The 42,335-nt window shown below is 61.0% G+C and carries 45 protein-coding genes; 30 read left to right on the top strand and 15 right to left on the bottom strand.

Features of this window, described 5'->3' with window-relative positions:
• The first annotated feature begins 577 nt into the window (after positions 1-577).
• The 4 genes from JQ629_RS32750 to JQ629_RS32735 all read left to right on the top strand — a co-directional run bounded on the left by JQ629_RS32750 (position 578) and on the right by JQ629_RS32735 (position 4,195).
• Entirely contained in the window at positions 578-1,996 is a 1,419-nt protein-coding gene (locus JQ629_RS32750) for an APC family permease (RefSeq protein WP_249135428.1), read from the top strand.
• A gap of 128 nt (positions 1,997-2,124) precedes the next feature.
• On the top strand, positions 2,125-2,712 hold the full coding sequence (locus JQ629_RS32745) for a GNAT family N-acetyltransferase (RefSeq protein WP_212416119.1): 588 nt from the start codon (positions 2,125-2,127) through the stop codon (positions 2,710-2,712).
• Positions 2,713-2,853: 141 nt separating this feature from the next.
• A complete protein-coding gene (locus JQ629_RS32740; protein ID WP_212416118.1) occupies positions 2,854-2,997 on the top strand; it encodes a bacteriocin in 144 nt (47 codons plus the stop codon).
• A gap of 235 nt (positions 2,998-3,232) precedes the next feature.
• Positions 3,233-4,195 (top strand): aldolase/citrate lyase family protein, encoded by a 963-nt coding sequence (locus tag JQ629_RS32735; protein ID WP_212416117.1) that lies wholly within the window; start codon positions 3,233-3,235, stop codon positions 4,193-4,195.
• A 27-nt stretch (positions 4,196-4,222) separates the two neighbouring features.
• On the opposite strand, the gene JQ629_RS32730 is transcribed toward JQ629_RS32735, so the two are convergent.
• From JQ629_RS32730 to JQ629_RS32705, 6 genes are all read right to left on the bottom strand, one after another.
• Positions 4,223-4,543, bottom strand: a complete 321-nt coding sequence (locus tag JQ629_RS32730) for a DUF6665 family protein (RefSeq protein ID WP_212416116.1) — start codon at positions 4,541-4,543, stop codon at positions 4,223-4,225.
• An 81-nt stretch (positions 4,544-4,624) separates the two neighbouring features.
• Positions 4,625-6,124: a tripartite tricarboxylate transporter permease gene (locus JQ629_RS32725; protein ID WP_212035298.1), complete on the bottom strand. Its 1,500-nt coding sequence runs from the start codon at positions 6,122-6,124 to the stop codon at positions 4,625-4,627.
• Positions 6,124-6,615 (bottom strand): tripartite tricarboxylate transporter TctB family protein, encoded by a 492-nt coding sequence (locus tag JQ629_RS32720; RefSeq protein ID WP_212416115.1) that lies wholly within the window; start codon positions 6,613-6,615, stop codon positions 6,124-6,126. The genes JQ629_RS32725 and JQ629_RS32720 overlap by 1 nt, the downstream gene beginning before the upstream one ends.
• Entirely contained in the window at positions 6,612-7,580 is a 969-nt protein-coding gene (locus JQ629_RS32715; protein WP_212416114.1) for a Bug family tripartite tricarboxylate transporter substrate binding protein, read from the bottom strand. The genes JQ629_RS32720 and JQ629_RS32715 overlap by 4 nt, the downstream gene beginning before the upstream one ends.
• 197 nt (positions 7,581-7,777) lie before the next feature.
• Positions 7,778-8,626, bottom strand: a complete 849-nt coding sequence (locus JQ629_RS32710) for an IclR family transcriptional regulator (protein WP_212416113.1) — start codon at positions 8,624-8,626, stop codon at positions 7,778-7,780.
• Positions 8,627-8,801: 175 nt separating this feature from the next.
• Complete coding sequence (locus JQ629_RS32705; RefSeq protein ID WP_212416112.1) at positions 8,802-10,931, bottom strand: acetate--CoA ligase family protein; 2,130 nt, start codon at positions 10,929-10,931, stop codon at positions 8,802-8,804.
• Positions 10,932-11,145: 214 nt separating this feature from the next.
• On the opposite strand from JQ629_RS32705, the gene JQ629_RS32700 reads away from it, so the two are divergent.
• The 8 genes from JQ629_RS32700 to oxlT all read left to right on the top strand — a co-directional run bounded on the left by JQ629_RS32700 (position 11,146) and on the right by oxlT (position 20,627).
• Complete coding sequence (locus JQ629_RS32700) at positions 11,146-11,841, top strand: GntR family transcriptional regulator (RefSeq protein ID WP_212263995.1); 696 nt, start codon at positions 11,146-11,148, stop codon at positions 11,839-11,841.
• 94 nt (positions 11,842-11,935) lie between these two features.
• The gene (oxc, locus tag JQ629_RS32695) at positions 11,936-13,669 is read left to right on the top strand and encodes an oxalyl-CoA decarboxylase (RefSeq protein ID WP_212416111.1); all 1,734 of its coding nucleotides are present in this window, start codon (positions 11,936-11,938) and stop codon (positions 13,667-13,669) included.
• Positions 13,670-13,730: 61 nt separating this feature from the next.
• Complete coding sequence (gene frc, locus JQ629_RS32690) at positions 13,731-15,008, top strand: formyl-CoA transferase (RefSeq protein WP_212416110.1); 1,278 nt, start codon at positions 13,731-13,733, stop codon at positions 15,006-15,008.
• 204 nt (positions 15,009-15,212) lie between these two features.
• Positions 15,213-15,350: a hypothetical protein gene (locus JQ629_RS32685; RefSeq protein WP_212416109.1), complete on the top strand. Its 138-nt coding sequence runs from the start codon at positions 15,213-15,215 to the stop codon at positions 15,348-15,350.
• Positions 15,351-15,882: 532 nt separating this feature from the next.
• A complete protein-coding gene (locus JQ629_RS32680) occupies positions 15,883-16,893 on the top strand; it encodes a Bug family tripartite tricarboxylate transporter substrate binding protein (RefSeq protein ID WP_212416108.1) in 1,011 nt (336 codons plus the stop codon).
• Positions 16,894-16,977: 84 nt separating this feature from the next.
• On the top strand, positions 16,978-17,472 hold the full coding sequence (locus JQ629_RS32675) for a tripartite tricarboxylate transporter TctB family protein (RefSeq protein ID WP_192734345.1): 495 nt from the start codon (positions 16,978-16,980) through the stop codon (positions 17,470-17,472).
• A 116-nt stretch (positions 17,473-17,588) separates the two neighbouring features.
• Entirely contained in the window at positions 17,589-19,091 is a 1,503-nt protein-coding gene (locus tag JQ629_RS32670; protein WP_212035307.1) for a tripartite tricarboxylate transporter permease, read from the top strand.
• Positions 19,092-19,334: 243 nt separating this feature from the next.
• Positions 19,335-20,627 (top strand): oxalate/formate MFS antiporter, encoded by a 1,293-nt coding sequence (oxlT, locus tag JQ629_RS32665; protein ID WP_212416107.1) that lies wholly within the window; start codon positions 19,335-19,337, stop codon positions 20,625-20,627.
• A gap of 108 nt (positions 20,628-20,735) precedes the next feature.
• Here oxlT and JQ629_RS32660 read toward each other — a convergent pair whose 3' ends face one another.
• On the bottom strand, positions 20,736-21,173 hold the full coding sequence (locus tag JQ629_RS32660; RefSeq protein ID WP_212416106.1) for an Lrp/AsnC family transcriptional regulator: 438 nt from the start codon (positions 21,171-21,173) through the stop codon (positions 20,736-20,738).
• A 141-nt stretch (positions 21,174-21,314) separates the two neighbouring features.
• Here JQ629_RS32660 and ocd point away from each other — a divergent pair, with 141 nt between their 5' ends.
• The 5 genes from ocd (at position 21,315) to JQ629_RS32635 (ending at position 26,632) form a co-directional block, all read left to right on the top strand.
• On the top strand, positions 21,315-22,370 hold the full coding sequence (ocd, locus tag JQ629_RS32655) for an ornithine cyclodeaminase (protein WP_212416105.1): 1,056 nt from the start codon (positions 21,315-21,317) through the stop codon (positions 22,368-22,370).
• Between the two features lie 103 nt (positions 22,371-22,473).
• Positions 22,474-23,403, top strand: coding sequence for a citrulline utilization hydrolase CtlX (gene ctlX / locus JQ629_RS32650; protein WP_212416104.1), 930 nt, complete (start codon positions 22,474-22,476; stop codon positions 23,401-23,403).
• A gap of 205 nt (positions 23,404-23,608) precedes the next feature.
• Positions 23,609-24,037 carry a CBS domain-containing protein gene (locus JQ629_RS32645; protein ID WP_192734339.1) on the top strand — a complete coding sequence of 143 codons (429 nt, stop codon included), beginning with the start codon at positions 23,609-23,611 and terminating at the stop codon, positions 24,035-24,037.
• Positions 24,038-24,251: 214 nt separating this feature from the next.
• Positions 24,252-25,331, top strand: a complete 1,080-nt coding sequence (locus JQ629_RS32640; protein WP_212035311.1) for a hypothetical protein — start codon at positions 24,252-24,254, stop codon at positions 25,329-25,331.
• Positions 25,332-25,567: 236 nt separating this feature from the next.
• Positions 25,568-26,632, top strand: a complete 1,065-nt coding sequence (locus JQ629_RS32635; RefSeq protein ID WP_212416120.1) for a ketopantoate reductase family protein — start codon at positions 25,568-25,570, stop codon at positions 26,630-26,632.
• 164 nt (positions 26,633-26,796) lie between these two features.
• On the opposite strand, the gene JQ629_RS32630 is transcribed toward JQ629_RS32635, so the two are convergent.
• Both JQ629_RS32630 and JQ629_RS32625 read right to left on the bottom strand, forming a co-directional pair.
• On the bottom strand, positions 26,797-27,015 hold the full coding sequence (locus JQ629_RS32630) for a hypothetical protein (RefSeq protein WP_212035313.1): 219 nt from the start codon (positions 27,013-27,015) through the stop codon (positions 26,797-26,799).
• A 329-nt stretch (positions 27,016-27,344) separates the two neighbouring features.
• Complete coding sequence (locus JQ629_RS32625) at positions 27,345-27,929, bottom strand: DUF6647 family protein (protein WP_212416103.1); 585 nt, start codon at positions 27,927-27,929, stop codon at positions 27,345-27,347.
• A 323-nt stretch (positions 27,930-28,252) separates the two neighbouring features.
• Here JQ629_RS32625 and JQ629_RS32620 point away from each other — a divergent pair, with 323 nt between their 5' ends.
• The 4 genes from JQ629_RS32620 (at position 28,253) to JQ629_RS32605 (ending at position 31,850) form a co-directional block, all read left to right on the top strand.
• A complete protein-coding gene (locus JQ629_RS32620) occupies positions 28,253-28,546 on the top strand; it encodes a hypothetical protein (protein WP_212416102.1) in 294 nt (97 codons plus the stop codon).
• Between the two features lie 203 nt (positions 28,547-28,749).
• Positions 28,750-29,745, top strand: coding sequence for an NAD(P)H-dependent flavin oxidoreductase (locus tag JQ629_RS32615; protein WP_212416101.1), 996 nt, complete (start codon positions 28,750-28,752; stop codon positions 29,743-29,745).
• A 158-nt stretch (positions 29,746-29,903) separates the two neighbouring features.
• Positions 29,904-30,872, top strand: coding sequence for a zinc-binding dehydrogenase (locus tag JQ629_RS32610; RefSeq protein WP_212416100.1), 969 nt, complete (start codon positions 29,904-29,906; stop codon positions 30,870-30,872).
• Positions 30,873-31,001: 129 nt separating this feature from the next.
• Positions 31,002-31,850, top strand: a complete 849-nt coding sequence (locus tag JQ629_RS32605) for an SMP-30/gluconolactonase/LRE family protein (RefSeq protein ID WP_212416099.1) — start codon at positions 31,002-31,004, stop codon at positions 31,848-31,850.
• A gap of 57 nt (positions 31,851-31,907) precedes the next feature.
• Here JQ629_RS32605 and JQ629_RS32600 read toward each other — a convergent pair whose 3' ends face one another.
• Positions 31,908-32,387, bottom strand: coding sequence for a hypothetical protein (locus JQ629_RS32600; RefSeq protein WP_212416098.1), 480 nt, complete (start codon positions 32,385-32,387; stop codon positions 31,908-31,910).
• A gap of 373 nt (positions 32,388-32,760) precedes the next feature.
• Here JQ629_RS32600 and JQ629_RS32595 point away from each other — a divergent pair, with 373 nt between their 5' ends.
• The 3 genes from JQ629_RS32595 to JQ629_RS32585 all read left to right on the top strand — a co-directional run bounded on the left by JQ629_RS32595 (position 32,761) and on the right by JQ629_RS32585 (position 33,508).
• Positions 32,761-32,925, top strand: coding sequence for a hypothetical protein (locus tag JQ629_RS32595; RefSeq protein WP_212416122.1), 165 nt, complete (start codon positions 32,761-32,763; stop codon positions 32,923-32,925).
• Complete coding sequence (locus JQ629_RS32590) at positions 32,922-33,158, top strand: hypothetical protein (protein WP_212416097.1); 237 nt, start codon at positions 32,922-32,924, stop codon at positions 33,156-33,158. Before JQ629_RS32595 ends, JQ629_RS32590 begins: the two co-directional genes overlap by 4 nt.
• Before the next feature lie 101 nt (positions 33,159-33,259).
• Positions 33,260-33,508 carry a hypothetical protein gene (locus JQ629_RS32585; RefSeq protein WP_212416096.1) on the top strand — a complete coding sequence of 83 codons (249 nt, stop codon included), beginning with the start codon at positions 33,260-33,262 and terminating at the stop codon, positions 33,506-33,508.
• Between the two features lie 46 nt (positions 33,509-33,554).
• Here the strand turns inward: JQ629_RS32585 and JQ629_RS32580 are convergent, their stop codons facing one another.
• Both JQ629_RS32580 and JQ629_RS32575 read right to left on the bottom strand, forming a co-directional pair.
• Positions 33,555-33,737 carry a hypothetical protein gene (locus JQ629_RS32580; RefSeq protein WP_212416095.1) on the bottom strand — a complete coding sequence of 61 codons (183 nt, stop codon included), beginning with the start codon at positions 33,735-33,737 and terminating at the stop codon, positions 33,555-33,557.
• Positions 33,738-33,765: 28 nt separating this feature from the next.
• Positions 33,766-33,924: a hypothetical protein gene (locus JQ629_RS32575; protein ID WP_212416094.1), complete on the bottom strand. Its 159-nt coding sequence runs from the start codon at positions 33,922-33,924 to the stop codon at positions 33,766-33,768.
• 142 nt (positions 33,925-34,066) lie between these two features.
• Here JQ629_RS32575 and JQ629_RS32570 point away from each other — a divergent pair, with 142 nt between their 5' ends.
• Entirely contained in the window at positions 34,067-34,846 is a 780-nt protein-coding gene (locus tag JQ629_RS32570) for a transglutaminase-like domain-containing protein (protein WP_212416093.1), read from the top strand.
• An 83-nt stretch (positions 34,847-34,929) separates the two neighbouring features.
• On the top strand, positions 34,930-35,430 hold the full coding sequence (locus JQ629_RS32565; protein WP_212416092.1) for a hypothetical protein: 501 nt from the start codon (positions 34,930-34,932) through the stop codon (positions 35,428-35,430).
• An 89-nt stretch (positions 35,431-35,519) separates the two neighbouring features.
• Here JQ629_RS32565 and JQ629_RS32560 read toward each other — a convergent pair whose 3' ends face one another.
• Together JQ629_RS32560 and JQ629_RS32555 are read right to left on the bottom strand one after the other, a co-directional pair.
• Positions 35,520-36,653 (bottom strand): ABC transporter substrate-binding protein, encoded by a 1,134-nt coding sequence (locus JQ629_RS32560; RefSeq protein WP_249135426.1) that lies wholly within the window; start codon positions 36,651-36,653, stop codon positions 35,520-35,522.
• Positions 36,654-36,742: 89 nt separating this feature from the next.
• Complete coding sequence (locus tag JQ629_RS32555; protein ID WP_212416091.1) at positions 36,743-37,450, bottom strand: DJ-1/PfpI family protein; 708 nt, start codon at positions 37,448-37,450, stop codon at positions 36,743-36,745.
• A gap of 117 nt (positions 37,451-37,567) precedes the next feature.
• Between JQ629_RS32555 and JQ629_RS32550 the strand changes: the two genes are divergently transcribed.
• Positions 37,568-38,551, top strand: a complete 984-nt coding sequence (locus tag JQ629_RS32550; RefSeq protein ID WP_212416090.1) for a GlxA family transcriptional regulator — start codon at positions 37,568-37,570, stop codon at positions 38,549-38,551.
• A 96-nt stretch (positions 38,552-38,647) separates the two neighbouring features.
• Complete coding sequence (locus JQ629_RS32545; protein WP_212416089.1) at positions 38,648-39,298, top strand: histidine phosphatase family protein; 651 nt, start codon at positions 38,648-38,650, stop codon at positions 39,296-39,298.
• 38 nt (positions 39,299-39,336) lie between these two features.
• Here JQ629_RS32545 and JQ629_RS32540 read toward each other — a convergent pair whose 3' ends face one another.
• The gene (locus JQ629_RS32540; RefSeq protein WP_212416088.1) at positions 39,337-40,077 is read right to left on the bottom strand and encodes a DUF4145 domain-containing protein; all 741 of its coding nucleotides are present in this window, start codon (positions 40,075-40,077) and stop codon (positions 39,337-39,339) included.
• 222 nt (positions 40,078-40,299) lie between these two features.
• On the opposite strand from JQ629_RS32540, the gene JQ629_RS32535 reads away from it, so the two are divergent.
• Both JQ629_RS32535 and JQ629_RS32530 read left to right on the top strand, forming a co-directional pair.
• Positions 40,300-41,100 (top strand): hypothetical protein, encoded by an 801-nt coding sequence (locus tag JQ629_RS32535; RefSeq protein ID WP_212416087.1) that lies wholly within the window; start codon positions 40,300-40,302, stop codon positions 41,098-41,100.
• A 364-nt stretch (positions 41,101-41,464) separates the two neighbouring features.
• Positions 41,465-41,989 carry a hypothetical protein gene (locus JQ629_RS32530; protein WP_212416086.1) on the top strand — a complete coding sequence of 175 codons (525 nt, stop codon included), beginning with the start codon at positions 41,465-41,467 and terminating at the stop codon, positions 41,987-41,989.
• The last annotated feature ends 346 nt before the right edge of the window (positions 41,990-42,335 follow it).

The raw sequence follows: 42,335 nt of genomic DNA, 5'->3' as shown, positions 1-42,335 counted from the left end.
TCTCCCCGGAGACGAGTTCTTGGTTGACTCCGTCACCGCCGGTTCAGCTCACGCTTAGCCGACGGCTTGACGCCAGCAACGGGCGCCAGGACCACACGGTTTTGCCGTACGCTCGATCCACGCCATCGTCAGACGTAGACCAGCGTCCACCGCAACCCGCCCAACGTCCGTGACGACGGCCGACGCCCTTCTGACCAGGACGGGATGACGATAGATGCGCACTGATTTGGGTCGACCGACAACAAGAATATTTTTGATTTACAGAAATTTTCCACTTGACACGATTTCTGAAACTCAGCACTGATTTGCCCGTCGGGTTGTTTTGTCGCAATCAACCGTCATTGCGAGCCAACGGGTCGCGCGAATGCGCGCCCGATGACAGGCTCCGCGAAGCAATCCATGGCACGGCTTGGCGTAATATGGATTGCTTCGCTACGCTCGCAATGACGAGAGAACCGACCAAGCAACGTCCCGCGGTGCGGTGCACCGAGCTGTGAATGGTTTAACCCGCACCTTCCACAAATCTCGAACTGCCGATACACTGCACCGGCGCTACCGAGAGTGGAAAGGACGTACGATGGCCGATGTCACCGTCAACGCCGGTACCCCGTCAAGCAGCGTCGAACCGAGCCTTCACAGGGTCATGGGCCCCTGGCTGCTCCTCCTGTTTATCGTCGGCGACATTCTCGGCACCGGGATCTATGCGCTGACGGGCCAGGTCGCCAAGCAGGTAGGCGGGGTGGTGTGGCTGCCCTTCGTGGTCGCATTCGTGGTCGCGCTGGTGACGGCGTTCAGCTATCTCGAACTGGTCACGAAATATCCGAAAGCGGCGGGCGCGGCCCTCTATACCCACAAGGCTTTCGGCATCCATTTCATCACGTTCATCGTCGCCTTTGCGGTGATGTGCTCGGGGATCACCTCGGCATCGACGGCCTCCCGGGCGTTCGCGGCGAACATGTCGCACGCGATGGGGCTCGGCCTGACCGGTTTTGGCATCACCGTCACGGGTCTTGCTTTCATGGCGGTCGTTGCAGCGGTCAACTTCCGCGGCGTCGGCGAAAGCGTGAAAGCCAATGTGGTGCTCACCTGCGTCGAGCTGACCGGTCTGCTGATCATTATCGTCATCGGCCTTTGGGCCATCGGCCTCGGCCAGGGCGACGTGTCGCGCGTGATGCAGTTTCGCTCGACCCCGGACGGCGGCATGTTCTGGCCGGTGGTCGCAGCGACCACGCTCGCGTTCTTTGCCATGGTGGGCTTTGAGGATTCGGTCAACATGGCCGAGGAATGCAAGGATCCAACCCGCCACTTCCCAAAAGTGCTGCTTGCGGGCCTTGCGATTACCGGTGTCATCTATGTTCTGGTCTCGATTTCCGCGATCACGCTGGTGGCTCCGGAGCAATTGGGCGAAGGCGAGACCCCTCTTCTGCAAGTGGTTCAAAAAGGCGCGCCCGGTTTCCCGCTCTGGATCTTCGGCTTCATCACCATGTTCGCGGTCGCGAACAGCGCGCTCATCAACATGCTGATGGCCAGCCGCCTTGTGTATGGCATGAGCCGCGAGCATGTGCTTCCGCCCACCCTCGGCAAGGTGCACGCGACGCGGCGCACGCCCTATGTCGCGATTGGCTTCACGACGCTGCTGGCCTTCGGACTGATCACCTTTGTCGGCGAGGTGCCGGCGCTCGGAGGCACCACGGCGCTGCTTTTGTTGTGCGTGTTCACGGTGGTCAATGTTGCGGTGCTGGTGCTTCGGCGCGACCCTGTCGATCATCAGCATTTCCGCACGCCGACTATTCTGCCGATCCTGGGGGCGGTGTTCTGCGCCTTCCTGACCGGTCCCTGGACCGGCCGTGACCCTGTGCAGTACCGCATCGCCGGCGTTCTGCTCGCGGTCGGCGTCGTTCTCTGGTTCGTCACGGTCATGGTCAACCGCGCGACCGGGGTGAAGCGCGCGGACCCGGATGCGGAAAATCTCGGTCGCGGCGGGCCTGTCAACTAGGCGGCGATCGGCGTCGACAGGCTTGGAATCCGGTCTCGCCGACCACGCCGAGCGGGTTCCGACGCCTGGAAAGAACGCATTCGTGCACCTACATCGGTGGTGACCCAATCGAAATGAGGGATGACCCGATGTCGGCGATGCCGGAAGTGAAATCAGCGGACGCAAGCATCGAGAAAACGGTCATCAGCACCATCGTGCTCGGGTTCGCGGCCGACCCGATGACGCGCTGGGTTTGGCCCGACGCGTCCGAATATCTCAGGGTGATGCCGCGATTCGTCAAAGCCTTTGGCGGCCGGGCATTCGAACATGGCACAGCCGACATCACGGACCACGCTCGCGCCGCCGCCCTGTGGCTGCCGCCAGGCATCGAGCCCGACGACACGGCGATGGGCGCAGTCATGGAGGGCTCGCTGCGCCCGGAGATCGCCGACGATGTTGGCGTGCTGATGAAGGGCATGGCCGAACATCATCCGCATGAGCCGCATTGGTACCTGCCGCTTTTTGCCGCCGATCCGAAATGGATCGGGCAAGGGCTCGGCGCGCTGTTGATGAAACACGCGCTTCGACGCTGCGACGAGCAGGGCACCGCCGCCTACCTCGAAAGCTCGAATCCGCGCAACATTTCCCTCTACGAACGCCACGGCTTCAAGATCATCGGCAGGATACAAAGCGGCTCTTCTCCCGCAATGACGCCAATGCTGCGGGCGCGACCCTGAGCCCACAGGCCTGATTGGTTCAACGGATCCGCGCACACCCTGCAGAGTTCGTGACGTGGATCACGCTCCCGGCTGAGCGCCCGTTCTACCCTCCCCGGCACGGTGGATGAGGCGTCCATCGGTCTAAAAGGGAGATCACGGATGCAAAACGATCACGAGTTGAACATCGACGAGCTGTCCGCGGTGTACGGAGGCATGGCTACGTCCAGGGACGGCACGATGCCCCATCCAAAGCCTTCGCCGATGGATCAGCTCATCAAGTGGATTCTCGGCATGTTCAAGTGACAACGGTCCGCGGAGCGGACTGACGCAACAGTCCGCCCTGCGGCCCTCGGCCGACTTCAAGGCGCCATTCCGTCGATCGCTGGTTCGGCTGCCGGTTGCGGCGGCCGATTTCCTGTTTCCCCAACAACGCTTTTGCACAATCAGCGCGATAGTGATCACCGCCCCTGTCCACGGTGGCGCGGCAGCGTGCTAGCCTTGCGCCGGCACCTGCGGAAACTGTCGGAGGAAACCCTGCATGGGCAAGCGGATCAGTCGCTGCGTTGAACTGCTGGAGCAGGATCAGGCGATCTATTATGACGGAGCGCACAGCGGCCATGTGCTGACCCATGCGCAAGGCCGCATCGATGCCGGGACCTGGGCCGACTACATGAATGTCGGCATGGAGCACGGCGCTTTCGATATGGCCGGCCTTGCCGAGTACATGCGCGGCATGGTCGATGCCGGGCCGACGCGTTCCGGGCACCGCACGCCGACGGTCATCGTCGAGGCGCCGGTCAATGGCATCGACGCCGCGCATGTACGTTACAACGCCTGGCAGTTCCGCCAGATCCTCGGCCGCGGCGTGCATGGCATCCTGCTGTGCCAGGCGGAAACCGCCGACGCGGTGCGGGCCTTCGTGGAATCCTGCCGCTATCCACACAACACTGATGGCGTCGATCCCGAAATCCCCTCGCCGCTGGCACGGATGGCGGGAGCGATACGCGCAAAAGACGGCGGCATCGACGCCGCCGGCCGCAAGCTGCTCGGCATCGGCACGCGGGGGCGCGGATCGGAAACCACGGCGGCACCTGTGTGGGGCCTGACCACCGAAGAATATATGGCGCGCTGCGATCCCTGGCCGCTCAATCCGAAAGGTGAACTGCTGCTGGGCGTGAAGCTGGAAAGCCCCGAGGGCGTCGCCAATTGCGAGGAGATCCTTGGCGTGCCCGGACTGGGATTTGCCGAGATCGGCCCGGGCGACCTCAGTCTTTCGCTCGGCTATCGCGAAATTCCCCGCGAACCCTTTCCGCGGGAAATGCAGGCGGCGCGGAATCGCATTCTGGCGGCCTGCCGCAACAACGGCGTCGCATTCCTGCAAGGCTGCACGGCGGACAACATCACGACACGAATTGACGAAGGCGTGCGCGTAATCGCGGGGCATAGCGAGGCCGCCGCCATCAAGGGCCGGGCACACCAGAAGCGGAAACTGCCGGTGTAGCCGAAGCGGATTGGGGCGGCCCCTGGATCACGCCGGAGGGCGGGCTTTCGGCAATGGCCCCATGCGGGCAAGCACCTCGTTCGGCACCCCGTAGAGCTTGATCACGTGGTCGATCTTGTTGAGACCGCAGGCCTCGCGCTGCACGACGAAGAGCCAGAGCGCATACCCCGCCTGTTCGACGAGACGATCGCGGATTTTTCGATCGGAGTTCGCCGTCCGCGGACATGCGGCAAGTGCCGTCAGCGCGGCCTCGAGCCGCCGTCCAAGCCGTCCGAGCGCTGACGCCCTCTCCTCGGCGATCTCGTATTGGAGAGTTGCGTATCCGGATTGAAGTAAATTGAACGCCATAGCGGCGCGCTCCGAAACATGGCCTGCCAACTAGCACTTATAATATTGGCCGGTACGGGGTGGTTCAAGACAGGCGCGCCCCTAGTCCTCGTTCGCCTTGAACCGCCCCAGCCCCTGCATCACGAACGGCGCTACCAGCGCGATCAGCGCGATGCCGAGCAGCGTCGCCGACATCGGGCTTTGCAGCAGCGCCATGGGATCGCCGAGGCTGATCGACATCGCGCGGCGCAACTGGCTTTCGGCGATCGGCCCCAGGATCAGACCGACCACGACAGGCGCGATCGGAAAATCGAACCGACGCATCAGGAAGCCCATCACGCCGAAACCCGCCAGCATCGACAGTTCGACCACCGACGGTTTTGCCGCGATGGTGCCGGTGGTCGCAAAGACCAGAATGCCGGCGTACAGCCACGGCTGCGGGATCGCGAGCAGTTTCACCCACAGGCCGACCAGCGGCAGGTTGAGCACCAGCAGCATGACGTTGGCGATGAACAGGCTGGCGATCAGGCCCCACACCAGATCGGGCCGCTCGGCAAACAGCAGCGGCCCCGGGTTCAGGCCGTATTGCTGAAAGCCCGCCAGCATCATCGCGGCGGTCGCCGAGGTCGGAAGCCCCAGCGTCAAGAGCGGCACGAGGGTGCCGGCGGCGGATGCGTTGTTGGCGGCTTCCGGCCCCGCGACGCCTTCGATCGCGCCCTTGCCGAATTCCTCGGGATGTTTCGACAGCCTCTTTTCAGTTGAATAAGACAGAAAGGTTGGAATCTCCGCGCCGCCGGCAGGCAGCGCGCCGATCGGAAAACCGAACATGGTGCCGCGCAGCCACGGTTTCCACGACCGTTGCCAGTCCTCTTTGGTCATCCATAGCGAGCCGCGCACCGGCTCGAGCTTTTCTTCGGAGTGATGACGGCGCGAGACGACGTAGAGCGCCTCCCCCACCGCGAACAGGCCGACCGCCAGCGTCGTCACTTCGACGCCGTCGAGCAGTTCGGGGATGCCGAAGGCGAGCCGGGGCTGGCCGGTGAGCTTGTCGATGCCGACGAGCCCGAGCGTCAGCCCGATGAACAGGCTGGTCAGTCCGCGGATCGGCGAACTTCCGAAGGTTGCCGACACTGTGACGAAAGCCACGCACATCAACGCAAAATAATCTTCCGGCCCGAAGTGCACCGCAAAGTCGACCAGCCAGGGCGCCAGAAAGGCGAGACCAATGGTGGCGATGGTGCCGGCGACAAACGAGCCGATTGCGGCGGTCGCCAGTGCAGGCCCGCCGCGGCCGGCCTTGGCCATCTTGTTGCCCTCCAGCGCGGTCGCCATCGATGCGCTCTCGCCGGGCGTGTTGATGAGGATGGCGGTGGTGGATCCGCCATACATGCCGCCATAATAGATGCCGGCGAACATGATCAGCGAACCGCCGGGATCGAGCTTGTAGGTCACCGGCAGCAGCAGGGCGACGGTGAGCGCAGGCCCTATGCCGGGCAACACGCCAACCGCGGTGCCGAGCAGCACGCCGATCAACGCATAGAGCATGTTCATGGGTTGGATAGCGACAGCCATGCCGTTGGCGAGCGCGACGAAGGCGTCCATCAAAACAGCCTTTCCAGTGGGCCGGCGGGAAGGCTCAACGTCAGCAGCCGACTGAAGGCGACATAGATCAAGGTGGTCATGACGAAGCCGATGGCGAGATCGGCGAGAATGGCGCGCCGCCCGAAGGCCGTCGCCGTGGCGACGAACAATGCCGTGGTCGCCGGGATAAAGCCGCCGCCAAGACCGATGATGGCGATCAGCAGCGCCAACCCGCCAAGAATCAGCCACACCGCTTTGGCATCGGCACTCTCGCGTGCCGGCAGATTGCCGCGCAACGCCTCGACCAGATTGCCGATCGCGAGAATGCCGAGCCCCACGGCGATGACGACAGGCATCACGTGGGGTCCCATGCCGTAGGGATTGTTGGATTGCAGCTGGCTCGCGTCCCACACCAGCACCGCAGCCAACGCCGCGAGCGCGAGCGCAATGACCACGCCCGCGGCATCGATGCGCCGCGGCGCCGAACTCTGCGAACCGCTATCCGACGTCATGATTTGACGAGGCCGACCGACTTCAGCACGTCGGTGACGCGCACCGTTTCCTTCTTCAGGAAATCCGCGAACGCGTCGCCGGAAAGATAGGCGTCATCCCAGCCCTTCTGCTTGAGAACATCTTTCCAGGCGCCGGACTTGACCATCTTCTCCACCGCATCGCTCAGCGTCTTCTTCTGTTCCGCCGTGATGCCGGGGGGCGCCATCACCGCGCGCCAGTTGGCCAGCACGAGGTCGATGCCCTGCTCCTTGAAGGTCGGAATATCGCTGCCGGGGATCCGCTTTTCCGACGTCATGCCGATCGCGCGCAGTTTGCCGGACTTGATCTGACCGTCGTATTCGCTCATTCCCGAAATGCCCGCGGTGACCTTCCCGCCAAGGATGGCCGCCAGCGACTCGCCGCCTCCGGAAAACGGGATGTAGTTGACCTTCTTGGCGTCGGCGCCCACGGCGCCCGCGAACAATGCCGCCATCACATGGTCGACGCCGCCGGCCGAGCCGCCGGCAAAGGTGACCTTGGCGATATCGGCCTTGAGCGCGGCGGCCAGATCCTGCGCCGTCTTGATCGGCGAATTCGCCGGCACGACGATGACCTGGATTTCCTCGGTGAGCCGCGCAATCGGCGTCACCTGTTCGAGCGTGACCGGCGATTTGTTCATGGCGAGCGCGCCGACCATGACGAAGCCGTTCACCATCATCTGGTTACCGTCGCCCTTGGCGCCGTTGACGAACTGCGCGATGCCGACGCTGCCGCCCGCGCCGGCAACGTTGGTGACCTGGACGCTGCGCGCGATACCGGCGGCGACAAATGCCTGCTGCATCGCACGCGCGGTCTGATCCCATCCGCCGCCGGGCGCCGCGGGTGCCATCAGCTTGAGTTCGAGCTGCTGCGACAGCGCCGGGCTGCCTGCCGCGAGCGTCAGCGCGACCGCCGCGCCGATGAGGCGCGTATAAAACGGGATCATGGGAGTTCCTCCAGGCTGATGCAGATGGCTACGCATTTGCCGCATCGTGTCATTTCGTCGCATATCAGCCGGAAAAGCCGCCGCTGTCCAGACGGACCGTTCGCCGTCGTGATGTTCCGCTGCAAAAACGTGGGGGCGGTATTGCCCGCCGACCCGCCCTGGACGTCCGTCCGCGTTTTCGCCGAAACTTCCGCCGCTCAGTCCGATTTCCCAGCCGGCATCACGCCGCCGAGCGCCACCGTGAGTTCAGCCGCCACCTCGCGGACGGTCTGGCCCAGCGATGGCAGGCGATCGTCGGTCAGACGGCTGGCCATGCCGGACACCGAGATCGCGGCCAGCGGCTCGCTGCAGTCGTTGTAGACCACGGCGGCGATGCAGCGCAGGCCCATGCAGGCTTCCTCGTCGTCGATGGCAAAACCCCGGCGGCGGACTTTTTCGAGCTCCTTGAACAGATCGCTCGGCCGCACGATCGACTTTTCGGTCAGGCGCGGCATGCCGTGATGGCGGATGATCGCGTTGACGTCCTCGTCGGACCAGGTCGCGAGCACGGCCTTGCCGACGCCGGAAGCCACCATCGCGACGCGCCCCCCGACCTTGGTCAGCGAGCGCATGATCTCGCGGCTTTCCATCCGCGTCAGCACGACGATGAATTCATCGTCGACGACGGCCAGGTTGGCGGTCTCGCGCGTCAGGTCGCGCAATTTGCGCAAATACGGCACGGCCTGCGCGGAGAAATTTCGGCGGCGGGCAAAGGTCGCGCCGACCGTAAAGGCGCGCGCGCCGACATGCCATTTCGATTCGGTGCGGTCGAACTGCACGAAGCGCCGGCTTTCCAGCGTCGACAGCAGCCGGTGCACGGTCGAGGTCGACAGCCCCGTGCGGATCGCAAGATCGCTCAGGCGATAGCCCTCGTCGTCTTCGGCGAGCGTTTCGATGATCGAGAGCGCGCGATCGACGGACTGCACGCCGCCGTCCCTCGACTCGGCCTCACTGTCCAAGCCCGATTTCGGCTCGAGTGGTTTGCGCCGGATCACGTTTCGCTTCATCGCGACCTGCCCGTTCTCCCTCGCCCCGCTTGCGGGGAGAGGGTCGGGGTGAGGGGGAGCTTCCACAAGGACGGTGAGAATTGGACTCGCGGAGAATCCCCCTCACCCGAATTCGAGCTCCGCTCGAATTCGACCTCTCCCCGCAAGCGGGGAGAGGTTAACAGTCGTCGCCAGCTCAGAGCAGGCCCGCGCCGCGCGCCCATTTGTACTTGGCGCCCAGCACTTCGACCGGCAGTTCGGTCGAGTAGGCATAGGCCGGGATGCCGTTCTGGTAGAGATATTCGGCGGCCTCCTCGACCTCGACGTCGCCGGCGAGCGAGGCGACGATCGGCTTCACAAAACCCTTGGCCTCCATCTCCTTCTTCACCTCGACCATGTTGCGGGCGAACACCATCGGCGGCGTGACGATGGTGTGCCAGTAGCCGAGGATCAGCGAGTGGATGCGATCGTCCGACAGGCCGAGCTTGACGGTGTTGACGTAGGTGATCGGTGGCTCGCCACCGGTGATATCCACAGGATTTCCGGCCGCGCCAAACGGCGGAATGAATTTCCGGAACGCCGTATCGAGATCCGGCGGCATCGCCATCAGCGACAGGCCATTATCGACACAGGAGTCCGACAGCAGCACACCGGAGCCACCGGCGCCGGTGATGATCAGGATGTTTTCGCCCTTCGGCGTCGGCAGGACCGGCACGCCGCGTGCGAATTCGAGCAACTGGCGCAGCGAGCGGGCACGGATCACGCCTGATTGCGCGAACACGTCCTCGTAGATCTTGTCGTTGCCGGCGAGCGCGCCGGTGTGCGACGAGGCCGCCTTGGCGCCGGCCGAGGTACGGCCCGCCTTGAGCACCACCACCGGCTTCTTCTTGGAGACGCGCTTGGCGGCTTCGGCGAAGGCGCGGCCGTCTTTCAGGTCCTCGCAATGCTGGGCGATGATCGCCGTGTTCGGATCCTGCTCGAAGAAAGCCAGGAGGTCATCCTCGTCGATGTCGGATTTGTTGCCGAGGCCGACGATCGCGGAGACGCCCATCTTGGCCGAGCGCGAGAAACCGATGATCGCCATGCCGATGCCGCCGGATTGCGACGACAGCGCCGCCGAACCCTTGACGTCGTAAGCCGTGCAGAACGTGGCGCAGAGATTGGCGGGCGTATAATAGAAGCCGTAGATGTTCGGCCCCATCAGGCGGACATTATACTTCTTGCCGATCTCGACGATTTCTTCCTGGAGCTCGGGCGCGCCGGCTTCGGCAAAGCCCGACGGAATCAGGACCGCGCCGGGAATTTTCTTCTCGCCGCATTCGACCAATGCACCGGCGACGAATTTTGCCGGGATCGCGAAGACAGCGGTGTCGATCACGCCGGGAACGTCCTTGACGCTCTTATAGGCCTTGTAACCCAGGATCTCCGCGGCCTTGGGATGGATCGGATAGATATCGCCTTTATAGCCGCCGTTGATCAGGTTCTTCATCACGGAGTTGCCGATCTTGCCGTCCTCGGCGGAGGCGCCGATCACGGCGACCGCCTTTGGCTGCATGATGCGGTTCATCGCGGCGACGATTTCTTCGGTCGGGCGCGGCGCCGGACGCGGCTTGTAGTCGAAGTCGACGACGATACGCACGTCGGCGGCGATCGCGTCGTTCTTGGTGGCGAATACCGGGTTGAGATCGAGTTCGACGATTTCGGGGAAGTCGCTGACGAGCTGCGACACTTTGACGATGACTGCGGCCAGCGCCTCGCGGTTGACGGGGTCACCGCCGCGCACGCCCTTCAGCATCTCATTGGCCTGGATGCCGTCGAGCATCGAGAGCGCGTCGTCCTTGGTGGCGGGCGCCAAGCGGAAGGTGATGTCTTTCAAAACTTCGACCAGCACGCCGCCGAGGCCGAAGGCCACCAGCTTGCCGAACGAGCCGTCGGTGATGGAGCCGACGATGACCTCGGTGCCGCCGGCCAGCATCTGCTGGACCTGGATGCCCTCGATCTTGGCGTCCGCCTTGTACTTCTTTGCGTTGGCGAGGATGGTCTCGTAATTCTTTTCCGCATCCGCCGCGGTCTTGACGCCGACCATGACGCCGCCGGCCTCGGTCTTGTGGAGAATGTCCGGCGAGACGATCTTCATCACGACCGGGAAGCCCATGTCGGCCGCGAGCTTGGCGGCCTCGGCCGCGGACTTGGCCACGCCCTCCTTCGGAACCGGAATTCCGTAGGCATCGCAGACCAGTTTGCCCTCTGGGGCCGTCAGGCTGGTGCGCTTATCGGCCTTCACCGCATCGAGAACTTTGCGGACTGCATCTTTGGGATTCGACATGGACTTCCTCCTGGGGCATATTTTATGGCATTTGGTATGCCAGCGCGGAGAAAGTCAAGTCACCTGATACCCCGGAAACGCTGAAAATACTGTCAACTTGACATGGTGGTATTTGGTATGCCAAAAATATTAGACGTTATTCCTGTTACAACTGGTCTCCCACCGGAGGAGACGAATCGTGCCCGCACGCAAACAACCCAAGGCCACGCCTGCCATGGCTGATGCAGATATCGCAATCGTTCGGATTGCACCTGAGACGAGCTTCAAGAACAAGGCCTATGAAGCCTTGAAGGAAGCTATTCTCAAGATGGATATCTATGCGACGCCCGAGCAGGTGATGCTCGACGAACGCGCGTTGTCCGAACGCCTCGGCGTCAGCCGCACCCCTATTCGCGAAGCCATCGCGATGCTGGAGCAGGACGGTTTCGTCAAAACCGTGCCACGCCGCGGCATCGTCGTGGTCCGCCGCACCAAGACCGAGATCGTCGACATGATCCGCGCCTGGGCCGCGCTGGAAAGCATGGCCGCGCGCCTGATCACCACCACCGCGCGCAAGAAGGACATCACGGCGCTGCGCGATTTCTTCAAGGATTTCGGCAAGGACCGCCTGCCGCAGGACCACGTCGAGGAATATTCCAAGGCCAATATCGCCTTCCACCAGGCGCTGATCTCGCTCTCGGAGTCGCCGGTGCTGGTCGATATGACCAACGACATCCTGCTGCATGTGCGCGGCTACCGGCAATTGACGATCGGCCGTACCGATCGCACCGCGACCTCGCTGCCCGAACATCTGGGCATGATCGAAGCGCTCGAAGCGCGCGATACCGAACTCGCCGAAAAGCGCGCACGCGATCACACGCTGGGCCTCGCCGCTTATGTCGAAGCGCATGGCCAAGAACTCTTTAGCTAGAGGACTGTTTAGTTAGCGAATTACCTAGTTAGAACGACTTCACAGCAGAAGACGATCAACTCGTCCGAACCAACACGATCAGGGAGAAAGTGGAATGTCCGTAACAGCAGCCAAGAGCATCGATACCAATCAAGCCGAGCGCGAGCTCACCGACGGCTTTAATCTCATGATCGATGCGCTGAAGCTCAACGGCCTTACCACGATCTACGGCGTGCCCGGCATTCCGATCACGGATTTCGGCCGCATGGCGCAGGCCGCGGGCATTCGCGTGATCTCGTTCCGCCACGAACAGAATGCCGGCAACGCGGCCTCGATCGCCGGCTACCTGACCAAGAAGCCCGGCGTCTGCCTCACGGTTTCGGCGCCCGGCTTTCTCAACGGCCTCACCGCCCTCGCCCACGCCACCACCAATTGCTTCCCGATGATCCTGATCTCCGGTTCGTCCGAGCGCGAGATTGTCGACCTGCAGCAGGGCGACTATGAAGAAATGGATCAGCTCGCGATCGCAAAGCCGCTGTGCAAGGCCGCCTTCCGCGTGTTGCATGCGCAGGACATCGGCATTGGCCTGGCACGTGCGATCCGCGCCGCGGTCTCGGGCCGTCCGGGCGGTGTCTATCTCGATCTGCCCGCGAAACTGTTCGGTCAGGTGATGGATGCCGAGGCCGGACAGAAGTCTCTGGTGAAGGTGATCGACGCCGCTCCGGCACAGATCCCCGCCCCGTCAGCGGTGAAACGCGCGCTCGACGTGCTCAAGGGCGCAAAGCGTCCGCTGATCATCCTCGGCAAGGGTGCGGCCTACGCGCAAGCCGATGATGAGATCAAGAGCTTCGTCGAGAAGAGCGGCATTCCGTTCCTGCCCATGAGCATGGCCAAGGGACTGTTGCCCGACACCCATCCGCAGTGCGCGGGCGCTGCGCGCTCGACCGTTCTGAAAGACGCCGACGTCGTGATGCTGGTCGGTGCGCGCCTCAACTGGCTGTTGTCGCACGGCAAGGGCAAGTCCTGGGGCGAAGCGCCGAAGAAATTCATCCAGATCGACATCGAGCCCAAGGAAATGGATTCCAACGTCGAGATCGTCGCTCCCGTGGTCGGCGACATCGGCTCCTGCGTCTCGGCGCTGCTCGAAGGCATGGGCGCGAACTGGGCGGCGGCGCCTTCCGACTGGACCGGCGCGGTGACCAAGAAGCGCGAAGAGAACGTCGCCAAGATGGCGCCGCGGCTGATGAACAACAATTCGCCGATGGATTATCACGGCGCGCTCGGCGTGCTCAGAACCATCATCAAGGAACGGCCCGACGCCATCCTCGTCAACGAAGGCGCCAACACGCTCGATCTCGCCCGCGGCGTCATCGACATGTACCAGCCGCGCAAGCGGATCGACGTCGGCACCTGGGGCGTGATGGGCATCGGCATGGGCTATTGCATCGCCGCCGCGATCGAAACCGGCAAGCCGGTGCTCGCGGTCGAGGGCGACTCGGCGTTCGGTTTCTCCGGCATGGAGGTCGAGACCATCTGCCGCTACAATTTGCCGGTCTGCATCGTGATCTTCAACAATGACGGCATCTATCGCGGCACCGACGTGAACTCGGTCGGTTCGGATCCGGCGCCCACCGTGTTCGTCAAGGGCTCGCGGTACGACAAGATGATGGAAGCGTTCGGCGGCGTCGGCGTCCACGCCACCTCGCCGGATGAACTGAAACGCGCGGTCAACGCCGCGATGGATTCCGGCAAGCCGACGCTGATCAACGCGGTGATCGATCCCGCGGCCGGCTCCGAAAGCGGCCGCATCGGCAACCTCAATCCGCAAAGCGTGCTGAAGAAGAAATAATCCGATTTCCACCCAATCCATCCTGCGCGTTGCAGGGCATACAGAGTACGGAGCAAAGCATATGACAAAGGCGCTCGAGGGCGTTCGCATTCTCGATTTCACCCACGTTCAGTCGGGACCGACCTGCACGCAGCTGCTGGCCTGGTTCGGCGCCGACGTGATCAAGGTCGAGCGTCCCGGCGTCGGCGACATCACGCGCGGCCAGCTGCAGGACATTCCCAACGTGGATAGCCTGTATTTCACCATGCTGAACCACAACAAGCGTTCGATCACGCTCGACACCAAGAACCCGAAGGGCAAGGAAGTCCTCACGGCGTTGATCAAGAGCTGCGACGTGCTGGTGGAGAATTTCGGCCCCGGCGTGCTCGATCGCATGGGCTTTCCCTGGGAGAAGATCCACGCCATCAACCCGAAGATGATCGTGGCCTCGATCAAGGGCTTTGGCCCCGGACCTTACGAAGATTGCAAGGTGTATGAGAACGTAGCCCAGTGCACCGGCGGTGCGGCGTCGACCACCGGCTTCCGCGACGGCTTGCCGCTGGTCACCGGCGCGCAGATCGGCGACAGCGGAACCGGCCTGCATCTCGCACTCGGCATCGTCACCGCGCTCTATCAGCGCACCGTCACCGGCCAGGGCCAGAAGGTCACCGCCGCGATGCAGGACGGCGTGCTCAACCTCGCGCGCGTCAAACTGCGCGATCAGCAGCGCCTCGCCCATGGCCCGCTGAAGGAATACAGCCAGTTCGGCGAAGGCATTCCGTTCGGCGACGCGGTGCCGCGCGCCGGCAATGATTCCGGCGGCGGCCAGCCCGGCCGCATCCTCAAGTGCAAGGGCTGGGAGACCGATCCCAACGCCTACATCTATTTCATCACCCAGGCGCCGGTGTGGGAGAAGATCTGCGACGTGATCGGCGAGCCGACCTGGAAGACCCACGCCGATTACGCCAAGCCGCCTGCCCGGCTGTCGCGGTTGAATGAGATCTTCGCGCGCATCGAACAGTGGACGATGACGAAGACAAAATTCGAGGCGATGGAGATCCTGAACAAGGACGACATCCCCTGCGGCCCGATCCTGTCGATGAAGGAGATCATCGAGGACCAGTCACTGCGCGCAACCGGCACCGTGGTCGAGGTCGATCACCCGACCCGCGGCAAGTATTTTTCGGTCGGCAATCCGATCAAGATGTCGGACTCACCTTCCGAGGTGACGCGCTCGCCGCTGCTCGGCGAGCACACCGACGAAATCCTGCGCCAGGTGCTCGGCTTCAGCGATCACCAGGTGGCCGAGATCCACGACTCCGGCGCGCTCGATCCGCCGCGCAAGCAGGCGGCCGAATAAACCGCTTCATCTGCCGAATTCTGCCAAAGGCCGCCGGTTTCCGGCGGCCTTTTCGTTTGAGAACCCGAATACCGTCGATTATGCTGCGATGCAAAAGACTAATTGCTGCCATGCAAACAAATGCGTTGTTTCTGGCATCTGGTATACATAAATTTAGAGGAGATCACGAAGCGGAGCCACTCCGCGACTCAGAAAAGGGGACCAATGTCCAAAACCGCCTCCCTCGGCCTCGTACCCTCCAGCACGTTCTTCGGCCGCCTGATGGCCTCCATCGACCGCCTGCTGACCGCGAGTTCCCGCATCGCCATTCGTAATGGCGACCTCCCCCGTTTCGGTCTCTGAGCACGCTAAGTCATAGTGTAAACTGCGTTTTCAGGCTCGACCACTTCAGGTTTCCTCCCAGACTTAAGGGCCCCGGTTTTCCGGGGCCTCTTTTTTTGGCGCCGCCTTAAGCACTCCGGACCAGGCGCCAACTGCGACAAATTAGCCTGAGCTATGCTCTGGCATCATTATTCGTTTGCAGTATTGGCATATCGCATACCAATATGTCTTCCAAGCGTTCCGGCCCAACAACGAACGGAGGCGATCAGGAGGATGGCGGCAGGCTCTTCGGCGCCTAGGCGGCGATATCAGCAGGCGGTGCCGCGGTTCGCAGCTCAGACTTATCCGAAAGACGCGGATGCTGCGCCGAGCAGTCAGGCTTACAGTTCACAAAGGTCTGCAACCCTGACCTGCAATGCCATCTGACCAAACCTCATGAGATAATTGGACAAGTGGGGAAATCCGGCTGGATCAGAAGTGTTCAGTTAAGAGTTGAGTTAAAGACAAAGCCGGCAAAGAACGGCGCATTTAAATTTTACGGGGAGTACGTCAAATGAAGCATTCTGTCTTGCAGACCGCGTTAGCCGCGATTGCCATCTTCGGCGCAGGCAATATGACCGCCTCCGCCGCATGGGAGCCGGTTCGCCCGGTCGAATTCATCGTACCCGCCGGCACCGGCGGCGGCGCCGACCAGATGGCCCGCACCATCCAGGGCATCGTGACAAAACACAGCCTGATGAAGCAGCCGATGGTCGTCATCAACAAGTCAGGCGGCGCCGGCGGCGAAGGCTTTCTCGACGTCAAGGGTTCGGGAAACAATCCCCACAAGATCATCATCACCCTGTCCAACCTGTTCACGACACCGCTTGCGACAGGCATCCCCTTCAGCTGGAAGGACATGACGCCGGTCGCGATGCTGGCGCTCGACGAGTTCGTGCTCTGGGTCAATGCCGAGAAGCCCTACGCCACCGTCAAGGACTACGTCGATGCCGTGAAGCAGGCGCCCGCCGGCGGCATGAAGATGGGCGGCACCGGATCGAAGCAGGAAGACCAGATCATCACGGTCGCGCTCGAGAAGGCGACCGGCACCAAATTCACCTACATTCCCTACAAGGGCGGCGGAGAGGTCGCGGTCCAGCTCGTCGGCAACCACGTCGATTCAACGGTCAACAATCCGATCGAGGCAGTCGCGCAATGGCGCGGCGGCAAACTTCGTCCGCTCTGCGTGTTCGACGGCAAGCAGATGGCCTATGACGAAGTCGTCGCGGACGGCAAAGGCTGGAAGGATATTCCGACCTGCAAGTCGCAGGGCCTCGACATCGAATATCTGATGCTGCGCGGCATCTTCATGTCGCCCAAAGCCACCAAGGATCAGGTCGAATATTACGTCGAGCTGTTCAAGAAGGTGCGGGCCACGCCGGAGTGGCAGGACTTCATGAAGAGCGGCGCCTTCAACACCACCTTCCTGACCGGGGCTGAATACGCCAAATGGGTCGAGACGGAAGAGAAGCGCCACGAAACCCTGATGAAAGAGGCCGGTTTCCTCGCTACCCCCGGAAACTGACCTAAGTCCCGTCGCGTACACCGGCGAATGCGCAGCGCTAGGGAGCGCTGCGAACCTAGAACCGTGATTCCGGATGGAGTTTGAATGACTACGAATAGCCCGCACGCCGGCCCGACCCACAAGGCCGTGGAAGCCGGCGTCACGCTGCTGATCGCGTTGTTCGGCGCGATCGTCGTCTACGGCAGCATCAAGGCCGGAATCAATTGGGGCGCGGAGGGACCGCGTGCCGGTTTCTTCCCGTTCTACATCGGGATCTTCATTATCGCCTCCAGCGCGATCAATCTGTGGAACGGGCTGCGTGACGGGGACGACGGGCTGTTCGCGGAATGGGGACAGCTGCGCCAGGTCCTGAGCGTCGTCATACCGACTGCGATCTATGTCGGCGTGATGCCGTTCACCGGCCTCTATCTCGCTTCCATCATCTTCATCGGCTGGTTCATGCGATGGCTCGGCAAATACAGCTGGCTCGTGGTCACCGCCGTGGCGCTCGGCATGCCTGTTGTCACCTACCTGATTTTCGAGCGCTGGTTTCTGGTCCCGCTGCCCAAGGGACCGATCGAGGAATGGCTCGGTCTCTAGAGCATGATCCGGAAAAGTGGATACCGGTTTTCCGAAAAGATCATGCTCAAAAAAATAGAACTCTCGTGTCGTTAGAATTGTCACGTCGTTAGCTCAACGCTTGCAGGACTTGAAGCATGGAAGAACTCGTCAATCTTTTTCACGGCTTTGCGGTCGCCCTGCAGCCATTCAACATCATGGTGATGGTCCTGGGCATCGTGCTCGGCGTCATCATCGGCGTGCTTCCGGGATTGGGCGGCGCCAACGGCGTCGCGATCCTGTTGCCGCTGACCTTCAGCATGCCGCCGACATCGGCGATCATCATGCTGTCCTGCATCTACTGGGGCGCGTTATTCGGCGGCGCCATCACATCCATCCTGTTCAACATACCCGGTGAACCCTGGTCGGTGGCGACCACGTTCGACGGCTATCCGATGGCGCAGAAGGGCAAGGCCGGCGAAGCGCTGACCGCCGCCTTCACCTCCTCGTTCGTCGGCGCGCTGTTCGCCGTCATCATGATCACGCTGGTCGCGCCGCTGGTCGCAAGTTTTGCGTTACGCTTCGGGCCCGCGGAAAAATTCGCGGTGTACTTCCTGGCGTTCTGCAGTTTCGTCGGCTTGAGCAAGGAGCCGCCGTTCAAGACCATCGCCGCGATGATGATCGGCTTTGCGCTGGCGGCCGTCGGCCTCGATTCCATCACCGGACAATTGCGGCTGACATTTGGGTCGACTGAACTGCTCAACGGCTTCGACTTCCTGATCGCCGTCATCGGCCTGTTCGGCATCGGCGAGATCCTGCTGACCATGGAAGAGGGTTTGGCCTTCCGTGGCGGCAAGGCGAAGATCGACCTGCGCGTCGTCCTGCAGACCTGGAAGGAGATGCCGCAGTACTGGGTGACCTCGCTGCGCTCCTGCCTGATCGGCTGCTGGATGGGCATCACGCCCGCGGGCGCCACGCCGGCGTCGTTCATGAGTTACGGCATCGCCAAGCGGGTCTCCAAGAACGGCCATAATTTCGGCAAGGGCGAGGTCGAGGGCGTGGTCGCGCCGGAGACCGCGGCGCATGCCGCCGGTACCGCGGCATTGCTGCCGATGTTGTCGCTCGGCGTGCCGGGATCACCGACCGCCGCCGTGCTGCTCGGCGGCCTGCTGATCTGGGGCCTGCAGCCTGGCCCGATGCTGTTCGTCGAGCAGAAGGAATTCGTCTGGGGACTGATCGCCTCGATGTATCTCGGCAATCTCGTCGGCCTGATCGTCGTGCTGACCTGCGTGCCGATCTTCGCGGCCATCCTGCGCGTGCCGTTCAGCATCATTGCGCCGCTCATTCTGGTGCTGTGCGCGATCGGCGCCTATTCGGTCCACAGCTCAACCTTCGACGTCGTGCTGATGCTGGTGTTCGGCGTGGTCGGCTATCTCCTGAAGAAGTGCAACTATCCCCTCGCCCCTCTCGTGCTTGCCATCGTGCTCGGCGACAAGGCGGAGGAAGCCTTCCGGCAATCGCTGCTGGGATCGCAAGGTTCGCTCGGCGTGTTCTTCTCGAACTCGCTGGTCGGCACGATCATGGTGCTTGGACTGATCGCCCTGTTCTGGTCGGCCATCCAGGAAGGCTATAGCCGCTTGCGTCCCCACTCGGTCGCCTGACGCCTAAAAATACCAGACAAAAATATTTTTCGACCTTGTAAAGCCGCCGGATCGTAAAGCGATCCGGCGGCTAAGTCTTTTTATCTGCAGCATTTTCTAAAAAGACCGAGAAAGAGACAATCCACGAAAAAATCGACTAGCCTGCGACATCTAGTCAAGATTTCTCTTGTCTACTGGCATATCATATACCAAACTCCTTCCTCAGAGCTGTCGGGCGATAGAACAGCGCACATAGGAGGGAAGATGACGGACACAGTTCAAGGAGCGGCCCCTGCAGTAGCCCGCGTCAGCGATACCTACCGCTGGACGCAATTGGCGATCGGCGTCGCCGCCATGGTGATGATCGCGAACTACCAATACGGCTGGACGTTCTTCGTCCCCGACATCCAGAAAAAATTCGGTTGGGATCGTGCGTCGATCCAGTGGGCGTTCACCCTCTTCGTCTTGTTCGAAACCTGGCTGGTGCCGGTCGAAGGCTGGTTCGTCGATAAATACGGCCCGCGCATCGTGGTTCTCGTCGGCGGCGTCCTTTGCGCCGTCGGTTGGGCGATCAACGCGCAGGCAGAAACACTCAACGGTTTTTATCTCGGCATGATCATCGCGGGCATCGGTGCCGGTGGCGTCTACGGCACCTGCGTCGGCAACGCGCTGAAATGGTTTCCCGACAAGCGCGGCCTCGCCGCCGGCATCACCGCGGCCGGCTTCGGTGCGGGCTCCGCGCTGACGGTCGCCCCGATCCAGGCGATGATCAAGGATTCCGGCTTCCAGACCACCTTCCTGTATTTCGGTCTCGGACAAGGCATCATCATCGTGCTGCTTGCCTTCCTGATGTTCTCGCCAAAGGCTGGACAGGTCCCCGCCGTGATCCAGAACGCCAACGTGATCCAGAGCCGGCGCAATTATTCGCCGACCGAGGTGATCCGCCAGCCGATCTTCTGGCTGATGTACTTCATGTTCGTGATCGTGGGCGCCGGCGGATTGATGGTCACCGCCAACCTCAAGCCGATCGCCGTTGACTGGAAGGTCGACAGCGTACCGGTGACGCTGATGGCGGTAACGATGACCGCGGTGACGTTTGCCGCGACCATCGACCGTGTCCTCAACGGTCTGACCCGGCCGTTCTTCGGCTGGATCTCCGACATGATCGGCCGCGAGAACACCATGTTCATCGCCTTCGGCATGGAAGGCGTCGGCATCTGGGCGCTGTACATGTGGGGCCACGATCCGATCTGGTTCGTGCTGCTGTCGGGCTTCGTGTTCTTTGCCTGGGGCGAGATCTACTCCCTGTTCCCCTCGACCTGCACGGACACGTTCGGCGCCAAATTCGCAACCACCAATGCCGGCCTGCTCTATACGGCAAAGGGCACGGCAGCCTTGCTGGTGCCGATCGCGAACTACATGCAGCAATCGTCCGGCACCTGGGACAGCGTGTTCATCATCGCGGCGGGCGCCAACATCCTCGCCTCGCTGCTGGCGATCTTCGTGCTCAAGCCATGGCGCAAGGTGGTGGTCGCGAACGCGAAGGCGTCCACCTAACCTGCCCTACCTGATCCGACGACAAGCGCGCTCATCCCTGCGGGATGGGCGCGTTTTCGCTTTGTGGGACCTCCTGAACTTGCATGCGCTAACAAGTCCACATCCCGGTCAAACCGTGCTCAGCAAAAGACTGGTCTCGCTGTTGGCGATGCCATCGATCATCCGCACCTCGCGAAGAAGCCTGTCAAAATCTGCGAGGCTCGCCGCCCGGATATCGGCGACAAGGTCCCAGTTGCCGTTGGTCGTGTGCAGCGCTGAAATTTCCGTCAGGCCGCGTAGCTTTCGAACGACCTGGGTGGTCGATTTGCCGACGACCTCGACCATCATCACGGCACGGATGGTATTGACGTCGTAATCCTCGCGTACGCGAACGGTGAAGCCGAGCAGCGTACCGGTGTCGATCAAGCGATCCAGCCGGTTTTGCACCGTGCCGCGCGCGACCCCGAGGGCGTCGGAAAGCTTGGTCAGTGAAGCGCGTCCATCGGTCCGAAGGTGGGCGATGATCCGGCGATCCAGATCATCCGGTACATACTTTGCTGCGGCCATCGCTGCTCCAGTGTACAATTCGCGCAAAAGAGCTGTACAAATTGCTCAACTATATGACCGAAATAGCACAAAACTGATATTTCGGCCAGCAAGTACGGTCGCTATCCTTCGCCATCAAACATGTGCGATCGGAACCCGACAATGTCTTCGCTCCTTCCATCGGAAAAAGCGTTTGTGCCGTTCGTCAGTGTCGCGAACATGATGCGCCTCGTGCATCACATCGGCATCGAGACCGTGCTCAGCGAACTCACCGACGTCATCGAGGCAGATTTCCGTCGCTGGGAGTTGTTCGACAAGACGCCGCGCGTTGCATCTCATTCCGGCGAAGGCGTGATCGAGTTGATGCCGACCTCCGATGGCGAAATCTACAGCTTCAAATATGTGAACGGCCACCCGAAGAACATGGCGCACGGCCTGCAAACCGTGACGGCCTTTGGCCTGCTGGCGGAAGTCTCGACCGGCTATCCTGTGCTGCTCACGGAAATGACGCTGCTGACGGCGCTGCGGACCGCAGCCACTTCGGCCATGGCGGCGCGGCACCTCGCGCCCAGAGGTAGCCGCACGATGGCAATGATAGGGAATGGCGCGCAAGCCGAGTTTCAGGCGCTCGCCATGAAAGCCGCGGTCGGCATCGATCATATCCGGCTCTACGACATCGATCCGCAGGCGACGGCAAAGACGGTTCGCAACCTTTCCGGCATGGGTCTGACTGTCACCGCCTGCACATCATCGCAATCCGCGATCGAAGGTGCAGGGATCATCACCACCTGCACCGCCGACAAGTCGTATGCGACGATCCTGACGGACAACATGGTTGCGGCCGGGGTTCACATCAATGCCATCGGCGGCGACTGTCCGGGCAAGACCGAACTGCATCGCGATATCTTGCTGCGCGCCGATACCTTCGTGGAATATCCGCCGCAGACCCGCATCGAGGGCGAAATCCAGCAGATGGATGCAAATTATCCCGTCACTGAGTTGTGGCAGGTTATCACGGGACACGCGACCGGCCGCCGCGATGCAAACCAGATCACCCTGTTCGACAGCGTCGGCTTCGCGGTCGAGGATTTCTCCGCCCTTCGCTATGTCCGGCGCAAGCTCGGGGGCACGGGGTTTTACCAGGACCTCGACATCATCGCCGATCCCGATGAGCCCCGCGACCTGTTTGGCATGTTGCTGCGCGCAGAGCAGGCCTAGAGCCTTTTCCGTTTCGATTGAATCGAAACGGGGCTCTAGATTCCTTGTTTTGACGCGTTTTCTTAGCGCGAACCGGGTCCACTTCGCTGGAAAACGCTATCGCATGGCAAGATACATTCCATACTCCGTCCAGGCGCCTTCTGCGGTGATCATGGTTCGGCCGCACCACTTCACGGTGAATACCGAGACCGCCACCGACAATTTCTTCCAGGCCTGCCCCGACCCGCAGGATGACCTCTCGTTGACGGCCTACGCCGAGATCACGCAAGCGGCCGATACGCTCCGCAGCCATGGTGTGAACGTGCATCTGTTCGACAGCACCGGCACCGACACACCGGATGCGGTCTTTCCAAACAACTGGTTCTCCACCCACGCCGGCGGTCATGTGGCGATCTATCCGATGAAGGCTGTCAGCCGCAGGCGCGAGCGTCGCATCGACGTCATCGAAATGCTGAAGAGCCATTATCGGGTGCAGCAGGTTATCGACTATTCGGGTCTCGAGGCCGACGGGCTGTTTCTCGAGGGGACCGGCGCCATGGTTCTCGATCATATCGACCGTGTGGCCTATGCGGTCCGCTCCGATCGGACCAATCCGATTGCGCTTGAGCGCTTTTCGACCCAATTCAATTTCGAGCCGATGGTCTTCGATGCGCGGGACGATAATGGAGTCGCGATCTATCACACCAACGTCCTGATGTGCATTGCGACCGACTTCGCCCTGATGGGACTGGACATGATGACGGACCTCACAAGACGGCGGGAGGTCGTTACGAGGCTGGAGCGTTCCGGCCGCCGTGTTATCGCGCTCGCGAACGAACAGATTGCAAAATTCGCCGGCAACGCCCTGGAACTTCAGGGAAACGATGGTCGAATCCTGGCCCTCTCGACGACGGCGCTTGCCTCGCTTAACCAGGATCAACTGGGCATGATCTCGGAAAGCGCCAAACCCGTCGCACTCGATATCCCCACGATCGAAAGAGCCGGTGGTTCGGTCCGCTGCACGCTTGCGGGAATTCATCTGGCGCCGAGATAGACTGGCCTCTGGTATACCTGATCGCCTCAGACCAGCTCTTCGTCGCTGCCGGATCGTCTCGCCCTCCCTCGCTAAATCTCCGATAATGTCAGTAATACTGCCTATTTCTGTGCACGAAGCGTGCGCGGATGCCTGTCCTTTTCGGTGTTGACTTATGGTATTATGTATACCAGAATTGCGCATAATCCACCCCAAGGAGGTTGCCATGCAAGTCGGAGATATCCTGCGCAAGAAAGCCGCCCGTGTCGCAACGGTTCGCATGAACGAGACGGTTGCCATCGCCGCGCAACTGATGCGCTCCAGCAATATCAGCGCGCTGGTGGTCAAGGATGTCGTTCGCACCGAGGGCAATACGGCCGTCGGCATGTTCACCGAGCGCGACGTGGTTCGCGCAATCGCCGAGTATGGCGCAGCCGGCGCCAATCTCAAGGTTTCGCAATTCATCTCGGTGCAGCAGCTGGTGTCGTGCAGTTCGCAGGATTCGCTCGAGCACGTTCGCCATCTCATGAACAGGCACCACATCCGCCATGTGCCGGTGCTCGAGAATTACAGCCTGATCGGCGTCGTCAGCATCCGTGACATCTCGACCGCGTTTGACGAGGAAGCCAACGCACAGCTGGCCATTTCGGCCTGACATCGACTTCGAGCGTCGTACCGCACCACAAGTTTTAGCTCTGTCGCAAACGGCGTTTGTACACCTGCGCCGCAGGAGCGGTGCGCCGACAAAAAGGACCGATGAAGGGGCTTGGGTCTGCGCCGTTCCTTCGCCCACGAAGACCTAAAAGCCTCATACGGGAATTTCGAGTGTGGCTTCGATTGAAAATTCTAGCATCGGTGGAAGAGAGAGTATGGCGCGCAACATTCTGATACTTGGAGCCTCTTATGGCTCATTGCTGGCGACAAAGTTCTTGATGGCGGGTCACAACGTGACCCTGGTTTGCCGGAACAATACCGCCGAACTCATCAATCGCGACGGCACCGAAGTTCGTATCAAGCTGCGTGAGGAGGCGACGCACCGGGCGATCTTTTCGCGCGATCTGCCGGGAAAGCTGGACGCGGCCACGCCCGCCGACGTCGACCTGTCGCGTTATGATCTGGTCGGCCTTGCGATGCAGGAACCGCAATACTCCGACCATGCGATCGAGGTCCTGATGATCGAGATCGCCGAGGCGAAGCTGCCCTGTCTGTCGATCATGAACATGCCGCCGCTGCCGTACCTCAAGCGGATCCCGGCACTGGCGGAAACGAATCTGGAAGCGGCCTATACCAATGCGGTTGTATGGGAGCGGTTCGAGCCGGGACTGGTATCGCTCTGCTCGCCCGATCCGCAGGCGTTCCGGCCGCCGGAAGAGCCGGCGAATGTCCTTCATGTCGGCCTGCCGACGAACTTCAAGGCCACAACCTTCGAGGACGAGAAGCACAACGCCATGCTGCGCGAGCTGGAAGCCGACATCGACGCGGTGAAGCTCGATGGGTTGGACGTTCCGGTGAAGCTCAGGGTGTTCGATTCACTGTTCGTCCCGCTGGCAAAGTGGTCGATGCTGCTAACCGGGAATTACCGCTGCGTCACGCTGAACGGACCGAGGTCGATCCGCGACGCGGTATACGATGATCTGTCGCTCTCGCAGTCGATCTATGACCACGTCGATGCCATTGCTCAACGTTTGGGGGCGGACCCAAAGGATCAGGTGCCCTTCGCAAAATATGCCAAGGCGGCTGAAAGCCTTCTAAAACCATCGTCGGCAGCGCGTGCGGTGTCCAGCGGCGCGCCGTTCATCGAGCGGGTCGACCTCCTGGTGAAGTTGATTTCGCATCAGCTCGGCATACCCAATGCCGAGATCGACCGCACGGTTCAGACCGTAGATCAAAAACTGAACGAGAGGATCAAGCTGCCGGAACCGGCTCGCAGTGACGCGCTCCAAACCTAGTTCGAGAAAGCCCTCAGCCAAGCGCAGAATTCCGGCCGGCAGTAGGCAGCGAACTCAGGTCCAATTGGCATTTGTAATGCCAGCCGACTTGCGATAAGCACGGCCGCTCCTCGCCCGAAGGAGCTGCCCCAAGGCCTCCTACATTTCCCCGCCGCCAGGCGTGACGGAAATTCTTGAGGCCAGGCGTGGGGCGAAACGTCAAAGAAAAACCCAGCACAAGTAGTGGAAGAGAGAACATGGCGCGTAACATTCTGATCCTTGGAGCTTCCTACGGTTCATTGCTGGGAACGAAACTGTTGATGGCCGGTCACAACGTGACCCTGGTCTGCCGGAAGAAGACGGCCGAACTGATCAACCGCGACGGCACCGAGGTTCGCATCAAGCTGCGCGACGAGAAGGCGCACCGGGCGATCTTTTCGCGCGACCTGCCGGGCAAGCTGGACGCAGTCACGCCTGCCGAGGTCGACCTGTCCCGTTACGACCTGGTTGGCCTTGCGATGCAGGAGCCGCAATACACCAACCACACCATCCGGGTTCTGATGATCAAGATCGCCGAGGCAAAGCTGCCTTGTCTGTCGATCATGAACATGCCGCCGCTGCCCTATCTCAAACGGATCCCGGCGCTGGCGGACATGGACCTCGAAGAGGCCTACACCAACGCGCTGGTTTGGGAGCGCTTCAAGCCGGGACTGGTGTCGCTGTGCTCGCCCGATCCGCAGGCCTTCCGCCCGCCGGACGAGGCGGCGAACATTCTTCATGTCGGCCTGCCGACAAACTTCAAGGCAGCGGCATTCGAAGACGAGAAGCACAATCAGCTGCTGCGCGAGCTGGAAGCCGACATCGATGCGGTGAAGCTGGATGGCCAGGACGTTCCGGTCAAGCTCAAGGTGTTCGACTCGCTGTTCGTCCCGCTGGCCAAATGGTCGATGCTGCTGACCGGCAATTACCGCTGCATCACGCCGAACGAGCCGCAGTCGATCCGCGACGCGGTGCATGGTGATCTGAAACTGTCGCGATCGATCTATGAGCATGTCGACGGCATCGCGCGGCGTCTCGGCGCCGACCCGATAGATCAGGTGCCGTTCGAGAAATATGCCAAGGCGGCGGAAAGCCTGCTCAAGCCCTCATCGGCGGCCCGCGCCGTGGCCGCTGGCGCGCCGTTCATCGAACGGGTCGACCTGCTGGTGAAGCTGATTTCGCATCAGCTCGGCGCGCCCAATGCCGAGATCGACAACACGGTGCAGGTGGTCGATCAGAAGCTGAGCGAGAAGATCGTGGGGAGCGGATCCGGCTCGGCGTGACCGGCGTCGTCGGAAGCAAAAACTCGTGATGCCCGGCCTTGTGCCGGGCATCCACGTCTTTGCTCTCCTTGATCAAGAAAAGACGTGGATGGCCGGGCATAGGCGAGCGGAAGCGACGCCGTCCTTCTGACGGCTATGCCCGGCCATGACGATAGAGTGAATCATTAGAAAATCGGCGTGGGATACGGCTGGCCGATCCAGGGATTCCAGGTGACCGTTCCCGGGGGATAGCCGCCGAACGGGGGCTGCGTCGTGCAGCCGATGATGACGACCTTGTCGCCGAAGAGGCCGCCACCGATGCGGCCGCCGCTGACGGCTTCGAGTTGCGCGAGGCTGAGGATTTCGCAGTCAGCGCCCGTGTTCTGATTCAGGGAATTGCTCATGATCATCCTATCCGTTCGCTAGAGTTGTTGATGTTGCCTTCCGGGCATCTCGCCGCCCGTGGTCCCAACATGCCCCAGTTCCCCCGGACGGACCGTGATTTTGATCACCCAGCGAATGGACGGTGGTTGCCCGGGCTGCGCGCCGGTCCTCTAGGGGATAAGCGCCGCCGGCATCGGGCCAGTTGGCAGGGGTTTGAACTGGCGCTGATGCCCCTGCACCATCGCCAGGAGCGCTACAGCAAACGTAATGGCCGTCAGGAGCTTGAACATGAGCATAGAAGCCGATTGGGTCCGCCAACTCCTCCTGATTCAGGTCCGCCGAATTGCGGTCAATAGATGCAGGCGGAGGAAACCAGCACCGTAAACATGTCGAGCTCAAACTCCGATTCCAGGCTCGTTCCAAACCGTCGTAGCCACGTGTCCTGTGCCATGTAGGCGACCTTCTCACGCGCCATCGGGCATTCAAACCTGAGCCCGGCAAGATTTTGAAGGTGATGAACCATTTCATGAACCAGGATCGATTGGCCCGCTGGTGATTTTCCGTTCCAGTCGTCAGGCAGAAAGATTGTTTTCAGATTGATGTCGTAGACGGCAACGACACGACGCGGAGCTGGTTCATCGCCCACGGCACCCTGCGTCAAGCCTCGCGAGAACGCACGGTCCTCGGCGCGCATCGTTTCAAGCTTCGACTGCGAGACGAAAGCGACGGCCGGATGATCTGCCGCGGCGGGCAGATCAAAGTTCGAACCGAGCCAGGTCACAATTTCATCGAGCAGATCTCTTGTCGCCCGGGTTGCTTCAGACTGAGGCTGAACCGCAGAAGAGTCAGCCGCCACTCTCGCGGCCGGGTCAGCATGACAAGAGGATTGTAAGGAACCAACAAGAGCCGCAACCAAAAGGAATTGCTTGAACATAAGCGCCTCCGGTCTCTGACTTGTTTTTAATCAAATTGCTCTTCTTCAGAGCAGTCGCTTCAATATCTGCAACGCTAACACGGAGCGCGCGACGCGGCTGTGAAGCCACTCACAGTCGTGCCGCGCGCCTCGCGCAACGAACAGCTTTCATCGCACTCTCGCGTGTTTGTGATCGCGAACCGACGCGTAGACACAACGAACACCTTCGGTATGTGAGCCAGATTACGTTCGCAATGCGGATTGCAGGCGTAATGAGCTGATGATGATCCAGCGTCGATTGGACCGCAGGCAATGCGCTGTTGCGGACGATGGGGACGGCCGACATGAATCTGTCGTTGATCGATTTGTCGTTGATTGACGTTCTCGGCTTCGTGGCGGCGCTCAGCGTTCTCGCGAGCTTCTGCATGACGACCATACTGGCGCTTCGTTCGTTTGCGTTGCTGAGCAACGTGCTTTTTATCGTCTACGGATTGTTGGCTCAGGTTTACCCGGTGTTTTTCCTGCACCTTGTGCTGCTGCCGGTTAACATCGCCAAGCTCCGCCGGCTTCAGATGGAGACCAGATCGCTGCCGGACCAGCGCAACGGCATTGAGCGGAACAAACTGCCTGCCCGATGAAACCAGGCAACACCCTCGCCCCGGTGCGAGAAGCCGCAAAATTGTCCGCCCGACGGACAAAAGCCCCGCTATTGCATGCTGGCGATGCCCTGACCCCCGCCCGCCGCCGGTAGACTTTTGCGCCTGCTGACGGCATCCTGCCCCTCGAAATCCAACTAAAACGCGCGCGGCTCCGCCCGCGCCCGGAAAACAAAGGGCAGGACATGATCAAGACGCGGTTCACCGAAATGTTTGGCGTTGAGCACCCCATCGTCCAGGGCGGGATGCAATGGGTCGGGCGAGCCGAGCTCGTCGCGGCCGTCGCCAATGCCGGCGCACTCGGCCTGATCACCGCGCTGACGCAGCCGACGCCAGAAGACCTGACAAAAGAAATAGCGCGCTGCCGCGGCCTCACCGACAAGCCGTTCGGCGTCAACCTCACCATCCTGCCCGCGATCAAGCCGCCGCCTTACGCGGAATACCGCCAGGCCATCATCGAGGCCGGCATCAAGATCGTGGAAACCGCAGGGAACAAGCCGCAGGAACACGTCACCGAATTCAAAAAGCACGGCATCAAAGTAATTCACAAATGCACCAGCGTCCGCCACGGGCTGTCGGCGGAGCGGATGGGCGTCGATGCGCTTTCGATCGACGGCTTTGAATGCGCCGGCCATCCCGGCGAGGACGATACCCCGGGCCTGATCCTGATTCCGGCGGCCGCCGACAAGATCAAGATCCCGATGATCGCCTCCGGCGGCTTTGGCGACGGCCGCGGCCTGGTCGCAGCGCTCGCGCTCGGCGCCGAGGGCATCAACATGGGCACGCGCTTCATGTGCACCAAGGAAAGCCCGATCCACCAGCTGGTGAAGGAGCGCATCGTCGCCAATGACGAGCGCGAGACCGAGCTGATCTTCCGCACCATGCGCAACACCTCGCGCGTCGCCAAGAACATGATCTCGACCAAGGTGGTGCAGATGGAAAAGGAAGGCGCAAAATTCGAGGATGTGCGCGAACTCGTCGCCGGCGCGCGCGGCAAGATGGTCTATGCCACCGGCGATGCCGATGAAGGCATCTGGTCGGCCGGCCAGGTCCAGGGCCTGATCCACGACATCCCGACCTGCGCCGAACTGGTGTCGCGCATCATGCGCGATGCGGAGGCCATCATCCGCAGCCGCCTCGAAGGAATGATGTCGGGCGCGACGCGTCAGGCCGCGGAGTAGCTCAGCTAGAGTTGTTATCCGTCACCCTGAGGCGGCCGTGCGCAGCGCGGCCCTCGAAGGGCGACCGCCACCAGCCGGGCCGCGCATCCTTCGAGGCTCGCTCCGCTCGCACCTCAGGATGACGGACGACGCCACCCAACTAGCCGAAAGAAAAGCCCATGAAAGCCTACGTGTACGGCGCCAACGGCGCTGAAATCACCGACGTCGCAAAGCCCTCGCCGAAGGGCACGCAGGTGCTGGTCAAGGTCAGCGCCTGCGGCCTCAACCGCGCCGATCTCGGCATGACCAAGGGCCATGTGCATGGCGCGGCCGGCGGCGTCGGCACGGTGCTCGGCATGGAATGGGCCGGCGAAGTCGCCGAGCTCGGGCCTGACGCCAGGGGCGTCAAAATCGGCGACAAGATCATGGGCTCCGGCGGCGCGGCGTTCGCGGAATACACGCTGGCCGATCACGGAAGGTTGTTTCGCGCGCCCTCCAACATGAATTTCGAGGAGGCTGCCACCCTGCCCGTCGCGCTCGCCACCATGCACAACGCTGTCGTGACCAACGGCGCGCTGCAGGCGGGCCAGACCGTGCTGATCCAGGGCGCCTCCTCCGGCGTCGGGCTGATGGCGATGCAGATCGCAAAATACAAGGGCGCCAAACTCGTGATCGGCTCCTCCACGGACGCGATGCGCCGCGGCCGGTTGAAGGAATTCGGCGCCGACCTCGCGGTGGATTCCTCTGATCCTGCCTGGGTCGATGAAGTGCTGAAGGCGACGGGCGGCGAAGGCGTCGACCTGATCGTCGATCAGGTCTCGGGCTCGGTCGCGAACCAGAACCTCAAGGCGACCAAGGTCAAGGGCCGCATCGTCAATGTCGGCCGGCTCGGCGGCACCCATGCCGATTTCAATTTTGATCTCCACGCCGCGCGCCGCATCCACTATATCGGCGTCACCTTCCGCACCCGCACCATCGAGGAAGTCCGCGAGATCTTTGACGAGGTCCGGAAAGACATCTGGCCGGCGGTGGAATCCCGAAAGCTGCAGCTGCCGATCGACAAGGTTTTTCCCTTTGCCGAGATCGGCGCGGCGTTCGCGCACATGGAAGCCAACAAGCATCTTGGGAAGATCGTGGTGACGATGTAGCGTCAGGGCATTGCCGTCTAGTTTGTCATGCCCGGCCTTGTGCCGGGCATCCACGTCTTGTCGGCGGGAGCAGCAAGAAGGACGTGGATGGCCGGGACAAGCCCGGCCATGACGAAAAATTGGTGCGCAATGCCACATTCCAAACCCCACACCATCCACGACGGCGGCCGCTACTTCGAAGGGCCGCGCTGGCATGCGGGGCGACTCTGGTTCGTCGACTGCATGGAACGGACGCTGCTCAGCCTTGCGCCCTCAGGCGAATGCCGGCAGCACGCGAAATTCGATGACACGCCGTGCGGCCTCGGTGTGCTGCCGGACGGCAGGCTGATCGTGCTGACGATGTTTCAAAAACGCCTGCTGGCCTTTTCCGACGGCGAGCTGTCGCTCTACGCCGACCTGTCCGACATCGCGACCGGCACGATCGACGACATGATCGTCGACGGGCTCGGGCGCGCCTATGTCGGCGATCTCGGCTTCGACCTGCCGCCGCCGCCGGATCGCGGCGCGCCCGGCCGCATCATCCTGGTGATGCCTGACGGCGCACGGCGCGTGGTGGCCGACGGTTTGCGGTTCCCCAACGGCATCGCGGTCTCGCCCCAAAACGACCGGCTCGTCGTGGCCGAGATGGATGGCGCGTGCCTTGCCGATTACGACATCGCCCCCGACGGCGGTTTGAAGCTTCGCAGCCGCCTCGGCAGCATGAAATCGCCTGACGGCATTTGCCTCGACGCTGATGGCGCGGTGTGGGTCGCGGCCTTCGAGGAGGACGCCTTCATCCGGCTGGACCGCGAGGGCCGCGAATTGCAGCGCATCGAAGTGCCCGGCCGCCGGGCGCTTGCCTGCGTGCTCGGCGGCCCCGAGCGCAAAACCCTGTTTTGCCTGAGCGCCGCAACGTCGTACGAGGAACTGCGGCAACGGAAGTCGTCGTCGCGGATCGATGCGATCGAGGTGGAGATTCCGGGCGCGGGTAATCCCTGAGCGCAGACGCGCGCACCGAACCAACGTTCAAGTGGGCCCGCAACCTGGGCCCTTGGATCAAACCACCGGAGTGGCGATTCTGTCCTTGAGCTCGGTGCAGGTCCTGCGGACCTCCGCCGTCATCAGCGAACAGTCCTCGATCTGAACGAAGATGCGCTTGGCCTCCTCGCGGTAGCGGGCTGCGGTTTCCCTCATTTCCTGGGTCACGGCGAGCGCATCGCGGGTCATCGCCTCGCATTGCTTGACGCGCTCGATCAGTTCCGCGCCCATCGCCTCGATGTCCTTCGCGGCAGCTTCGTATTCGCGCACAATGGCTTCCGCCGTCAGCTTGCCGATTTCCGTGGCCCCCTCGCGGTGCTCGACATAATCAGGCATCGACGCGGTGTCCGCCATCGACACGGTCGGCTCATGCACCCTTGGCGGCGCGAAAGTGACAGGCCGCCGCTCGTGAACCGGCGGACTTCTTCGAAACTCCGCTTCGATTTCGCCCTCCAGGTCAATGACGCTGGAAACACGCTCTACTATAGACTGTACCATCACTACTACTCCCTTTGTCCAAAAGTGAGTCTTCGTAATCGAGTTTAATCAGACTCCACCTCATTGGGCGCTGCGCGCCCGCGCTCTTGCTTGAGGGCAAAGAGAATATCGCCAAAATTCAAGCAGTTCTACTGCAACCGATACCCTTTGTTCACTATACGTTCCTACCCCTGAATCGCCGACTACGTTGCTCAACTTGGGTTCCGGCGGCACTGGATTTGCAGAAGCTCCTGCATTGCCCGCGAATGCCTTGCAGGCTTGCCGTGACCTTGGCGGCACGCGCTTCCCGGTTGCCGGACACCGCCGACCTTCAGCGAAACCGCGCCCGGCGCTGCCGCCTGGAACCACACCACGGGCAAGACATTGACCTTCCATGAAAATGGCCAAGGCAATCCGCCAGCAGGCAGCCACCGCGGAGCGGGTCGCGGCGAGCAGCGTTGACGCCGATGTCGCCGACCAGATGAAATCGCTGGCGCACGCCTTTCGAGCCCAGGCCGAGATCATCAAGAAGAAGCAGAAGAAAAAGAAGAAGAAATGAGCTTTTCCATCAAAGCCAAGTGCCAGCACGGCGAACTGATCCATCGCCGGAAGACTGCAGAAGCAGCGCTCAAGAAAGCGCGGGAAATGTCGCGAGCCGGCTGTTATGACATCTACATCACCACGCCACAGGGGCGGGATTACCACTCCTCCGAGTTCGCGGAGTTGCCTCGCACGCCCAAAGTGCGACCCGTTCGGCAATCGCATCCAACTCACAAGCCGGATACGCCGTGACGTGCTGGGGTCGATGACTCCGAATCCTTTGGCTCGCCCGCTGCGATGAGGAACCATTAGCCGGCTGATCGATTGGCTGGGAATGATCCGGAGTTCAAACCATGACCGACGACGCCCCCACTCAGCCGTTTATCTACGAAGGCCTGGATCCCGTCCCCGAATCCAAGTCCACGATCGAGGAAGTCTCTGACGCCGTCAAAGGCGCGGCCAGCCGGGTCGGCGACGCCATCGAGAACGGCCGAAAACCCGGCATGCCGCTAAGCATCCTTAGCAACATTGCACGTGAAGCTCCGCTCGGCTCTCTCCTGGTCGCCTTCTTGCTCGGCGTCGCGGTAGCCAGGCGGCGGTGAAGCAGGCAAGCTTTCGGCCATCAAAACCGGGGCACCGCCGTCACCACTACGCTGACCATCTATCTTCTTCGCGCCGGGCTTCGTCGTCGTTAAGGCGCTCAGCGACGTCGGCCGCGACAGCCGGATCGTCGGTGTCTGCGATGGGCGTGCCGTCCTGCTTCCTGATTTTCTCGCCATCTGCGTTGACTGGAAAATCGTCAGGCGTCAGCGGCTTTTTGTCCTTGGGCATCACATCCTCCTGAGACACCAATCGCGGCCTAATGGGTGTTGGACTTCTGCCACTTCTCCAGGTCGAGCTCGGTGTCGTCGTTCCTCTGCTCCTTTTCGGGATTGCCCTTCCAGGGCTTTTTGGTCTGGGAATGTGAGCCGCCGTCCGTTCGCTGACCGGGGTCGTCCTTTGGGGTTTCTTTGCTCATGGGGACCTCCAGCAGAGGCAACCGCCTGGCTGGTTATCGGTTCCGCGGCCCGGACCCAACTGCACGCTGAAGCATTGACCCGGCTTAAGTCTTGCAAGCTGGCTCCCAGGAGCTAACTCCCCGCCCGAGTATCGAGGCCGAGATGAAACTGTCGATCGAAGCTGAACTCGCCTACGCCTTTGCCAAGGACACCCAGATCATCGCCATCCTGGAAGCCTCGCACACGAGCGACCAGGTCATCTTGTCCGAGCTTCTCGACATTCAGCCTTCGGCGAAGATCTTATCCGACACCACCGCTTCCGGCGACCGTCGAATACGCGCCTCGCTTTCCGGCGATGTGACCATCCGGTACACGGCAACAGTCGAAAACAATCTGCGGCAATTGCTGCCGCCATCCGGAACGCGCCATCTTTGGTCCGACCTTCCCAGCGAGGTTCTGCCGTTCCTCCTGCCCAGTCGTTTCTGCCCGTCCGACAAGTTCATGCGGTTCGCTCAGCGTCAGTTCGGGGGGGCCGGCGACGGGGTCGCGCAGATCATGGCTATTCTGGAGTGGATCCATCGCAACGTCGACTATGTCGCCGGCGTCAGCAATGCCGAGACCACCGCCGAGCGGACGTTCGTTGACCGGGCGGGAGTTTGCCGCGATTTCACCCACCTCGGGATCACATTGGCCAGGGCGTTAGGTATCCCCGCGAGGGCGGTCAGCGCCTACGCCCTCCAACTAGACCCGCCGGATTTCCACGCCATCTTCGAAGTCTACATCGAAAACGGCTGGTGGCTCATCGACCCCACGCGACTGGCGCCGATCGAAGGCATCGTCCGTATCGGAAGCGGCCGCGACGCATCCGATATCGCGTTCCTCACATCGGACAAGCAATGCCAGGTTATCCGGCAGACGATCCAGGTTTCGGAAGTTTCATAGCTGGACAAGCGAGGCCGATCAGATCGCGCGATTTGGGGAACGAACGTACCTGACGACAGTTCATTTCAATGAGGAGAAAATTCATGGCTGACAAATCAACATTTACCGCCGACGAATGGAAAACGCTTCTGGAGAGCGTGATGGCACCCGGCCTTGCCGTAACGGCCGCCGAGCCAAGCGGGCTTTGGGGCCTGCTCCAGGAGAGTTTCGCGAGCGGAAAAATGCTGGCGAAGACGAAGATGGACACCGGCTCCAACCCGCTCATCAAGGCCGTGGTCGATGACTTCGCAACAAGCGAGGGGCGAGCCGTGGCGCGCGACGGTTTGAAGGAAAGCCTCAGCGGCAAAAAACCCTCCGAGGTCAAGACCGCCTGCATCGAAATCCTGCAAAAAGTCGACGGCGTTCTAAGCGCCAAAGCGCCCGGCGACGCTGCCGCGTTCAAGAACTGGCTGCGCGAGATCAGCGAAAATGTCGCCGAGGCATCCACCGAGGGCGGATTTCTCGGTATTGGCGGTGTTGTGGTCAGCGATACCGAGAAAGCGACGCTTGCCGAAATCTCCAGCGCGCTCAAGCTGCCGGCTTAAGCATCTCAATTGACCCGTTTCACCAACGGGCATTCGCTATTCGCCAGGTCGGAGTAGACCTCGCCGCTCGGAACTTTTTCAAGGACGTTCTAGTATTCCCAGGGCACCGTGACCTCCGACGGATCCTTCACCTGGACCAGGTAGAAGTCGTGCACGAGCTTGCCGTCCTCGCGCACCTTCGCGCCTCTGGCGTAGAAGTCGTCAACCGGCATCGCGCGCATTTTCTCCAGCACCGGATCCGTTGCATCGCTGCCAACCGCTGCGACGGCCTTCAGATAGTGACTGACGCCCGAGTAAACCGCCGCTTGCGGTGCCGTGGGCATGGTGCCGCGTACTTTGAAAAAGCGTTGGCCGAAGGCTCTGGTTTCGTCGTTGAGCGCCCAATACCACGCCGTGAGGGTCGTCAGGCCTTTTGCGATCTTCGGGCCCATGGCATGAACGTCGGTGAGGAACATCAGCTCGGCCACCGGCTTTTGCTTGCCCGTGTTCATGCCGAACTCGTTCCATTGTTTCATCAAGGTCACCAGCTGCTCACCGGCATTGGCGAAGGCGATGGCCTTGGCTCCGGAGGCCTGGGCCTGCAGGATGAAGGAGCTGTAATCCGCGGTGCCGATCGGGTGATACACGGCGCCGAGCGACTTGCCTCCCGTTGCCGCGAGCACGCGCTGCGACTCCAGCACCATGTTCTTGCCGAACGCGTAGTCAGCCGCGATGAAGAACCACGTATCGTAGCCCTGGCTGACCAGCGTACGGATCGGCCCCGACACCAGATTGTAGGAATCGTGAAGCCAGGCCAGGCCGTTTCGCGAACATTGCTTGCCGTTGAGTTCGGTGGTCGCCACCGCCGAATAGACCGCAATCTTGTTCTTGTCGCGGGTCAGTGACTGGATGGCGAGGCCAACGGCCGAGTTGGACACGTCGGCGACCATGTCGACGCCATCGACGTCGAACCATTTCCGGACAATGCCGACGCCGATATCAGGTTTGTTCTGGTGGTCGGCGGCTATGATCTCGACCTTGATCGACGGTACTAATTTCTGAAAGTCTTCCGCCGCCATTTTGGCGGCAGCGATCGAGCCCGGCCCGCTCAAGTCAGACAATGGACCGGTCTGGTCATTGATGACGCCGATCCGGACGACGCCACCGGAGAGTTCGGCCGCACGAGCGACCGGGAAGGATCCGATCAGTGCCCCGGAGAGCAAAACAGCAGCGACCTTGAACATCAATCTTCCCGGGTTCACGGAGCCGCTGCAGATCATGCAAGTACCTTTCCAAAAAATGGCGCCAAGTTTCCGGCCGTCTAATCAAAGGCTCATGCAGCCGTCATCGCTTTCGATTTGAGATTCAAGGCTGCCTTCTGGACCGCCGCCGCGCGCTTGCGAAGCCAGGGTTCGGCCTCACGGCGCATTTGGGAAAGCATCTCGGGCGGCGCATTCTGCACGGTGATATCGAACGGCGGCTGCGGCTGGTATTCCAGCATGAGCTGGAGTTTCTTCGCGACTTCTTCGCCGCAGAGCTCGGATGCGACCTGAAAGCCGAAATCAATTCCGGCGGTAACGCCACCGCCGGAAATGCGGTTACGGTCGATCACGACGCGTTGGTCGACCGCGATGGCGCCGAAGGCGGCAAGCTGCTCACTCATCAGCCAATGGCAGGCCGACTTGTATCCATCGAGCAGGCCGGCGGCGCCGAGGATCAGGCAGCCCGCGCAAACCGAGGTGACGTAGCGCGCCGATCCGCCCTTGTCGCGAACGAATGCAATGACCTCATCATCATCAAGGAAATCAACCAGCCCCGGGCCGCCACCGATGCAGAACACATCCAGATCCGGGCAGTCGGCAAACGTCGTGGTCGGCAGCAGCGGCAGGCCGACGTCGCTGATGACAGGTTCGATGCGCTTCCAGAGCAGATGCATGCGAACGTTCGGAAGGCGGGCAAAGACTTCGAAAGGCCCGGTGACATCCAGCTGGGTCATCCCGGGAAAGAATAGAAGTCCGATCTCGATCGGCTTGCCAGACATGCTGCACCCCTCTGTTGAACAAGAGGATGTTGACAGGCCAGCCAGTTTGCCGAAATGTCATAATACACGCATTTCCTGCCAAACCCTCACGAAGAGACTTCCTGACAAGGCCCGCTCATGGCTACGACCGCCCGCCGTCTGGTCTTCGTCCTGTTCGAGGATTGCCTGCTGCTCGACTTTGCCGGACCGCTGCAAGCCTTTGAGCTTGCCTGCGAAACATCAGAGGCCGGCCGCGCGCCCTATGTCTGGCAGATCTGCTCGTTGAAGGGTGGTCCGGTCAAAACCTCGTCCGGCCTGGAGGTGATGACATCCGCCCTCTCCGACTGCGACCGCACTGACATCGACACCCTCATCGTCGGTGGCGGCCCCGGCGTTCATCGTGCCGCGGCGAATTCCGCGCTGGTCGACTGGTTTCGTATGGCGGCGCCGAACGCAAGACGTGTCTGCTCCGTCTGCACCGGCACCTTTGTTCTGGCTGCCGCCGGCCTGCTTCACGGGCGGCGCGCGGTCACGCACTGGGGCTCGTGCGACATGCTGAAGGCGAAATACCCTGATGTTGCGGTTCTGGTCGATCCGGTCTTCGTGCACGACCGCGGAATCTGGACATCAGCGGGTGTGACGGCAGGCATCGATCTCGCGCTCACCTTGCTGGAGGATGATCTCGGCCACCGCGAAGCCATGCGCATCGCACGCCGCCTGGTCGTGTTCCTGAAGCGGCCCGGCGGGCAAGCCCAGTTCAGCGTGCCGCTGTCACTGCAATCGTCCGAAGACACGGCGTTCGAAAACATCTCGACCTGGATGCAGGACAATCTCCGCCGCGATTTGCGCGTCGAGAGTCTGGCCGAGCGCGTGGGCATGAGCCCCCGCACCTTCGCACGCGTGTTCCGGCAAAAGACCGGCCGCACGCCCGGCAAGGCCGTCGAAGAACTCCGCGTCGAAGCCGCCCGCAGGGCACTGGAAGAATCCGCAGCCCCCATCAAGGAAATCGCCGCGCGCGCCGGGTTTCAAAGCGAAGAGCATTTGCGGCGTGCGTTTCGGCGGAGGCTGAATGTGTTGCCGCAGGATTATCGGGTGCGGTTTTATCAGGGGCAGAGGCAGTGAGGGCGGATGGCAGATTAGCGTGACGTAATCCGCCATTTGTTTGAAAATGCAGCGGCGGACTACGCCTTTGCTCTACGCGCTGGTAGTATCCGCGTTATGAAGAATCTGTTCGTCGTCACCCACCCGGAATCTGTTCACCACGTCGAACACCTCGTGGGGGGCTGGTACGACACGGCATTGACCGCAAATGGCCGCGCGGCCGCGAAGCTGCTCGCGGAGCGTCTGTCATCGCTTGTCGGTGCTCAACAAACTGAAATCTACAGTTCCGATCTTCTTCGTTGCTCCCAGACGGCCGACATCCTCGCCGAGCGGCTCGATGGCCCGATTGTTCAGACGTCGGACCTGCGCGAGATCAGCTATGGAGCCGCCGAAGGCAAGCCGCAGGCCTGGCTCGACGCTCACCAGACCGCCGCCCCTGATGACAACCGCCTCGACCACCGAGGCGGCATCGAGAACGCCGAGACGCGTCGAGAGTTCGCAAATCGCATTTACCGGGCAACCGACATGATCGTGGATCGCCCATGCAGCACCCAGATCATCGTGACCCACGGTTTCGCCCTGACCTTCGTCGTCGCGGCATGGATCAAAATGCCGATCGACGCCGCCGGCTACGTAAACTTCGCAACCAAGCCGGGCAGCATCACCCATCTGCAGCAGGACCAGTTTTGGAAGAGCCGGACGGTGCGGACGCTCGGTGACGTCACACATTTTACGGATGGCGGGGATGGGATCGGTAGGGCCGATTAGCGCAGCGTAATCCGCCGTCTTGTTTAAACGCTCAGTTGTTACTTTACCGCTTTTTTGCGCTGCTTTCGTGCCGGCACCGTCTTGCGCAGACTTGCGCTTTTCTCCGTCAACTTTTGCTCAAGAGCCGGCACCACAAAGGCTCGATGCACGAAATGCTCCAGAATGTCGACCATTGTCGATAGGTCGGCCGGCGCTGGAATCCAACCTCGATGCATCGAGGCGCTACCAGCTTCTGTCAGAGTTTCGAGACGTTCTCGGTCAACGCCGTTAATGCGACCGGAAGACACCAACCCATCTAGTTTTCTTTCAAAGGTCAGATTAGGATCAACCCCGAGCAGTTCGGAGGCCATATCAAACACAGTTCTCACGCCGGCAGCTGCAAACCTCGCTAGGTCATTATCGAGCGCGACGTAGAGCTCCGACATAGCGCCATGAAGAGCATTGCCGTAGTCGCCGATAAAGCCCATCGGCGTGAACCAGTCCGGCATTTTCCGCTTCGAAATAGCAGGCCAGTATTCAATCGTCTCGTCGTACACCACAACGTCTTCTTGAGTGGCCACATCCCATTCGTGGCCGTATTCTTCGGAGAATATCTTTACGGTTTGACAGAAAACATGCTCGCACCCCCTGCACTGCAGAATGTACCAGTCGATCTTACCCCACACCATACCGCCAGCATCATCCCAACTCTCGACCGTGTGGCCTTTGATCTCGCAATTTCGTTCTCCACCGCAATTCGAGCAGAGCGCCTTCTTCATCATTGCTGGTTCTTGGTCCATATCAGAAGTCCCTATAGTAGGCTGGCGCAAAGAGGGGACATATCACACAGCCGGCAGCTATTTGCCGCCTTGTTTCATGCCGCGGGTAGTCCCGGTAGTCCCTCCGTTTCGCTTGTGAATAACCGGGACAATCGGCCATTCACCGGCAGGCCTCCCCGAGGCCGTGTCATCTTCAGCTCCAGGCGAATCAAAACGACAGGCCCGTCGATTCGGAGCAAGGCAATGACCGACGACCAATCAATTCCAGTCGTACAGCTTACAGTCAATCCGAGCGCGGTCGCTGCACCCATATACGCGGCGGCGGTAACATGCCGAGAGATCGTCGACTTCTATTTCGACGCTTTGGCAAAAGGAGATTTATCAAAACCACCACCGAACATCGCAACAAGCGATTTTAGGTTCGATATCAAAAGACCCAGTCTCTCGGCCGATGATAGGCGTTCGTTGCATCAAAGCTGGATTCTCGCGAAGGCGTTCCAAGATCTTATGCGCGGCGTCCGCGCGTCGCTCGAACAGGCATACTTGGTGATCGACCTGACCTCTCGTCGCCACACCGTGTCATCGTCATCAACAGTTGAAGACCTGACCTCGCCTATCTTGGAAAAAGCTGGAAAAAGGAATTTCCCTGACCTCTTGGCACGAGTGAATTCCAAGCTTTCCGAACCCCTAGCATTCGCACCCGCTTACCATAGCATGCAAAATGCACGGAACTGTCTTGAACATCGCGGCGGGATCGTTGGCAAGTCAGATGTTGACCCGCATGGTAATTTCGAGCTGAGATTTCCCCGGATGAAGTTTTTCTACATGCGTCACGGTGAAGAGATTGAGATCGAGTACGGAAAGCAAGTAGATGCCGACGACGGCAAGCCGGAGGTAGAGCTCTTCGGACGCTTTGATTTTCACTTGCGAAATTTCAAGCTACGCGATCAACTGGCTTTGACGGTTACCGACTTTAACGAGATCGCCTTCGCTTGCTACCATTTTGGCACCTTGCTTGCTGCGAGATTGCCCAAGCCGGCGTAGGACGGATTAGCGCAGCGTAATCCGCCATCTTGTTTTTAACGCTGAAGCACACGAATACATGCAAAAAGGGCCCGTCGAAGTTACGACGCCCGTGCGACTACTGTTCGAAGAATTGATGAGGTAACGCAATCCGCCACCTTGTTTGAATGCCGCGAATTGCGCCTTCTGCCTTACTCGCTGCTTATTCTTTTTCGGTGTGATCATGACTAGAAGCTACGATCCCAGTAAGATTCCCGTCTGCACCAAGTCATACTGGGAAAGACCGCCCAACCAAAACCAAGGGTCCCTCACTGAATCTAGCGTTCACGAGGCGGTTGGGAAAGCACTCTCGCGGTGGGAGATGCTAGAGCAGCAGGTCGCATGTATGTTTCTCGTTCTTACGGAAACACCCAATATGTCATACAGCCCGGTTAAACGGGCCTTCGGAAGAGTGGAGAGCGGGGGCACCCGTAGAAACATGATACTCTCCGCCGCTGAGGCCTATTTTGGCCAGCATTGGGAAGACAAAAACGTGCGGCTCTCATTCAGCCGCATATTAGAAGCGATTTCCTATGCTTCAAAACGCCGTGACGACATCGCCCATGGCATCGCCGAACAGCACATCATCGACGGGAGACATACCGGATGGTTCCTATACCCCGCCAATTATAATACGGAACGAACAAAACCGTGGCTGCGAGCGAGTGACGATGATGACGATCTTTTCTTTACATTCACAGACTACCGCTTCACGGCATCTGATATTCAAGAATTCGCTAAGAGATTTCGAGAATTGGAACTCGCTGTATTCAAACAAACTGGCCTTTTACCCAAGAGTGCCCACGGGGTGATACATTTTGTAAACGCAGTCAGCGACAATCCAGGAATATTTGGGTTACCTCCTCGATGAGGCGGAGGATCATTTTGTCGACCTATTGAGACTCTACACCTGCTTGAGCCGCAACAATCCTGCGGCAAACTTTGGGCTCGCGATCTGAGCTTGATCTATGTCGGGCGCGCCAGCTTCCGGAATCCTGTTTCCCCTCCAATCACCTGCCGCCATCCCGCCCCCCGGAAGCTCCTAGCCCGCCTGAGCGCAGCGGCGTGCCGGGGCGGTCCGACACTACATCCGGATGCCGCATCACTCATCCGGAGCACTGCCCACAACATCTAGCCCGACGAGGCTGGGCAAGAAACTCGGCTTTTTCGCGAGTTGATGTACGATTCTGATCATGACGAATCGCCCATTCAAGACC

Source organism: Bradyrhizobium sp. AUGA SZCCT0222, from assembly GCF_018130205.1.
Classification (GTDB): domain Bacteria; phylum Pseudomonadota; class Alphaproteobacteria; order Rhizobiales; family Xanthobacteraceae; genus Bradyrhizobium.
The sequence above is the reverse complement of the archived record's forward strand: the minus strand, read 5'-3'. Positions and strand labels throughout refer to the sequence as shown.

Bases quoted from the DNA above. Each gene is read 5' to 3' on its own strand.
- JQ629_RS32530 (WP_212416086.1), top strand. From the start codon at position 41,465: ATGTTTCTCGTTCTTACGGAAACACCCAATATGTCATACAGCCCGGTT.
- JQ629_RS32715 (WP_212416114.1), bottom strand. From the start codon at position 7,580: ATGATCCCGTTTTATACGCGCCTCATCGGCGCGGCGGTCGCGCTGACG.
- JQ629_RS32745 (WP_212416119.1), top strand. From the start codon at position 2,125: ATGTCGGCGATGCCGGAAGTGAAATCAGCGGACGCAAGCATCGAGAAA.
- frc (WP_212416110.1), top strand. From the start codon at position 13,731: ATGACAAAGGCGCTCGAGGGCGTTCGCATTCTCGATTTCACCCACGTT.
- JQ629_RS32625 (WP_212416103.1), bottom strand. From the start codon at position 27,929: ATGTTCAAGCAATTCCTTTTGGTTGCGGCTCTTGTTGGTTCCTTACAA.
- JQ629_RS32645 (WP_192734339.1), top strand. From the start codon at position 23,609: ATGCAAGTCGGAGATATCCTGCGCAAGAAAGCCGCCCGTGTCGCAACG.
- JQ629_RS32565 (WP_212416092.1), top strand. From the start codon at position 34,930: ATGGCTGACAAATCAACATTTACCGCCGACGAATGGAAAACGCTTCTG.
- ctlX (WP_212416104.1), top strand. From the start codon at position 22,474: ATGGCAAGATACATTCCATACTCCGTCCAGGCGCCTTCTGCGGTGATC.
- ocd (WP_212416105.1), top strand. From the start codon at position 21,315: ATGTCTTCGCTCCTTCCATCGGAAAAAGCGTTTGTGCCGTTCGTCAGT.
- JQ629_RS32590 (WP_212416097.1), top strand. From the start codon at position 32,922: ATGAGCTTTTCCATCAAAGCCAAGTGCCAGCACGGCGAACTGATCCAT.
- JQ629_RS32705 (WP_212416112.1), bottom strand. From the start codon at position 10,931: ATGTCGAATCCCAAAGATGCAGTCCGCAAAGTTCTCGATGCGGTGAAG.
- JQ629_RS32670 (WP_212035307.1), top strand. From the start codon at position 17,589: ATGGAAGAACTCGTCAATCTTTTTCACGGCTTTGCGGTCGCCCTGCAG.
- JQ629_RS32580 (WP_212416095.1), bottom strand. From the start codon at position 33,737: ATGCCCAAGGACAAAAAGCCGCTGACGCCTGACGATTTTCCAGTCAAC.
- JQ629_RS32740 (WP_212416118.1), top strand. From the start codon at position 2,854: ATGCAAAACGATCACGAGTTGAACATCGACGAGCTGTCCGCGGTGTAC.
- JQ629_RS32660 (WP_212416106.1), bottom strand. From the start codon at position 21,173: ATGGCCGCAGCAAAGTATGTACCGGATGATCTGGATCGCCGGATCATC.
- JQ629_RS32635 (WP_212416120.1), top strand. From the start codon at position 25,568: ATGGCGCGTAACATTCTGATCCTTGGAGCTTCCTACGGTTCATTGCTG.
- oxc (WP_212416111.1), top strand. From the start codon at position 11,936: ATGTCCGTAACAGCAGCCAAGAGCATCGATACCAATCAAGCCGAGCGC.
- JQ629_RS32735 (WP_212416117.1), top strand. From the start codon at position 3,233: ATGGGCAAGCGGATCAGTCGCTGCGTTGAACTGCTGGAGCAGGATCAG.
- JQ629_RS32700 (WP_212263995.1), top strand. From the start codon at position 11,146: ATGGCTGATGCAGATATCGCAATCGTTCGGATTGCACCTGAGACGAGC.
- JQ629_RS32555 (WP_212416091.1), bottom strand. From the start codon at position 37,450: ATGTCTGGCAAGCCGATCGAGATCGGACTTCTATTCTTTCCCGGGATG.
- JQ629_RS32585 (WP_212416096.1), top strand. From the start codon at position 33,260: ATGACCGACGACGCCCCCACTCAGCCGTTTATCTACGAAGGCCTGGAT.
- JQ629_RS32750 (WP_249135428.1), top strand. From the start codon at position 578: ATGGCCGATGTCACCGTCAACGCCGGTACCCCGTCAAGCAGCGTCGAA.
- JQ629_RS32730 (WP_212416116.1), bottom strand. From the start codon at position 4,543: ATGGCGTTCAATTTACTTCAATCCGGATACGCAACTCTCCAATACGAG.
- JQ629_RS32540 (WP_212416088.1), bottom strand. From the start codon at position 40,077: ATGGACCAAGAACCAGCAATGATGAAGAAGGCGCTCTGCTCGAATTGC.
- JQ629_RS32570 (WP_212416093.1), top strand. From the start codon at position 34,067: ATGAAACTGTCGATCGAAGCTGAACTCGCCTACGCCTTTGCCAAGGAC.
- JQ629_RS32640 (WP_212035311.1), top strand. From the start codon at position 24,252: ATGGCGCGCAACATTCTGATACTTGGAGCCTCTTATGGCTCATTGCTG.
- JQ629_RS32545 (WP_212416089.1), top strand. From the start codon at position 38,648: ATGAAGAATCTGTTCGTCGTCACCCACCCGGAATCTGTTCACCACGTC.
- JQ629_RS32615 (WP_212416101.1), top strand. From the start codon at position 28,750: ATGATCAAGACGCGGTTCACCGAAATGTTTGGCGTTGAGCACCCCATC.
- JQ629_RS32595 (WP_212416122.1), top strand. From the start codon at position 32,761: ATGAAAATGGCCAAGGCAATCCGCCAGCAGGCAGCCACCGCGGAGCGG.
- JQ629_RS32535 (WP_212416087.1), top strand. From the start codon at position 40,300: ATGACCGACGACCAATCAATTCCAGTCGTACAGCTTACAGTCAATCCG.
- JQ629_RS32720 (WP_212416115.1), bottom strand. From the start codon at position 6,615: ATGACGTCGGATAGCGGTTCGCAGAGTTCGGCGCCGCGGCGCATCGAT.
- JQ629_RS32620 (WP_212416102.1), top strand. From the start codon at position 28,253: ATGAATCTGTCGTTGATCGATTTGTCGTTGATTGACGTTCTCGGCTTC.
- JQ629_RS32710 (WP_212416113.1), bottom strand. From the start codon at position 8,626: ATGAAGCGAAACGTGATCCGGCGCAAACCACTCGAGCCGAAATCGGGC.
- JQ629_RS32685 (WP_212416109.1), top strand. From the start codon at position 15,213: ATGTCCAAAACCGCCTCCCTCGGCCTCGTACCCTCCAGCACGTTCTTC.
- JQ629_RS32630 (WP_212035313.1), bottom strand. From the start codon at position 27,015: ATGAGCAATTCCCTGAATCAGAACACGGGCGCTGACTGCGAAATCCTC.
- JQ629_RS32610 (WP_212416100.1), top strand. From the start codon at position 29,904: ATGAAAGCCTACGTGTACGGCGCCAACGGCGCTGAAATCACCGACGTC.
- JQ629_RS32605 (WP_212416099.1), top strand. From the start codon at position 31,002: ATGCCACATTCCAAACCCCACACCATCCACGACGGCGGCCGCTACTTC.
- oxlT (WP_212416107.1), top strand. From the start codon at position 19,335: ATGACGGACACAGTTCAAGGAGCGGCCCCTGCAGTAGCCCGCGTCAGC.
- JQ629_RS32575 (WP_212416094.1), bottom strand. From the start codon at position 33,924: ATGAGCAAAGAAACCCCAAAGGACGACCCCGGTCAGCGAACGGACGGC.
- JQ629_RS32600 (WP_212416098.1), bottom strand. From the start codon at position 32,387: ATGGTACAGTCTATAGTAGAGCGTGTTTCCAGCGTCATTGACCTGGAG.
- JQ629_RS32550 (WP_212416090.1), top strand. From the start codon at position 37,568: ATGGCTACGACCGCCCGCCGTCTGGTCTTCGTCCTGTTCGAGGATTGC.
- JQ629_RS32680 (WP_212416108.1), top strand. From the start codon at position 15,883: ATGAAGCATTCTGTCTTGCAGACCGCGTTAGCCGCGATTGCCATCTTC.
- JQ629_RS32675 (WP_192734345.1), top strand. From the start codon at position 16,978: ATGACTACGAATAGCCCGCACGCCGGCCCGACCCACAAGGCCGTGGAA.
- JQ629_RS32725 (WP_212035298.1), bottom strand. From the start codon at position 6,124: ATGGACGCCTTCGTCGCGCTCGCCAACGGCATGGCTGTCGCTATCCAA.
- JQ629_RS32560 (WP_249135426.1), bottom strand. From the start codon at position 36,653: ATGTTCAAGGTCGCTGCTGTTTTGCTCTCCGGGGCACTGATCGGATCC.